Below are 57,671 nucleotides of genomic sequence, written 5' to 3' on the forward strand. Positions count from 1 at the left end.
TCGCGCCGCGATGCCGAGGAATGGATCACGCAAGGCCGTGTCGCGGTCAATGGCCGTGTGATCACATCGCCTGCGCTCGATGTCACGACCCACGATGTGATCACGCTCGACGGCAAGCCGTTGCCGGAGCGTGAACGCACGCGGCTGTATCTTTATCACAAGCCGCGCGGCCTGATGACGACCCACGACGATCCGGAGGGCCGGCCCACAGTATTCGACAATCTGCCGGAAGGTTTGCCGCGTTTGATCAGCGTTGGACGGCTGGACTTCAACACCGAGGGCCTGCTGTTGCTCACCAACGACGGTGGGCTCGCGCGTTCGCTGGAACTGCCGGACACCGGCTGGCTGCGGCGTTATCGCGTGCGAGCGCACGGTGAAGTCACGCAGGCACAACTCGACGAGCTGAAGAAGGGCGTCGAGGTCGATGGTGTGAAGTACGGTTCGATCGACGCGACGCTGGAGCGCGATCAGGGCTCCAACGTCTGGATCGTGTTCGCCATCCGCGAAGGCAAGAACCGCGAGGTGCGCAATGTCATGGCGCACCTTGGTCTCGAAGTGAACCGCCTGATCCGCGTGTCTTACGGTCCATTCCAACTGGGTGAGATCGAAGAGGGGCAGGTTGAGGAGATCCGCAGCCGGGTGCTCCGCGAGCAGCTTGGCGACAAGATCGTCAAGCTGTCAGGCGCGCAATTCGATGCGCCAACGCACGAGAGGGTTGACGATGAGGCGCCGCGCGGAAAAGGCCCCGCCAAGCCCAAGAGAGAGGTTGTCGCCGATCGCAAGGGCCGCCGCGTGCTTGTTCAACGGACCGGAAGCGATGAAGCACGGGCCCGCAATGAGGAGCAGGCAGCGGGTGGCCCGCCACGCCGTCCGCGGGGCGGCTATAAAGGCAAGCGCGATATCAAGCCGGAAATCGATTTCACGGAAGACTGAGCATGATCCATCGTGCGGAGAACTGCCGTTCCGGCAGGATCGTGTTCGGAGTGTAGGATGCGTGTCGTTGCCGGGCGGTTGCGGGGCCGCAACATCGCGTCCCCCTCGTCGAATGAGATTCGTCCGACGCAGGATCGCCTGCGTGAGTCGGTGTTCAACATCCTGATGCACGCGTACGAAAATCCTGTGCTCGACGCGCGGGTGCTGGATCTGTTCGCCGGCACGGGCGCGCTCGGCATCGAGGCGATCTCGCGCGGTGCAGCCTTCACGCTGTTTGTCGACAATGGTGCGGAAGCCCGGGCCCTGCTGCGCAACAATGTCGAGGCCCTGGGGCTTGGCGGCGTGACAAAAGTTTTTCGCCGCGACGCGACCAACCTCGGCCCCGCCTATCCCGTCGAGCCGTTCTCTCTGGCGTTTCTTGATCCACCCTACGGGCGTGGTCTTGCCGACAAGGCGCTGGCTTCCATACGCGAAGGCAAATGGCTGACCCCCGGCGCGCTGGTTGTGGTCGAGGAATCGAAAGCTGCCGCCCTCAAGACGCCGGAGGGCTTTGAGGAGCTTGAGCGCCGCGCATACGACGAGACCGAATTTGTATTCATGAGAACGGTGTGAGTTAAGCGCTTACCGTCGCCCGAACAGCTTTTCGATATCTGCGAGCTTCAATTCGACATAGGTCGGCCGGCCATGATTGCACTGGCCGGAATTCGGCGTGACTTCCATTTCGCGCAGCAGCGCGTTCATTTCCTCGGGCCTGAGAATGCGGCCCGAGCGGACTGAGCCGTGACACGCCATGGTCGCCGCGACATGCATCAGCCGGCGTTCGAGCGGCAATGCCTCATCCCATTCCGCCATGTGTTCGGCGAGATCGCGGACCAGTGATGCCACATTGGTCTTTCCCAACAGAGACGGAGTTTCGCGCACGGCGACCGCACCCGGCCCAAACGACTCGAGTGCCAGTCCGAATTTTTCCAACTCATCCGCGCGCGCCACGAGCTTCTCGACACTGGCTTCATCCATTTCGACGATTTCGGGAATGAGCAACATCTGACGCTGCACGCCATCGCGCTCGAGCGAGGCTTTCAGGCGTTCGTAAACGATGCGTTCGTGAGCGGCGTGCTGATCCACCACGATGAGCCCGTCGCGGGTCTGGGTCACGATGTAGTTCTCGTGGATTTGCGCACGGGCGGCGCCGAGCGGGTGATCCACAAGGTCGCGCGGTGGCGGCTCGCTCACGCGAACGTCGGCCGAAGGAGCTCCGGTATCGAACGTGGCTTGCGCGGCTTCAGCAAACACGTTCGACGAAAATCCATGAGACGATGAGCTGTCGAAGGATGGGGCCGGAGCGCTCGATCCGTCGAACGCCATCCCGGCTGTCGTCGGGTAGCTGGGCGAGCGCCGCCAATCCCAGCCGCCGCGCGGAATGCTGCCGGGCCGGAACGCCGTGATCGCTGCACCGTCGGAATTGGCCGCGGTGCGTTTTCCCTCGCGCGCCAGGCCATCTTTCAATGCATGAACGATCAGCGCACGGACCAGCCCCGCATTCCTGAACCGAACCTCCGTCTTGGCCGGGTGCACGTTCGCATCGACTTCTTGCGTATCCAGCGTCACGAACAGCGCCACGACAGGATGCCTGTCGCGCAGCAGATAGTCGGCATAGGCTGCGCGCACCGCGCCGAGAATGACCTTGTCGCGGACGGGGCGGTTGTTGACGAACAGATATTGGCCGAGCGCATTGGCGCGGGTGAGAGACGGCGCAGCAGCAAAACCTTCCACCACGACGCCGTCCCGCCCGGAACGGACTTCGATGGCGCTGGCGCGGAAATCCGCACCAAGAATGTCGCCAAGCCGGGTGAGTTGGCCCGCGGCGCCGGGCAGCGCGGCAGCCCAGGTCACCGGCGCGCGCTCTTCGCCGGCCATGGAGAATGCAATATCCGGCCGGGCCATTGCCAGCCGTCGCACGACTTCGCGGATGGCCTCAGCTTCGGTGCGGTCGGTCTTGAGGAATTTGAGCCGGGCCGGTGTCGCGTAGAACAGGTCGCTGACTTCGACGCGCGTGCCGTTGGTCAAGGCCGCGGGCACGATGTCCGACTTTTCACCGGCATCGACACTCAATGCCCAGGCGTGCGGTTCGGTGGCGTGGCGCGTGGTGATGTTGAGCCGTGCGACTGACCCGATCGACGGCAATGCTTCGCCACGAAACCCGAGGGTGTGGATGCGGAGCAGATCTTCGTCGTCCAGTTTGGATGTGGCATGGCGGTCAACGGCAAGCGCGAGATCGCTTTGCGTCATGCCGGACCCGTCATCGGTAATGGTGATGCGACGCCGTCCACCGCCATCGGTGAAAATATCGACACGGCTCGCGCCGGCATCGATGGCGTTCTCGACCAATTCCTTCACCGCGCTCGCCGGGCGCTCCACCACCTCGCCGGCGGCGATGCGGTTGATGATCTGTTCGGGAAGCTGGCGGACTGGCATGGAGTATCCGGATGAATCGGTGGTTCTCGGTTCACCTATTTTAGGTCGGGATCGAACCGAATGTATGGCTAAAACGACTTAGTGCGGTGGATCTGACGTTCGTATCAGAATCAACCAGGAATCCCTCATACGAACGTCAGATCCAAAACCGTACTAGCTTTATATTTTAGCTAGTATCCCTCAGGTTCTGACATTCGTAAACGAGCGAGCCAGAAACTCATACGAATGTCAGAACCGGGATACTAGCAATGGGATCTTTCCCGGGACTTTTTACGCACCATTTCCTTGTTTTCCCGGAGTTATTGTCGATGTTGAGCGCTTCTCAGCTGTTGTGGACCCGCATTGGCGCCTTCGTTCAATATGGCATGCAGCGCAAGCAAATCACTGCCAGCATGAGATGGCCCACTGTCCTGGGCAAGATCACTGAGGTTGGTATCGTTGCCGAGGAACGTCGCGAGGATGATGCCGACGATGCCAGGACACGTACCACGACCGTCTATCGATCCGATGTGCAGTATGCCTACGCCGTCGGTGGTCGTGAATTCCATAGCAACGCGTGGAAATGGGGCTGGACCGCGCTTTATCCGGATGAGGCGAGCGCAAGGGGGCCCATCGCGAAATATGCCACCGGTGCAAGCGTTCCTGTTTTCTACAATCCGGAGAACCCGGAAGAGGCGATCCTGGAGCCCGGCAACAAGGACGGCCGTGCAGCGCTGCTCATTTTTGCAGCCATGTTCGTGATCGCCGGCGCTATCATGCTTTGGGCTTTCTCGATCATGCAGGCTTGAGACCCTTGGCCTCAATCGTATCGCACCGAACCTCGGTTGGACTTGATATCGCTGCGGCGCTTCTTGCCTTCAAGGCGTCGCTTCTTCGAGCCTAAAGTGGGCCTGGTGGCCCGGCGCGGCGTCGGACGCACGGAGGCTTCGCGGAGCAGCTCCAGCAGCCTGTCGATGGCGTCTGCACGATTGCGTTCCTGGGTGCGAAAGCGTTGCGCGTGGATGACGATCACGCCGTCTTTGGTCATCCGTTGACCGGCAAGCCCGCGCAGCCGGGTCAGCACATCAGGGGCCAGGTCGATGCGGCTGACGTCAAAGCGCAGCTGCGCAGCGGTCGACAGCTTGTTGACATTCTGTCCGCCCGGGCCCGAGGCGCGAACGAACGAGATGTCGATATCGCTTTCTTCAATGGTAATATCGCGCGTGACCCGAAGCATGTGGAAGAAGTAGCACGATCCGGAGCGATGGGCATCGACTTTCCCGGACGTTCGCAGTGACTCATCCGCCGTGCAGCTTCATCAGCGTTTCGCTGGCGAGATAGATCCCGAGCAACATCATCGAGATCAGGAACCAACGGCGGAATGCGTCGGGTGACATGCGCGAGCGAAGCACCTGCCCAAGATACATCCCCGCAAAAGCTGCCACCATGGCAATGGCGCCGGGCACGGCAATCGAGACGTTCAGCAGCCCGGCATCGGTGAGGTTGAAGATCAGAGCCACCGAGGCTGTGGTGAAGAAGACACCCAGTGCCTGGACCAGTTCGTCCTTTTCCATGCCGATGGCCTGCATGAAAGGCATCGAGGGAATCACTTGTACGCCGGTCGCCGCCGATACCAGTCCTGTCAGGACCCCGATAATTCCACCGATCCATTTCTCGTTGGAGCGCGGGACGGTGAAGCGAATCTTCGACAGGCCGACGATGGCATAGATCACGAGCAGCACGCCCAGAACGATCGAGCCGTAGAGTGCATACGGACCCGTCATCAGTCCGGAGCCCGACCAGATGCCGATGCAGACACCCGCCATCAGTGGCCAAAGCCGACGCACGATATCGCGCAGGTAAGGACCGCCGAAGGTCTGCCAGATGTTGGTGACGAGCGACGGCACGATCACAATCGCGAGAGCTTGGGCAGGGGACATGCGGGTTGCAAGCAACCCGATGGCGACGGTGGGAAGGCCCATGCCGATTGTCCCCTTCACAAAACCTGCAAGGAGAAACACGGCGGCGATAACAAAGAGGATCGGATCAGACATGGGCGGCACATTGACCACACTGCTGCGGTCGGCACAATGTGGAGATTACGGAGAGAGCCTTCGTTTTTCCCGAAGGCTAGTGTCCCGAATCCAAAGTCCGCCCGATCGCAGGGCGCTCCGTAGCGGACTTTGGATTCGAAGGGACACTAGCAAATTTATGATTCTAGTGTGGTTTAGGTTCAGAAGTTCGTCGGAAGGACTCGCGGGAAAAATCGGACGAACTTCTGAACCGCCACACTAGGTCGAACCCGGGTGAGGCCGATGCATTTCGATTTGACCGATCTCAGGCTGTTCGTGGCGATTGCCGAGACCTGCAGCATCACCCACGGTGCCGAACGTGTAGCGCTGGCGCTGGCTTCGGCAAGTGCCCGCATCAAGGCGCTGGAGGCCGCGCTTGGGGTCTCGCTTCTGGAGCGCCAGCGGCGCGGGGTGCGATTGACGGCCGCGGGCGAAAGCCTGCTCGATCACGCCCGGATTGTTCTGCATCAGGTCGCAACGCTGCAGGGGGAACTCGCGGTCTATGCACGCGGCATGAAGGCCCGCATTCATATGCTCGCCAATACCTCCGGCGCCGTCGAGCATTTGCCGAAAGCATTGGCGTCCTTCCTGGCCGCGTATCCTTCCATCAGTGTTGATGTGGAGGAGCGCGAAAGCCCCGAGATTGCCATTGCTCTCGCCTCCGGCGCAGCTGACATTGGGATTGCCATCGACGCAGTTCTGCCCGAAGGGTTGGAGCGCTTTCCATTTTGCGATGATCGTCTGGTCCTGATCGTCTCTGAGCAGGATGAAGCGGCGCGACGGCGGAAAATCTCGTTTGGGGACATTGTTGAACGAGAATTCGTCGGTCTCGTCGAGGGGAGCGCGCTGCAGAACCATATCGCAGCACATGCCGCAGGCCTCGGAGCACGGCTTCGCATGCGTGCGCGGCTGAAGAATTTCGATGCAGTGTGCCAAATGGTTGAAGCCGGCGTAGGGGTAGCGGTCATTCCCGAGGCCGCCGCGCGGCGCTACAGCCGGTCGGCGAAGATTAAGGCGGTGCGGATGACCGAGCCTTGGACAAATCGCAGGCTCGTCATCTGCATGCGGAACCGGCATTTGCTCCCGCGGCCCGTCCAGCAACTGGCCGACCACTTGAAGCTGTCTGCAAAAATTCGAGAGTGACTAGTGTAGCGGCTCTGACGTTCCTTTCAGTTTTGCTGAGCACTCTTCGAAGGAACGTCAGAGCCAAAGCCACACTAGTGGAGCGGATTTGACATTCGCGGCCTACCCGGTCGCGGGTTCGTCAAGCGAATGTCAAATCCAAAACTCCACTAGAAACTTATATTTTCTAGTGGTCCTTTGATTCTAACATTCGCAGGAGGTGCCTACTGAGGCGGGATGCGAATGTTAGAATCGGACCACTAGAGTTTTGTATGTGCTAGTGTTCCTTTGGTTCTGACATTCGTAAAGTGCCTGCTTCGAGGTGAGACGAATGTCAGAATCGGAACACCAGGGGTCAGCCGTTCAGGATTTTCATGGCGGCTTCGTGCACGCGCTTGTCGCCTGCGGCAACGATACGGCCGCCCGCTTGAGCGGGTTTGCCGTCCCACGTGGTCATGATCCCGCCGGCACCGCTGACGATCGGGATCAAAGCCGCAACATCATAAGGTTTGAGTTCGGTCTCGATAATGAGATCAAGATGTCCCGCGGCGAGCATGCAATAGGCGTAGCAATCCCCGCCGTAGCGTGACAGCCGGACGTCCTTCTCGACCTGTTCGAACTGTGCGCGGTCCGCAGCATTCATCAGGCGCGGACTTGTTGTGAACAGCGTTGCGTCCGCCAGCGATGCACATTTGCGCACGGCCAGATTTCGTTTCCCCGAAGGACCGTTGTAGATCGCGGACTCGCTGTCGCCGCTAAACCGCTCGCCGATATAGGGCTGATGCATCATGCCAAACACCGGCGTGCCGTGATGCATGAGCGCAATCAACGTGCCCCAGATCGGCATTCCTGCAATGAACGATTTGGTGCCGTCGATGGGGTCGAGAACCCACACGTATTCTGCATCTGCCCGTTCCGAACCGAATTCCTCGCCGACGATGCCGTGCTGGGGAAAGTTCTCTTTGATCATCCGTCGCATGACGGCTTCCGCGGCGCGATCGGCTTCCGTCACCGGATCCAGATCGTGACCCGTGTTCTTGTTCTCGACGCCGAGCGAGGTGCGGAAAAAGGGAAGAATGGTTTCGCCGGAGGCGGTCGCCAGTCGTCCAATGAAGGCGGTGAAGTCGATAACTGTCACAGGTGATCCTCAGGCGGCGAATGCATCGGCATTGTAAATCCGGAGCGTGAAAGCCCCTATAAGAGTTCGCGCATTCGAGCAATCAAGTGAAGTGGATTTGGCGTTCGCTACCCTGCTTGCCGCGCATTCCGATGCGAACGTCAAAATCCCGAAGCTCCACCAGAGCCATAGATTTACTGGTGTCCTCTCGAATCAGAGTCCGCTGCGGGCTGGCGATAAGGCGGACTTTGGAGATGGATCAAAGGCAGGAATGGGCGGCCAGAGGATCATTCATTTCTTTGATGATCGCGGGCTTATAAATCGGTCGCGAAGGGTTTGATCGACATTAAACTGAAATAAGAATTCATTTTTTGAGGGCAAGTTTGCTGATTTTCACAGTCATCCAAGAGTCATATTTCAATCTAAGATATTGAAAATATAAGTAATTATTAGATTTCGCGAAGATGTGAGCAGCAAGTCTGTCATGCACCACATGCATGAAGAATTCCTGAAAAATACTTGCTTTGGGTGCGTTGCGGTTGCATATTGTTGCGGTGCGATAGCGCTTCGCGTTATCGCTGCCCTCCTTGGGCGTTTCCTCCCTAGACTTGGGCCACTTGCTTTCGCAAGTGGCCCCTTTTTCTTTGGGAATAGCAAACGGCTTTCGTGATGCGAAAGGCCGATGTCACGTGCAAAAGCTTGGTTGGTTTTTATTCGGCCGCGGTCTGGAAGGGGCCGAGCAAGTCGAGCGGAATCACGGCCAGCGCGTCTGCCAAAACAATGAAATCATCGGCGAGCTTGCGGAAATTTGCACCGCGCTCGCGCCGGCGTTCGTCCATGTAAATCGCGCGGTTGAGTTCAAGCTGGATCGTGTGCAGGCCATTGGCCGGGTTACCGTAGTGCTCGGTAATGAATCCGCCCGCGTAAGGCTTATTGCGGCCGACAGAATAACCAAGCGTCTTGAATGTGTCCTCGACGATATCCGGCAGGAGCGCTGCGCAACTCGTCCCGTAGCGATCGCCGATCACCAGATCCGGGCGTTTAGGCTCATCCCGTGACACGCCGACCGAAGGCATCGAGTGACAATCCACCAGGATCACTGTGCCGAAAGCCTGGTGCGCCTTGTTGATCAGGCGCCGCAACGCGCGATGGTAGGGCTTGTAGAGCGCTTCAATGCGTGAGAGCGCTTCTTCGACGTCGAGCCGTTCGCTGTAAATCTCCTGTCCATCGCCGACCACCCGCGGGATGGTTCCCAGTCCGCCCGCCACGCGCATGGAGCGGGTGTTGGCAAAACTCGGAAGCCGGCCGGCGAACATGCGCGGATCGAGCTCATAGGGCTCGCGGTTCACATCCACATAGGAGCGAGGGAAATTGACGCGAACAATCGGAAAGCCGCGACCGGCGAGATCGGCAACGATCTCGTCCATGAACGAATCCTCCGAGCGCCGCAGGGCGGCCTCGTCGATCCGGGACGCAGCCAGAAATTCGCGCGGATAGACCGAACCGGAGTGTGGAGAGTTGAAAATGATCGGCGCCCGCCAGACGGCTGGCTCAACGATCTCAAACGGCGGCACCTCATCGCTGGGCAGGCTGGTATCAAACTGCGTCATCGCCGCCCTTAATTCTTAGAGGCACTGTTTGTAGAGGCTTCATTGCAAGGATGAGGTCGGCCGCAACAGTCAACCCCATTGAACAGCACATTTTAGCCCGAAAAAGGCATTTCTTCTGGATGACCATTGTCCGCAAGCCTAACCAATCTGCCAAGAGGAAGTTCGCCTTCACCCGAAATTTACTATCCTTCGGGCAAATAGAAGGCTGGGATTGAGCCATTCAAGAGATCACGACCAGTCATGCAGCACAAAATTCTCCTTGCCGAAGATGACAACGACATGCGCCGCTTTTTGGTCAAGGCGTTGGAAAACGCCGGTTTCCAAGTGTCATCCTACGATAACGGCTTGTCAGCGTATCAGAGGTTGCGCGAGGAGCCTTTTGAAATGCTTCTAACCGACATTGTCATGCCGGAAATGGACGGCATTGAGCTTGCACGCCGGGCTTCGGAACTCGATCCCGATATCAAGATCATGTTCATTACCGGGTTTGCCGCCGTGGCGCTCAACGCCGATTCGGAGGCGCCCAAGAACGCCAAAGTGCTTTCCAAGCCGGTCCACCTGCGGGAATTGGTCAGCGAAGTGAACAAGATGCTAGCCGCCTGAGGGGCTGTAGACAGATTTTGACCGAATATGCTCCGCTGAGGAGCCAATAGGGGCTTAAAAACCTTCACTTCCCCTAAAATGACGGCGCATGATGCCTTGCTTCGCGCGAGGCGAGCCGATATAGGGTCCCATCCCGACACGAATGGTCTTTAGGGCGCGTAGCTCAGCGGGAGAGCACTACCTTGACATGGTAGGGGTCACAGGTTCGATCCCTGTCGCGCCCACCATCCTCAGCTTCAGCGAGGATGGTTTTTCGTGACTCCAGGATCAAATGGCGAGCGCAGCGACGTTGCGCCCATGTGGGCATGACCGGCAGGTCCCCGTTTGCTTCTTATTTATTGCGCGTTGCTTTCCAGATCACATGCCGTGCGCCGCCACCTTTGCCGTTGGCACGCACCGAGATCTCTTCGACATCGAAGCCCGTCCGTCGCAGCCGTTGGGTGAAATTCCGATCCGATCCGGACGACCACACCGTCAAAACGCCGCCGGGGCGCAATGCTGTGTATGCGGCGTTCAATCCCCTTGCATCATACAGCGCGCCATTGGCCTCACGAACGAGACCCTCGGGGCCGTTGTCGACGTCGAGGAGGATCGCGTCGAATGCGGAACGGCGAGACCGGATCAGATCGCCCACATCAGTCTCGCGGATCATCACGCGTGGGTCTGTCAGGCTTTCGCCGAACAGAGCGGCCAGCGGCCCTCGTGCCCAGGCGACAACGGACGGCATCAATTCCGCGACCATAATCCTTGCTTCGGTGGTCAAAGCGGCAAGGGCGGTACGCAATGTGAAGCCCATTCCCAGGCCGCCGATCAGCACGTGCGGGTTGGTGACACCTTTGATGTGGGTGCACGCGATTGTCGCGAGCGCCTCCTCGGACCCGCTGAGACGGCTGTTCATCAACTCGTTTTGTCCCAGCATGATCGAGAATTCGGTGCCGCGCTGCATGAGGCGAAGTTTGTTATCTCCGCCGCCGGGCACAGGAGCAGTATCAATCAAAGACCACGGGATCATTGAATTTTGTGAGCCGCCAAATATGACGGTCCTTCTGTGCACTTCCTGGCCGCCGCCGTAAGGCGAAGCAGGTATGGAACCAACATCTGGATAGTGGAGTTACCGCGAACGAGATGAGGAGGAAACCCCATGACAAAAATGTTAGCCGTGGCCGCCGCACTCATATTCGTTGTTATAGCCGGTCTCGCTGAGGCGAAGAGCGCTCGCTACTGCTTGAGAACATCAGCGGGTCCAGGCGATTGCAGGTTTAGCACCTTCAAGCAATGCCGAGCCGCCTCTTCCGGCATCGGCGGGACCTGTATCAGAAATCGCGGCCCGCGGTGATCATTACTGATTTTTCAGGCTGGCATGGAGAGCCACTTTGCGGGAGGCCGTGGCTTTACGCCGCCCGCGTTGCAAGCCGTCCAACTTCGCGATCCACCATTTTGCGGTACGCGCCGTTCCGCGACAGCAGGATTTCCGGCGGACCGTCTTCGATCAACTGTCCATCTTTCATGACAAGAATTCGATCGAAGTTGCGCAACGTCGACAGGCGATGTGCGATCGCAATGACCGTTCGTCCTTCCATCAAGTGAGCCAAGGCATCGCGAATGGCCTCCTCGACTTCGGTGTCGAGTGCGGACGTTGCCTCATCCAGAACCAGGATCGGCGCGTTCTTGAGGAATGCCCTGGCGATGGAGATTCGTTGCCGCTGTCCCCCTGAGAGTTTCAATCCCCTGTCGCCGACGATTGTCTCGAACCCAAGAGGCAATTTCGAGATGAAGGAACTGCAGCGTGCTGCTTCCGCTGCTTGGGCAACCTCTTCGTCGGTGGCCTCGGGGCGCCCGTACCGGATGTTCTCGAGCAACGAGCGATTGAACAGCGCCGTGTCCTGCGGAACAGTCGAAATGGCCTGCCGCAAACTGTTCTGCGTCACATGAGCAACATCCTGTCCGTCGATCAGGATGCGGCCGCCGTCCACGTCATAGAAGCGCTGGAGCAGCGTGACGAGCGTCGACTTGCCGCCGCCCGACGGACCGATCAAGCCCACACGTTCACCAGGCTGGATATTCAGGCTGAGGTCTTTGAAGACATGTCTGCCGCCAGGATACTGGAATTTGACACGCTCGAAGGCGACCGCGGCGCCCTTGTGAACGAGAGGGACAGCTTCGGGCATGTCGCGCAGCTGATGCGGCACCAGCAGCGTCGACAAAGATTCTGAAAGGCGCGCCATGTGCTGTGTGACATCGACAAGAGCGACGGCAAGATCACGTGTTGCACTCAATATCGAGATGCCCAGTGTGCACACGAGGATGACATCGCCGGCACTGATGCGGTGCTGCTGCCAAAGGCTGATGGCCCAAGCGAGCATCGTGAGTGTCAGGACGACAGTGACCAGCGCATGCCCCAGGCGCAGTTTTTCAAGATAAAGCAGGCTCCGCCGGCGGGCGTGCAATTCGCGATCGACCGTTTGATCGAAGCGGAAGTGTTCGCGCACCATGCCGCTGAAGGCTTTGACCAGCGCCATATTGCCCACCACATCCACCATTTCGCCATCGACGCGAGCCGCCTTTCGGGCGAAATCGTGGTGCAGCGGCCTCCCCCTCGCGGCAAACTTGAACATCACGACAACGGCGATGGCTGCGACGACCATAAGCGTTATGGCCATCACCCAATTCACTGTCAGAAGGAATGTAATGGAGGCGGCTGTCGCAAGGCAGGGCGGCAGCACGTTCCAGAAAAACATGTTCTCGACGGTAAATACGGCGTTTGACGTCGCCGTGACGCGGCTTGTCAGGACGCCCGGCAGGCGGTTCGAAAAGAAGCTTGGCGAATGATCGGTAATGTGCCGGAACAAATCGCGGCGCAAATCACCGGTGACGTGAACAAATGTATAGCTCCCGGTCCAGCTCGCCACGCGCCACGAGAAATTGTCGGCAGCGATCAGCGACACCAGAAATAGGAAAGCAGTCCAAGGTGCGTTGACGTCCGGCCCGGCGGTCAGCGCATCGACGAGCAGCTTCACGCCATATTGGGTGCTGACGGAACATGCCACTGCAGTGAGCACCGCGCCTAGAATAAGGGCATGGGATAGTTTGCGGCGAGCGACGTAGCGGAGCAGAAACGCTTTCGGTCGATCGGCAAAACCACAAAGATCGCTCATGCACTGGCCTTCTTCACGTGATGCTCCGAAGTGGCGTCACAATGGAACACCAATTCGTTTTTCCTATTGTCTAATGTCGAAGGGAACGGCCGGTTCCAATATCCGCACGTCCTTTTGACACACTCAATGTGTTCGAATGTTTCACCGACGAGTTGTCAATCCTGTGACCGTCTCACCGCCTTAATGGAGGTACTTAAATGCGTATCGCGCAAATCTCGCCGTTGACGGAAGCCGTGCCACCCAAGCTTTACGGCGGTACTGAACGGGTGATCTCATGGCTGACGGAAGAATTGGTGTCGCTTGGTCACGATGTGACGCTGTTCGCAAGCGGTGATTCTCTCACATCCGCAACGCTGGCGCCGATGTGGCCGCGTGCGCTTCGGTTGGATGGATCCGTGCGCGATCCAAACGCGCTGCACATGATGATGATCGAGCAGGTTTACCGGCGCGCGGATGAATTCGACATTCTGCATTTTCATCTGGACTACTATCCGTTCTCGCTGATGTCCCGTCAGCGAATACCTTTCATTACCACGCTGCATGGCCGGCTTGATCTGCCTGAACATCAGCCGGTGTTCGATACATTCCCATCGATTCCCCTGGTGTCGATTTCGAATTCGCAGCGGCGGCCAATTCATAAGGCGGACTGGGTCGACACGGTCTACCACGGACTGCCGAAGCAACTTCTTGCGCCGAAATCGAAAACTCCGACCTATCTGGCATTTTTGGGACGGATCTCGCCGGAGAAGCGGGTCGATCGCGCCATTCACATTGCCGAGCGATGCGGACTACCGCTCAAGATAGCTGCCAAGGTCGACCCTGCGGATATCGACTACTTTAATGCGGATATTCGCCCACTTCTCGAAAAGCCCCATGTCGAATTTGTTGGTGAGATTTCGGATGCCGAGAAGTCCGATTTTCTAAGCGCTGCGGTCGCGTTGATTGTTCCGATCGATTGGCCGGAGCCGTTTGGTCTCGTCATGATTGAAGCCATGGCCTGTGGAACGCCGGTCGTCGCCTACAACAGAGGTGCAGCACCCGAGATCGTCGAGGACGGGGTGACGGGGTTCGTCGTCGAAGACGAGACAAGCGCGGTTGGAGCAATCAAGAACATCGGATTGATCTCCCGCACCAAGGTGCGCGAACAATTCGAGCAACGGTTTACCGCGAAGCGCATGGCACTGGACTACCTGACCGCCTACAGAAAAGTTGCTCAGGCGGATGAAGGACGTCAATCGAAGCCGCGGCTTGTGGCGGGGTGAGGTCAAGTTCGAATCCCGAGCCGGAATGTGGATCAATCACGTTCCGGCCGGGTTTCCGGCATCAAGAGCCATACGGCCAGGAGGCCGATGGCTGCAATCAAGCCCAGCGTGAGGAACGTCACGTAGCTGCTAAATCGATCCGATAAAAATCCCGCCAAGGTCGTGCTGATTGCGGCGCCGATTCCCATAGCGCATCCGACAAGTCCCTGGGTCAGGTTGAACCGGCCTGTCTCGCGGGTGATGTCGGCCAGCGTCAACGGCACCAGGACCCCGAGCGCCGCGGCGGAAATGCCGTCCAGGATTTGCACGACGACAATCAGCTGTGATGGCGTCACCGCAGCAAACAGGATTCCGCGGATCATCAGGGCAGCAAAGCCGATCAGCAGAAGCGGGCGTCGCCCCCAGGTCTGGGATTTCCGGCCAACGGCGGGAGAAACAATCGCAACGACGAATTGAGGCACCACCATCGCCACTGCGATGAGGGCTGCCGACGATTGGCTCGATCGCAGCGTCAGCATGCTTGCGACCAGCGGTAACATGGCAGCATTGGCGAGATGGAATAACATCACGCAGAACGCAAATATCACCAATGTCCGATTGGTGAGCAGCTGAAGAATGACTGACAGATTGAGCGGTTGTTTTTGCGCGCCGCCGTGGGCTCTTTCCGCATCAATCTCCTGCGCATTGATTTGAAAGAGGGCGATCAGCGCCGGAAGAATAAAGGCGGCGGTGACGTAAAACACTGCCTGATTTGAAATATAGTATCCGGTTATTCCCATACCCGCGGCCGCGAGCCCTGTGCCCACCGAGGCAAAGGATGCGTTTCGGCCCAGGCGTTCGCCAATTTCCGTTCTGCGCACGAGCCCAAGGCTCAGAGCCGCAATCGCAGGGCCGAGCACGCAACTTGCGCTGGCTTGCAGAATTCTGGACATCAGAACGACGGGAAAAATCGGCCACAGCGCCAGCATGAGGGCGCTGATTCCGATGATGAAGACCGATATGCCGGCGGCTAGCCTGGGAGATCGGATCGCATCCAGGATTGCTCCTCCTGGAATCTGGCCGAACAGGGCGATGAGACCGCCCACGGTCAGGATGAGACCGATATCGGTTTGCGTCCATTTCTGAGCGGTCAGATACACCGCGACGAACGGTCCAAATCCCGTTTGAACGTCGGCAACAAAGAAGACGAACCAATCCAGACCGCGCCGACTCGTCGGCGAAGCACCGGATTTTTTCATATCCCTGCCGGCGCCTGCCTCGCCGGCGGGATGGGGTTTGCTTTTATCATCCATCCCAATGCCGTTGGCAGGTCGCTATTTTGATGGTGGTTCCTTCGCTGCCGGATTGGCGGCGTTTGACGTGGTCGGTGGTGCCGCTGCCGCTGCCGGTGCGGATGGGGGCGGGCTCGCCGCAGGGGCGGGCTGAGGTGGGCTGGCCGGTTGCTGCCCAAGAACGACGATCTGTTCTCCCGCCTTATAGACAGGGGCGACCCGAAGTTGATCCTTGCTGAGGTCGACAATCACGGCATCGGTCTTTCCCTCAGTCGGAAATCGTATCGCCTTCCAGTCAACGGCGATCTGGCGATTGCCGACGCCAAGGAATCCGCCAAAGTCGACGATGGCAGCGCGAACCTGACCTGTTTTATCGGCAATGATGTCGATGATCCGACCCATGTCATCGCCGGTGGTACTGCGGACCTTTTTTCCAAGAATGCTTTCGACTTGCTGGCCGTTGAGCACCATGGCCGGTGTTTCAGCTGGCGTTGCTTTGGGTGGTGGTGCTTGTGCTGCTGGCGGCGGAGCGGGTGCCGGCGCCGCTGGCGGAGGGGCTGGCGTGGGGGCAGCCGGTGGCGTGACTGGAGCTTGTGAGGAAACATTCGCCGGTTGCGATGTCTCCGCTGGAACCTGTTGAGCCTGCGTAAAATTCGCGTCCCCTGCGACGACCGGACGGGTGATGACGGATGCGCCTATGATCGCCAGCACGAGCACGGGGGGGCGTAATAACGTTTCGTGAACGCGGAGTGGGCGTCGAGTTCGTTGGCTGTGATGCATGGACGCTCCTTTGATCTGCGGTGGCGACACACTTCGGGCAAAAATGGGATTGAGAATTGCCCGATGCCGAGAGTGATCGCGCGCCGCCGCTAAGGTTCTGGGAAACGTTCGAAAGTCAGCCTCCACGAGGCTGGGGGCAACGCAGTTCGAACGTTTCGCAAGAACCCGGCGACGATGAGGCAGACGGTCTTGAGCAGATGGTCTTGGGGTCGATGCCAAGACGTCGGAAATTCGGCCATTCGCTCTCATCGAGCATGGATTTGCTGATAGAGGGAACCGGCTATCTCTGAATGCGTTCCATGTGACCCAAAGAAAACAACACGCTTTCGAAAGGTGGTCCTTTGGTTGTTCCATCCCCTGCGGTGCGAAGCATCACCCCTCCACAAGAAACTCCTTTCTATATCCCGGCGGTCGGGTCTACCTCGCGCCCGCGCCGAACGCTGAAAGCGAACGACACATTCGCGGTGGTCGATAGTCACGGTGATATCGGGGCATCGTCGGGCGATCCGGATGGAATTTTCAATAACGATACGCGATATCTCTCGCGCCTCGAATTGACGATCAACGATCTCGAACCGCTGTTGCTCGGATCGAACGTTCGCGACGACAACACGATGTTGACGGTCGATCTGACGAATCCGGATGTCTATGTCCGGGATCGCCTCGTCCTGCCGAAGGATACCGTTCATATCGTGCGGACGAGTTTCGTCTGGCAGGAGAATTTCTACACGCGCTTCAGCATTCGCAATCATGGGATCCAACGGATCACGCTGTCCCTGTCGTTCGCCTTTTCGAATGACTTTGCGGACATTTTCGAGGTGAGAGGGATGCGCCGCGCGAAGCGCGGCAGGCAACGTGCGGCAATCGCGGAGGGAAACGACGTCTACTTATTCTATGAGGGGCTGGACGGCATCGAGCGGAGCACATCGCTGCGCTTTGATCCGCAGCCGGATCAAATAGGTGCAAGCCAAGCGCAGTACAGCCTGACGCTGGCGCCGCATGAACGCCGGTCGATTTTTCTGAGCGTGAAGTGCAACGGAAAACCTGGCGATCCTCCGGCACATTTCTTCAAGGGTATGGCGCTCGCATCCAGAGCATTCCGGAAAGATAGGAGCGAGGCAATCGCGATTGGAACGTCGAGCGACGTGTTCAATCAGATCCTTGCCCGGTCGCTCAGTGATCTGCGCATGCTGACCACGGAGACAGTGAACGGTAATTATCCTTACGCCGGAATTCCCTGGTATTCGACCACGTTCGGACGTGACGGAATAATCACGGCACTGCAGATGCTGTGGTGTATGCCGCGTCTTGCTCGCGGGGTGCTGGCGCGATTGGCTGCGCTTCAGGCAAAAACCGTCGATCCGCTGAACGATGCGGAGCCCGGAAAGATTTTGCACGAGATGCGCAATGGAGAGATGGCTCGTCTGCGGGAAGTCCCGTTCGGTCTTTATTACGGAAGTGTCGACGCCACACCGCTTTTCGTCCTGCTTGCCGGGGAGTATTTCGGACGAACCGGAGATGCGCAGACCATTCGGACCTTATGGCCGAATATCGAGGCCGCGCTGGCATGGATCGACGGTCACTCGGCGCTGGACGGCGATGGATTTCTCCGCCATTCCCGCGACAATAAGGAGGGGCTGGCCAACCAGGGATGGAAGGACTCGTTTGACTCCGTATTCCATGCGGATGGACGGCTGGCTGAAGGCTCCATCGCACTCGCTGAAGTCCAAGCCTATGTGTACGCCGCGAAGCGTTCGATCGCGAAAGCGGCGCGTCACCTCGGCTTTTCCGAACTCGCTGCCCAGCTTGAGAGTGATGCGGAAGAACTGTTCTTGCGCTTCGAAAAAGCTTTCTGGTGCGAGGACATCGGTACCTACGTGATCGCGCTGGATGGTGACGGAGAGCCCTGCAAGGTGCGCACATCCAACGCGGGGCATGTCCTGTTCGGCGGGCTGGCTGCGCCGGACCGAGCCAAGCGCGTCGTCGACGGATTGATGTCGCCGCGGTTTTTCTCCGGCTGGGGAATCCGGACCGTGGCTGCCGGTGAAAGCCGCTACAATCCCATGTCCTATCATAACGGGTCGATCTGGCCGCATGACAATTCCCTCATCGCGGTCGGGATGGCGCGCTATGGCCTCAAGACTGCGGCATGCGATGTCTTTGAGGCAATCAGTGGCGCTGCGTCCTATATGGATTTTCGCCGGCTACCTGAGCTGTTCTGCGGCTTTCGGCGACAGAAGAGCCAGGGTCCGACGCTTTATCCGGTAGCGTGTTCACCGCAGGCATGGGCCAGTGGAGCGCCGTTCGCGATGCTGCAAGCGTGTATCGGCCTCGAATTCCAGCCGGAGCTCAATCGTATCCGCCTGACCGATCCGATGCTGCCGCCATTTCTGGATATGCTTATCCTTCGCAACATCGAACTCGGCGAGGCGATGATTGATTTCGCGTTGTACCGCTACGGCGAGAATGTCTCGCTGCAAATTCTGCGTAACCCGAGCGGGCTCGAAGTGTCCGTCAGTCACCTTCAGGCGCCGAACAGCTGACCATGATGACTTGTCTGAGGTCACTTGTCCCTGATCATAGGGCTCGGGACCGCAAGGTCTTTTCCGGTGGTCAGAAGTGGCGATTGCTGGCGATCGCGTGATGTAAAATACACCGCGCTCAAAACGACGACGACGGCCAAGGCTGCAAGAAGCACGGCGGTGCCGCCGGTGCCTGGCCTGAAGTGACGGTTGATGTCCCCGTTCATTGGCCTCTCCCATGCGCTGGAGTGAGGCTGATTGCTCTTCTTAAGGAGCGCCGCGCTGCTTCGATCAACCGGTCAAATTGGACTTGGTTCCAAAATGTTAGCCAAGGCCGGTGGCGAGAGCGGATGCTACCGGCACACCCATCCTCTTGCCGGATACATCAAATGAGGAAGGTCCGAAAATGAGGAAGGCCCGATATCCTTCGGGATGGAACCAACAGCGCTCGGAAAAGATTGTCGGTCAGGAGGCCCGGATGATGCTGGTAGAACGCTTTTCCCAGGACGGCAACGAGGTAATCGGCGAAGCCTATATGATCGCCGCGAATTATCTCGACAAGGTGGGGGCGCTGCCCAGGAGCTTCGTCATCCACGAGCCGCTGCTCAATCTGATTCTCAAGCGATTTGAGCAGGGCCATACCAACAGAATCTGGCTCGCGAACAAGGCGATTTCAGAGTATCAAAAGCATACGATCATCGATGTTTGAGTAGCGAGTGGGGACGTTGTTTCACTACGATGCTCATTGTGCAAATCGCATTGTGATCTGCGAGGATCATGTCATCCGCCATTGAAGATTATGCCCTGATCGGCGATTGCCTCACCGCCGCGCTTGTGGGCCGCAACGGCTCCATCGATTGGCTGTGCTGGCCGTCTTTCGATTCTGATGCTTGTTTCGCAGCCCTTCTTGGAACGCGTGCCAACGGACGCTGGAAGATTGCGCCGAGCGTTCCGATCCGTGCGACCACGCGCGCATATAGCGGCGAGACGCTGATCCTCGAAACGCGGTTTGAATGCGAGGACGGTGACGTCACACTCATTGACTTTATGCCGCCGCGCGGAGCGGCATCGGATGTCGTGCGCCTGGTGCGGGGCGACCGCGGCGTGGTCCGGATGGCGATGGAGCTGATCATCCGCTTTGGATCGGGCTCGAACATTCCCTGGGTTCAACGCTTGAAGGATGGCACCTTGCTCGCCATCGCCGGGCCTGACATGGCGGTGCTGCGGACGCCGGTGGAATTGAGAGGCGAGGACATGACCACCCGCGCCGACTTTGACGTGCGGGCCGGAGAGATCGTTCCGTTTGTGCTGACCTACGACGCCTCGCATCTGCCGGTGCCTAAGCCGATCGACCACATGCAGGCCTTGGAGGACACCAGGAGCTTCTGGACCGAGTGGTCGAGCCACGGCACCTATAAAGGCAAGCACCGCGAGCTGGTGCAGCGCTCGCTGATCACGCTGAAGGCGCTGACCTATGCCCCGACCGGCGGTATCGTGGCCGCTCCGACATCGTCGCTGCCGGAAAAGCCGGGCGGCGCACGCAATTGGGACTATCGCTACTGCTGGCTTCGCGACGCGACCTTTACGCTGCTGGCCTTGATGAACAGCGGCTACCAGACCGAAGCCGCTGCCTGGCATAACTGGCTTTTGCGCGCTGTCGCCGGATCGCCCTCAGACATGCAGATCATGTATAGCATCACCGGGGCAAGGCGATTGCTGGAATGGGAGGCGGCTTGGCTTCCGGGCTACGCGGATTCAAAGCCGGTGCGGTTCGGCAATGCCGCGCATGCGCAACTTCAGCTCGATGTCTACGGCGAGTTGATGGACACCTTCCATCAGGCGCGCACGCTCAAGGTCGACCTGGATGGCGGGACATGGGCGCTTCAGTGCAAGATTCTCGAGCACCTGGCTAAAATCTGGCATTTGCCGGATAGCGGCATCTGGGAGCTACGCGGCGGGCCACGGCACTATGTGCTGTCCAAAGTGATGTGTTGGGTCGCATTCGATCGCGCCATCAAGAGTGCTGAGACCTTCAATTTTGACGGCCCCGTCGAACATTGGCGAGTGTTGCGCCATAGCATTCATACAGACATCTGCGTCAACGGTTTCGACGCCGAGGGCAATACATTCGTCGTGTCGTACGGTGCGGATTTGCTCGATGCCAGCCTGTTGTTATTGCCGGAAGTCGGGTTTTTGCCGCCGGATGATCCACGGATTTCCGGGACAATCGCCGCAATCGAAAAACACCTGATACGCGATGGATTTGTCCTTCGTCACGACCCACGCGCAACGCCATCCGACGAAGTCGAACCCATCGAGGGCGCTTTTCTTGCGTGTACGCTGTGGCTGGCGGACGCTTATGTCCTCGTCGGTCGGGTGGACGAAGCGCGCGAGCTATTCCGGCGGGTTGCAGGTATCGCCAACGATGTCGGGCTGATTGCCGAGGAATACGATCCGGCAACGCAAAGGCAATTGGGCAATTTTCCTCAGGCGCTGACGCATATCGCCATCATCAACACGGCCCACAACATTTACGAGGCGCTTCATCCCGCCAAAAAGCCGGCGGTGCAGCGCGCGACTTGAAAGCGGGCTGCGTTCAGTTGTTCAGCGTCAGGATCGTCGCAACCGCCTTGGCAAAGCCGTCATCCTCGTTGGATGCGGTCACATGGACGGCCTGCGCCTTGATCGCATCTGTTGCATTCCCCATCGCGAAGGACAATCCGCTGACGCGAAACATGGGAACGTCGTTGGTCATGTCACCGATTGTTGCGATGGCCTGCGGAGGGATGTTCAGGCGCTTCGCCATTGCTTTCACGAAGGTGCCTTTGTCGTGTCCCGGCGGAGTGACGTCGAGATAGTAATTCTGCGAACGAGCTGCATGGGCATCCGCGCCCAGCGTGGTCTGCAATTCCGGTTCGCACCGGGCGAGCAGGTCGAAGTCGGCACTGACGCCGACGATCTTGCAGACCTGATCAAGATATGGGGCGTTGTCCGCAACGAGTAGTGGATCCGTATCGATCGTTCTTTTTTCGTGCGCGACGTAGTGCCCGTCGTCGCGATGGATAATCCAATGCTCGTTGGTGAAAATCCAGACGTCGATCCCATGGCGGGCGAACAACGCGAGACTGGTCCTGACCGCGTTGCGGGGAATCGTCTGCTGTTCGTCGACAGTCAAGTCTGGGCGCACAATAGAGCTACCGTTGAAGGCGCCCATCGGCAGATCGAGGTTAAGCGGTTCACGCAGCATGCGCATGCCGAAAGGTGGACGGCTGCTGGTGACCGAGAATTGGATGCCTCGTGCGCGTAGTTCGCGCACGGCGTCGATGGAAGCCGATGTGAGACGCTTGTCCTTGGTGACCAGCGTGCCGTCGACATCCGAGATCAGAAGCTTGATGGCCGTCATGAGGCGAGGGATCCGGGTTCTGGCGACATCCGCAATCGATCGGCAATCGTGGCTACGATCCGGTCGACCGGCGCATCGATATCAACAACGACAACATTCTCGTCCACTGTCGGCTCCTCGATCGTCGCGAACTGGCTGTCGAGCAGGGACGCCGGCATGAAGTGGCCCTTTCGCAGCGTCAATCGCTCCGCAATGAGATCGCGCGTGCCTTTGAGGTACACCAGCCGCACATCTGGGCGGCCATGGACAAGCACATCCCGATAAGCGCGTTTCAGCGCTGAACAAGACACCACGAATGGACGGCCGGTGGCGGCTCGGCGGTCGATGTCGTCCGCGATGGCCTGGAGCCACGGCCAACGATCTTCGTCCGTCAGCGGAGTGCCCGCGTGCATCTTCGCGACGTTGGAGGCGGGATGGTAGGAATCACCGTCCTCACACGCGAAGCCGATGTGCTTGGCGAGCGCCGCAGCAATCGTGCTTTTGCCGGAGCCGGAGACGCCCATGACGATGATGGCTGAAATCTTAGTGGGAGCCTGCATGGCTGCTGTCGATGTTCCTCGGGGCTGCGGCTTGATCGAGCAGCCAAACTGTTTCGCCGCGCATTGCGTGCGCCCGCATCGCCGGAAGATCTTCGCCGGACAATGCGCGGGTGAGAATATCGCGCTTCTCGTCGCCGGACACCAGAAAGAGCATTTCCCCTGTGGATGCCAGGCAGGGAAACGTCAGGCTGACGCGGGGGACGAAGGGCGCGACATTCGCGTGTGCCACGCCAACGACCCATCGTTGGTGTTCTTCCAGCGCCGCCGCATGGGGAAACAAGGACGCCGTATGCCCATCGGGGCCGATGCCCATCAGGACAAGATCGAACAAGGGCGGCTCGTGATCCAAAGCCGCAGTGTGAAACGATTTCAGCTCGCGCTCATAGCGCTCGGCGGCCTCATCCGGTGTCGCGGCAGAGGTGGGGATGGCGTGGACATTTTCCGAGGGCGCGCATGCATCGAGAAAAGCTGCGCGAGCCATGCCGATGTTGCTGAGCGGGTCGTCCTGCGGCACGAAGCGATCGTCGGTCATAAACCAGTGGACGCGCGACCACGGGATCTGCGCGCGCCAGGGCTCTGTTGCCAGCAATTCATAAAGCCGTCGCGGTGTTGAGCCGCCAGTCAGGCAGATCCTCACCTGCTGCGGGTTTTTCGCGATGCGTTCGATCAATCGCGTGGCTGCGGTTTCCGCCAGCGATTGGCCGCCGGCAACAACGGTGGTGCGGCGCTGTGAGGCGGGCGTGCTCATTCGCCGTCGATCCGGCGCCAGCGGCGACCGTCGCGCTCGATGAGCTCATCGGCTTCCTTCGGACCATCCGTCCCGGCGCGGTAGAGCGAAAGCCCGTTGCCGCCGGCCTTCTTCCAGGCGTCGATAAAGGGTTGAACGGCCTGCCAGCCCGCCTCGACGCTGTCCGCGCGCTGGAACAGAATGTTGTCGCCGATCATGCAGTCATAGAGCAGGGTCTCATAACCGGTACTCGGCGCGGACTTGAAGTAGTCCTTGTATTTGAACTTCATCTCCACGCCGTCGACGGTGACGGTTGGTCCGGGCACCTTGGTGTTGAATTGGAGCGTGATGCCCTCTGTCGGCTCGACACCGATCACGAGATAGTTCTGCGATAAGCGCTCGACCTCGGTGGCGCGAAACATCGAAAAGGGCGCCGCCTTGAAGCGGATCGCCACTTCCGTGCGTTTCGCGGACATCGCCTTGCCTGTGCGCAGGTAGAACGGAACGCCGGCCCAGCGCCAGTTATCGATGGTCAGCTTCAACGCGGCATAGGTCTCGACCACGCTGTCGGGAGAGACGTTCTTGGTTCGACGATAATCGTCAATGTCCTTGTCGCGAATGCGGCCGGCTACGTATTGCCCGCGAACCGAGTTCTTAAGCGCCTCGTCTTCGCTCTGGAGTTGGATAGCGGAGAGAACTTCACCTTTTTCCGAACGCACCGAATGCGCGTCGAACCGCGACGGCGGCTCCATCGCGACCAACGCAAGCAGCTGAAAGAGGTGATTGGGCACCATGTCGCGCAACGCCCCGGTCGATTCGTAGAAGCTGCCGCGGCGACCGACGTCGAGCATCTCGGACACGGTGATCTGCACATGGTCGATATGGTTGCGATTCCAGATCGGCTCGAACATGCCGTTGGCAAAGCGCAGCACCAGAATGTTCTGTACGGTTTCTTTGCCGAGGTAGTGATCGATCCGATAGATCTGATGCTCATTGACGAGTTTCAGCAGATCGCGATTCAACTCTTTTGCAGATTTGAGATCCGTGCCGAACGGCTTTTCGACCACCAGGCGGCGCCAGCCATCGGGCTGATCGGTCAGGAGGCCCATCTTGCTGAGTTCTTCGGCGATGGGCTTGAAGGCGTTGGGCGGGACGGCGAGGTAGAACAGATTATTCGTGATGCCGTCGGTCTTGGCGATCCTCTCCAGATGGTCCTTCAGTCGTTTGAACGATCCAGGTTCGGCAGGATCAGCATGGATACTCAAGATGCAGTCGAACAGCTTCGTCGCGACGGCTTTGTCGATGGGGCGCGTTGCGAACTGCTGCAGCGCCTTCATCAGGTCGTCTTTCAGCGTCGCGCTTTGGATTTCCGTGCGGGTAATTCCAACCACGCAGAACTTTTCGGGCAACAACCCGGACTCGGCCAGATTGTAGAGTGCCGGAATCACGAGCCGGTGAGCGAGATCGCCGGTGATGCCGAACACCACAAAGCAACATGAATCAGGGACCCTGGGCTTGGTGGTGGTATCAGAACTCATCGGCACCTCTTTTAAATTGTTTATTCCGCAGCTTTCTTGCCGGCATCGCCGAGCTTGGGCGGCTCGGTGTGGCCGCCGAAGCCATGGCGCATGGCGGAAAGGATCTTCTCCGCAAAGGTGTGCTCCTTCCGCGAGCGGAAGCGGGCGTAAAGCGCAGCCGTGATCACTTCCGCAGGCACGGCTTCGTCGATCGCTGCATTGATAGTCCAGCGGCCTTCGCCCGAATCCTCGACGAACCCGGAGTAGTTTTCGAGCGTGTCGTTCTTTGCCAGCGCCGCGGCCGTGAGATCGAGCAGCCACGAGCTGACAACGCTGCCCCGACGCCAGACTTCGGCGATGTCAGGGATGTTCAGGTCGAACCGATGCGCAGGGGGCAGGGCGTCGATATTCGCGTTCTTGAGAATATCGAAGCCTTCGGCATAGGCCTGCATCAGGCCATATTCGATGCCGTTGTGAACCATTTTGACGAAATGGCCTGCACCAACGGGACCGGCGTGGATATAGCCTTGCTCGGCGCGGGGATCGCGCTCCTCACGGCCTGACGTGCGCGGAATCTCGCCAAGCCCGGGGGCGAGGCTTGCAAAGATGGGATCAAGGCGATTCACGGTCTCGGTCTCGCCGCCGATCATCATGCAGTAGCCGCGCTCGAGGCCCCAGACGCCGCCGCTGGTGCCGACATCGACATAATGAATGCCAATCCTTTTCAATTCACCGGCGCGGCGGACGTCGTCTTGCCAGAATGTATTGCCGCCATCGATGATGGTATCGCCGCTCTCCATGCTCTTGCGGAGCGTTGCGATGGTCTCTTCCGTGATTTTGCCGGCGGGCAGCATCACCCAGACCACCCGAGGGGCGCTCAGTTTTTTGACGAAATCCTGAAGCGAGGTCGCTCCGGTAGCGCCCGCGGAGGCGAGATCCGCCACAGCCTTGACGTTGGTGTCGTAGACGACAACCTGATGCTGGCCCTTGGTCATCAGGCGGCGAACGATATTGCCGCCCATGCGTCCCAGGCCGACGAGTCCGATCTGCATGTGTCGTTCCTATGACAGCGCGCTTTGAACAGCCGCGCGGATGGTTGCGAGTCCTTTGGTGACATCGCCCTTGATATGCAGACGCAATGCGCGGCGATCACGCTCGGTCAATACGTCAAAATCCCCGCGCGCCTGCGCCGCTTTGATCACGCCGAAACTCGCCTTGTGGCCGGGAATGGGCAGATCGTTGGCGTCTTCCGCTGTGATCTGCAGAAAGACTCCGCTGTTCGGTCCGCCTTTGTAGGCCTGCCCGGTCGAATGCAGGAAGCGCGGACCGAAGCCGACGCAGGTGGCGACATGCTTCTTGTCCCGGATCGCCATCCGCATGTCCTGCGTTACTGCGAGATCGGCATCGTTATGGTCGATATAAGCCAAAATCGCCGCGTAGTCGCCGCTTTGGATGCGCCCGAGGTGGGCCTTGAGCCATGAGGCGGTATCGCCATTTGCGCCCGCCTTGCGCAGGGCATCAGCATTCTTGGCATCGGTGTAGATATCGATGTCGCCGTCGGACGACACCGCGCTTTCGGAGGGCAGCTTGCCGGATTTCTCGAAGGCGGACGTGAGTTCGCGGGTCTTGACCTTCGCGGATTCCACGTCGGGTTGATCGAATGGGTTGATACCGATCACGGCACCCGCCACCGCAGTGGCCATTTCGAAACGGAAGAACTCCTGGCCGATATGCTCAGGATTTGTCACCTGAATACGGATGACCGGATGGCCGGCTTTTTCCAGCGCCGCAAGCGCTGTCTCGCGCGATTTATCGCTGTCGTCTTTCAAGCGAAGGTCGATGAATACGCGGTCGTTGCCATAGACCTCGGGCTTGCCGAGCGCCTCGCCTTCGAGCGGAATCAGCGCCTTGCCGTTCTTGCCGGTGGATTCGGCGATGAGTTGCTCAGCCCACGCACCGAAATCTGCGATCTGCTTGGACCCGGTCAGCGTGATCTTGTCGCGGCCATGCTGGGCGGCGGCGCCGAGCGCGAGGCCCAGTTGAACACCAGGATTTTCGCCGGGAGGAACGTCGGGACCGCAGGCCCGCACCATGGAAGCCGCAGACTCCAGAAGTTTTCCAAGATCGATGCCGGCCGCAGCGGCAGGCACCAGGCCGAATGGCGACAGCACGGAATAGCGGCCGCCGATGCTGGGCAGGCCATAGAAGACCTGGGCGAAGCCGCGCGATTTCGCGACCTGCTCCATCGACGAACCCGGATCAGTCACGGCGACAAAGTGTTCGCCGGCCTTGCCATTTGTCTGTTCGTTCACGCGGGCAAAGAAATAGTCCATCAATGCGTTGGGCTCAGTGGTGCCGCCGGATTTGCTCGAGACGATGAACAGCGTCTTCCCAACATTAATCGCGGCCTCGATGCGGCGAATCTGCGCAGGATCTGTAGAATCGAGGATGCGAAGTTTCGGAAACCCTTCCGCCTGACCGAAGGTCATTGCCAGGACTTCTGGGCCAAGGCTCGAGCCGCCCATGCCGAGCACGACGGCATCGGTAAAGCCGTGACTCTTTACCCAGCCTGCGAACGCGTCGTAGCGCGAAAGCTCATTGCGCTCGCGTTCAACGATATCGAGCCAGCCGAGCCACTTGGCCTCATCCTTGCCCGTCCAGACCGATGCGTCGCGTGCCCACAATCTGCGAATGGTGCCGTCCGAGCGCCAGCGCTCCATCAGAGCTTTGCTGTCTTTTTCGATGTCTGGTGCAAGGGCGATGGTCTGGCCGTCGATCCGACCGCCGAGCATGGTGGCGCGCTTGTGCGCCACGGCCCCCAGCAGCTTGTCGAACGCTTCGGCGAACAGCTGAACGCCTTCCTTGACGAGGGTGTCTGTGATCGCGTCGAGTGAAATGCCGGCTTTTGCGAGGTCAGCAAGAACCTTCTCCGCCTCGGGGATATTTTCTTCGAGGCTGTCGCGGAGCTTGCCGTGGTCGCGGAAGGCATCGAGCGTTGCAGGCGGTACGGTGTTCACCGTGTCGCGGCCGATCAGCTCCTCGACATACAGCACATCGCTGTACGCCTTGTTCTTGGTCCCGGTGCTGGCCCACAACAAGCGCTGGACCTTGGCTCCCTTGGCCGCAAGCTTTTTCCAGCGGTCGGAGGCGATGACCTTTTTATAGTGCTGATAGGCGAGCTTGGCGTTGGCGATCGCCACCTTGCCTTTCAATGCTTCCAGCCGGGCCTTTTGATCCTTGTCATTGGCAGCGGCGATCTTCTCGTCGAGTTGCTTGTCGACGGCCGTATCGATGCGGCTGACAAAGAAGCTGGCGACGCTGGCGATCTTGCTTGGATCGCCCCCGCCCGCGACGAAGGTTTCGAGGCCCTTCAGGTACGCTTCCAGAACCTGGGCATAGACCTTTTGCGAGAACAGCAGCGTGATGTTGATGCTGATGCCCTCTGAAATCAGCTTTCGAATGGCGGGCAAACCCTCAGGGGTCGCGGGCACCTTCACCATCAGATTGTCGCGGCCGACGGCCTTCCAAAGCCGCTCCGCCTCGGCAATGGTGCCTTTGGTGTCGAGAGCAAGGTAAGGCGATACTTCCAGGCTGACGTAGCCGTCAGCGCCTTTCAGCTCATCGTAAACCGGTTTCAGAACGTCCGCCGCGTGTTGAATGTCTTCAACGGCAAGGGCCTCATAGAGATCGCCCACGGGCCGGTCATGCTGCTTCAACAATGCTGAAATCGCATCGTCATATTCGTCGGAGCCGCCGATCGCCTTCTCAAAGATCGATGGGTTGGAGGTAACGCCTCGTACACCATCCCGTTCGATCAGTGTCTTCAGATCGCCCTTGGCGATGAAGCCCCGTGCGAGGAAATCGAGCCAGACGGCCTGGCCATGACTTTGAAGCTTTTTGACTGGGTTCATGATCTCTTGTTCTGTTCGATCTGGCGTAGGGCAGCACTCAACACCTTCTCTGGCGCAAAGCCAAACTTTTTCAAAAGGTCTTTGAGCGGTGCGGACGAACCGAATGTGTGCATGCCGATGATCTCGCCGGAAGGCCCCGCGTAGCGGTCCCAGCCGATGACGGAGGCCTGCTCAATGGTGACGCGCGCGGTGATATCCGGTGGTAGAACGCTGTCCCGATAGGCCTTGTCCTGTTTCTCAAACAGGTCCCATGACGGCATGCTGACCACGCGGGCGCCGATGCCGCGCGATTTCAGCGTTTCATATGCGCCGATGCAGAGCTGCACTTCGCTGCCGGTGCCGATCAAAATGACCTGCGGTGGACCACGGTCCGAATCGGCCATGATGTAGGCGCCTCGCGCCAGTCCCTCGGCTGACGCATAGCGGTTCCTGTCGAAGATCGGCAGAGCCTGTCGGCTGAGCACGAGGACCGCAGGCTCGTCCCGCAGGCTCATGATCACCTTATAAGCCTCGCGCACTTCGTTGGCATCTGCCGGGCGCAGAACCACCAGCCCCGGCACGGCACGCAATCCGGCCAGTTGCTCAACCGGCTGATGGGTCGGACCGTCTTCGCCGACGCCAATGGAGTCGTGGGTAAAGACGTGGAAGACAGGCAATCTCATCAAGGCGGCGAGGCGGATCGGTGGTCGCATATAGTCGCTGAAGATCAGGAAGGTCGCACCGAAGCCCCGGAGGTGACAGAGGCCCATGCCGTTGACGATCGCGCCCATGGCATGTTCGCGGACGCCGAAATGCATGTTTCGCCCGCCAGGCGTTTCCTTCGTCAGTGTCCCGGCGCCATCGAACGACAGTTTGGTCTTGGTTGAAGGTGCAAGGTCTGCAGCGCCGCCCATGACCCATGGCATCCGCTGCGCAAGAGCATTCAGAACCTTGCCCGACGCGTCGCGTGTCGCGATTCCTTTCGCATCGGCCTCGAAGTGCGGCAGGTCGCGGTCCCAGTTGTCAGGGACGCCGTGCTTGAGGCAGCGGATAACCTCGTCGGCGGCGCCTGGGTGCTTGTCGCGATAGTCGCTGAAGGCCTTTTCCCAGGAGGCACGCAAAGCTGCGCCGCGTTTGCCGATCCCTTTTGCCAGGCAGTCGTAGACACCATCCGGCACAAGAAACTGGGCATCCTCCGGCCAACCGTAGAACTTCTTTGTCTTGCGAACTTCATCTTCGCCAAGGGCGTCGCTATGGATCGATGCGGTGTTCTGCTTGTCCGGTGCACCATAGCCGATGATGCTGTTGACCACGATCAGGGTCGGGCGGCCGGTGGTCTCCTTGAACTCCTCCAGCGCCTCGCGCACGCGGTGACGATCGTTGGCGTCAGGTACGTGGACAATATGCCAGCCGTAGCCACGGAAGCGCTCGGCAACGTTCTCGCTGAAGGCGAGGTCGGTGTGGCCTTCAATGGTGATGGTGTTGCTGTCGTAGATCCAGCAAAGGTTGTCGAGACCGAGATGCCCCGCGAGCGATGCGGCTTCGCTGGCGACGCCTTCCATCAGATCGCCGTCGCTGCAAATCACGTAGACATCGAAATCAAACAGCGTGAGCCCAGGCTTGTTGTATTTCGCGCCGAGCCAGCGCGAGGCAATCGCCATGCCGACACTGTTGCCGCAGCCCTGTCCGAGCGGACCGGTCGTTGTCTCGACACCGGTCGTGTGGCCATATTCAGGATGCCCTGGCGTCACGCTGTCGATCTGACGGAAGGCCTTAATGTCGTCAAGGGAGATCGCAGGCTCGTTCGTAACCTGGCCGTCCCGCAAGCGCTTCACGCCGGAGAGGTGAATCAACGAATAAAGCAGGAGGGATGCATGGCCTGCGGACAGTACGAACCTGTCGCGGTTGGGCCAGAGCGGTTCGGCGGGATCGTAGCGCAGCACATCCTGCCAGAGCGTGTAAGCCACCGGCGCCATGCCCATGGGTGTGCCGGCGTGGCCCGAATTTGCCTTTTGAACCGCATCAATGGTCAGGGTGCGAATGGTATTGACGCAAAGATCGTCAATTGAATCAGTTGCATGACGTCTTTGATTTCCGTCGTTCAACTGCACAGTACTCATGGGATATCCGTGGACTTGCGACGCAGTGATGCACCCCGGAACCGGGGCGGTGTGAACGGGCAACCGCGCATCGCGGCAAATGTTCCACCGCGCCAATGATTGTGAACGCCAACCGCGGCGATTCAGCCTTTCACGATATCAGTGCTGGAAAGGGACATCCCAGATGTCTTCGGCATACTCGCGGATGGTGCGATCAGAAGAGAACCATGCCATGCGTGCGACATTGAGAATGCTCATGCGCGCCCACTCCGGCGTATTCCACTTCTCGTCGACAATGCGTTGCATCCGGTGGTAGTCGTCGAAGTCGGCCGACACCATGTAGTAGTCGAGGTGGCGCAGGCTGTGCGTGATGGGCGTAAAGCGGCCCGGATCGTTTGGCGAGAACATTCCACGATCAATCGCGTCGATGACGCCGGACAGGATTGGTGAGCGAGAAATCGTCTGCACCGCATCCAACCCCTGCGCACGGCGCTGGGCGACCTGGTCAGCTTGCAGACCGAAGATGAAGATATTTTCTTCGCCGACATGATCGCGAATTTCGATATTGGCGCCGTCGAGCGTGCCGATGGTAAGAGCGCCATTCAATGCGAGCTTCATGTTACCGGTGCCCGATGCCTCCATGCCGGCTGTCGAAATCTGCTCGGATAAATTGCTCGCCGGCACAATGGCTTCAGCCGCGCTCACATTGTAATTGGGAATGAACGCAACCTTGAGCACATCGCGCGCGGCCGGGTCGCTGTTGATCGTGAGCGCGATGTCATTGATGAACTTGATGATCAGCTTGGCTTGCTGGTAGCTCGCTGCCGCCTTGCCGGCGAACAGCTTGACCCTCGGCGCCCAGTTGCGTCCGGGATCGTTCTTGATGGCGAGATAGAGCGCGACAGTTTCGAGAGCATTGAGAAGCTGACGCTTGTATTCATGGATGCGCTTGATCTGAACGTCGAACATCGCGGACGGATCCACGCGGACGCCGAGCTGCGCTGCAATCGAGTTGGCGAGCGCGACCTTGCTCTTGAACTTGGCCGACATGAAGCGGTGCTGGAAGGCGCGATCATCCGCCAGCTTCTCCAGCTCTCGCAGGTGAGAGGGATCATCCAGAACGACATCCCCACATACGTCGCGCAGGATCTCGACGAGATAGGGATTGCATTGCTGCAGCCAGCGGCGAAACGTGATGCCGTTGGTCTTGTTGGTGATCCGTCCCGGATAGAGCGCATTGAGATCTGCAAAAACGGTGCTTCGCATCAGCTCGCTGTGCATGGCGGAGACGCCGTTGATCCGGTGCGATCCGACATAGGCAACGTGGCCCATGCGAACGCGACGGCCGCCGGTTTCGTCGATGAGCGAGACGGACGCGCGGAAACGAATGTCACCGGGCGCGTGGGCTTCAGCCGCAGAAAGGTTGCGGTCGTTGATCTGGTAGATGATATCGAGATGGCGCGGGAGCAGTCTTTGAAACAGATCGACCGGCCACGTTTCAAGCGCCTCCGGCAACAACGTATGATTGGTGTAGGAGATCGTCTTGTTGGTGATGTGCCAGGCTTCATCCCAATCTAACCGATGCTCATCCACCAGCAGCCGCATCAATTCCGGAACCGCCAGGCTCGGATGGGTATCGTTCATCTGAATGGCGGCTTTGGACGAGAGTGTCCGCAGATCGCCGTCGCCCTGCAGATGATGGGCGATGATATCCTGCAGCGAAGCCGAGACGAAGAAATACTCCTGCCTGAGGCGCAGTTCGCGGCCGGCCGGCGTCTCATCGCTTGGATACAGAAATTTTGATATGGACTGCGCCCGCGCCATCTCCGACATGGCGCCGAGATGATCGCCGCTGTTGAAGACCTTGAGGTTCAGTGGATCAACGGCGCGTGCAGACCACAGCCGAAGCGCGTTGACGTGATGCTTCCCCCAGCCGACGATCGGGGTGTCGTAGGCAACAGCCTCAACGGTTTCGTCCGGAAGCCAGATGCATCGTTCGAGATGCTCGGGATCATCTCGTCCAATGCGGCCGCCATAGTCAATGCGATAGGTGACCTCGGGACGTTCAAACTCCCAGGGATTTCCGGACAGCAACCATTGCTCCGGAAATTCTTCCTGTTGTCCATCAGAGATGATTTGACGGAACAGGCCGTGCTCGTAGCGAATACCATAGCCTTGCGCCGGAATGCCCAGCGTTGCCATGCTTTCCATGAAGCATGCGGCTAGCCGGCCGAGCCCGCCATTGCCCAGCGCTGCATCCGGCTCAATCGTTTTCAATTCATCAAAATCGACGCCGAAATCTTCCAGCGCTGTCCGAAACGGCTTGACGAGGTCAAGATTGGTCAAGGCATCCGTGAACAGCCGGCCGATCAGGAATTCGAGCGAGAAGTAGTAGACCCGCTTCTCGCCATTGCTGTCGGCGTCGTGGTTGGACTGAAGCCAGTGATGAATGATGCGATCGCGCAGCGTCAGAGCAGCCGCGATATACCAATCGCGGCTGGTGGCGCGGTTCGCGTCCTTGCCCGCCATCAGTACGATTTTCGCAAGCATCGCGCTTTTGATGCCTGCAACCACATCTTCCGTGTCCGGCTGCTGCATTCCAAGGCGCCCGCTGTATTGCATATTCATGCCACCAATTCCGATGAAGTACGATCCTAAAAGCGATCTTCGATTATTGGTCTCAAAGTGACCAAATCTTATCGGCCACAATTTGACGTCTAATCTTTGAGCTTCGTTTTAATGACGATGGTCTCACTTCGATGGCACGTCTCGCATCTGAATGTGAGCCGCTGATACCCCGGGTCACCCGGTACGATATGAGTCAGTGTCATGGTTGCTCCGCAATCTGGACAGCTCAGAATGTTGAGCAGGATCGAGCCGCGTGGAGCGGCTGGAAGGTTGTCGCTGGGCATTGTCGTCTCAGGAATTGGCCCATTATATTGCCGTGCAATAAGGAATTTCGTGTTGAGAAGTTCCAACAGGTAGGTGGGATCATTGCATGTGCTTGTCATCCCTTATTAGTTTAGCACCGCGGTAGGAGGGAACCGACCCCTGAGTCGGCACGACATCCGCTAGGCCGTCCGGCCATGCTCCCGGGCGGCCTTTCTCATGGGTGACGGCATCTTGGCTGAGGACCGCACAACCTTCGCTCTTAGAATTGCTGCCGGAAAGCGCGTAAACAATGCGCGGCAGGGAATGGCTGCCTTGCTGACGTTCGCGGTCTCGAAATCTCCCGCGTAGTTGCTCAAATCGAGCGTCGCATCGATGGATTCGTATGGCCATGCCCGTCCATGGTCACTGAATTTTGCGAGGCGCCTGCCGACGGCAACAATAACGGCGTCTGATTTCGATCGGCGGGCGAAGGCGATGACATGCTCCTTGTCAGGGCCGCTGACCGCGATGGGGTCATAGTCACCGTCAGTGAAAACATCCTGCAGCGCGTGACGCATCATGAGGAGCGCCCGTGTCCACGCAAGCTTGATGCGGCCATCCGACCAGTTCTGGATCAAACTTTCCCAGTTCGGATTTTCGATCGCCGTCAATGCGGCTTGGCGAGCGGCGAAATCAACCGGCCGTCGATTATCGGGATCGACCAGCGAGAAATCCCAGAATTCCGTTCCTTGATAGAAATCCGGGACGCCCGGCATCATTGCTTTCAAGGTGATTTGGGAGAGCGAATTCAATGCGCCGAGCAGCGAGGTCCGGTGAATAAATGCCTTGATGGATTCAATAAACTCCGCTGAGCGGGATCTGTCGAGGATGGCTTCGATAAAGCGCTCCAGCGCAGTCTCATAATGTGCATTCGGATTGAGCCAACTGGTTTCCAGTTTGGCTTCACGCGCCGCCTTGATCGCGTACGCTTTCATCCGGTCGACGAACGAATTGTCCAATACATCGGGCCAGGCGCCGATCAATGCTTGATACAGCATGTATTCGAACGCGAGCGAAGGGCTGCGCATGTCGCGGTCGGATGTCACGTGACGGGCGTTCATTGCCTTCCAGCGCCCCACCATGCTTGCCCATTCGTCTGCCAGTTCAGGTAACGCCAGCAGCCGTGTCCGTGCATCTTCGCCGCGCTTCGTGTCGTGGGTCGCCGTAGCAGTCATGCCGTGAGGTCGCGTATGAGCTCTCTCACCCATCATGACGTGAAAGGCGTCCACCGAAAGGCCCTGTGCTGCTGCGTCGCCGCCAACCTCATTGAGCGCCAGCAGCCGATGGAAACGATAGAAGGCGGTATCTTCCAGAGATTTCGCCATCATCGGTCCGGTGAACTGCTGCAGCTTCAGGCCGAAGCGGCGGATGCGTGGTTTCCCGGGCGCCACACGGTCGGCTTTCGTCAGATCGAGCGTCAGTGCGTCACGCAGGAAATCGAAAATGCCTTCATCTGCGCCGAACCAGTCTTCGCGTGCCCTCTCGATGGTACGATTGATCAGTTCGCGGTCGGTGGTAGATGGACCCGTCGCCGTCATGTAGGTGCGGTAGACCGGGAAATGCATCACGTAGAGCTCGAACGCCTGCCGCAGGCTGTCGGCGGAAAAGTCGCGGGTCGAGTAGTGTCCGCCGGCAATGCGGGCGAGCAGACGGGACAGCACCGTGAATTCGCTGGCCAGCAACGTTTCGAGCACGCGGCGCTTGGACTCTTCCAGCACCGGCGCAAGCCTTGGCGGAATATTGCTCGCCTGCCGCCAGACCTCGTCCAGATGATCCATGCCATGAGAGTCAAGCAGGACCTGGGTGATGGCATTGAGCCATTCGTAGCCCGTGGTGCCGTGAACGCCTTGCAGACTGGGGAGCTTCTCATGCTCGCCGAGAATCTTCTCAATGAGGAGATAGAACGGCTGGCGTGAGTGTCCGCGCGCCTCTCGAATGAGTCGTGTCAGCCGCTGACAGTACTGAACAGGATCGCGCAGGCCGTCGATATGATCGAGCCGCAGTCCCTGCAACTTGTCTTCGGCGATCAGCCGCTTCACCAGGCCGTGAATGCCATCGAACGTCTTCTGGTCTTCAACACGCAGGCCCGCCAGGCTGTTGACGTCGAAGAAGCGCCGGTAGTTGATTTCGCTGGTCGCCAGCCGCCAGTGGGCTAGCCTGTAATGTTGCCGCTCCAGCAGCGAATGAAGCGCCTTTGTCTGCGTGTCGCGATCGGGGCCGGCGCGATAGGCATTCAACCCGCGTTCGATCATTGAATGAACGGCGGGATCGCTCGCCAGTGCCGCCTTGAGTTGTGGCGCCTCGGACCTGCTCGGGCGATGCAACCCGGTGTAACGCGCCGCGAGGTCGAGAATCTTTTGGCCGGCTTCGGTTGTTGCAGGACTGCCGTCTGCTTCCGCGACGATCACGCGGAGCATCTCACTGTAACGTTCTGGTGCGATCGGCAGCTGATGTTCATAGTACCAGGCTGAAAAGCTGCTCTCCTGCGGATCGAACCGGAGTTCGATCTGTCCCTGCTCAAGCGCCTCGCCGTAGGAGGAGCCGAGAATAGGCAGAAGCACTCCGCCCTTCACCCGGTAAGGCAGCGTGTCCCAGTCGATGTCGAAGGATGCGGCATGAGGGGAGGCCGGTCCCCATTCAAGCACGTCCAGCCACCACGCATTGTCAGCAAAGTGCACGCCCATATGATTGGGCACAAAATCGAGAATGAGGCCGAGATCGTTGGCCTTCAAAGCCGCACTGAGCCGATTGAAGGCGTCTTCGCCACCAAGCTCCGGATTGAGCGCGTTGTGGTCGATGATATCGTAGCCGTGGGTGCTGCCGCTTCGCGCCTTCAGAAATGGAGATGCGTAAAGATGCGTGATGCCCAGCTGCTTGAGATACGGGACGATCTTCGCGGCCTCATCGAAATTGAACTCCGATGTGAGCTGGACGCGATAGGTCGCGAGTGGAATAGGCCGGGGCATCAGCGCTCTCCCAGGTCCCAAACGACGGCCCATGGGGCGAGTTCGTCGCGCGGTATTTCTCCCCAGATTGGACGTCGCGCCTGATAAGAGGCCGGGATGGCGGCAACGCCGTCGGACAGATTGGCGATCAGTTGCAGCGTCGCACCGTCTCCCAAGGTCCAGTGTGCGAGAAGCAGCCCATCGTCATTGACGCTGGCGTCGCCGAAGCGGCTGCCGTCGAGACGCGGTGTGATCTCGGCATGCCGATTTGCAAGCAGCTTGCCGACCAGCGTTAAGCGGGCATGATGAACGGGCTGGTTGCGTTCGCTCCAGTCGAGCTGAGCCAACCTGAATGTCGCCTCGCTCAAGGGATCTGGAATCTCGTCGCCATATTTTTCATAGGCCGATCTGAACTCCGTTCGGCGTCCTTGCCGCACGGCTCCCGCAAGATCTCCGCGGAAATCACAAAAAAACGGAAACGGCGATGTCGTGCCCCATTCCTCACCCATGAACATCATGGGCGGCATGGGCGAGAGCAGGGTGATCGCTAACGCGGCTTCAATGGCCGCGAAGTTGGCTGTCGCTTCCAGGCGATCACCCAGCGGGCGATTGCCGATCTGGTCGTGATTTTGGAGGAAGTTGACGAAGGCGAGTGGAGATAGATCGCCGCTCGGCTCGCCGCGCAAGACGCCATCGCGATGCGCGGATGCCTCGCCTTGATAGGCAAATCCGGATCGCAGGGCCCGCGCAATGCTGGAGCGCGGTGTGGGATAATCACCGTAATAGCCACCGGCCTCTCCTGTCAGCAACACGTGCCAGGCGTGGTGATAGTCGTCATTCCACTGAGCGCGGTATTTTCCGTTCGGTGGATTGGTAACGGGATCGAGAAGAGTGGCACTGTTGTCGTCGTTCTCGAGAACGAGGTGGATCTGACGCCCGCTGGCTTTGGCGAACTCGCCGACGGCGCGGCTGAGATCGTTGAGGATGTGCATGTCGCCCATCTCGGCGATGGCGTGGACGGCATCGAGCCGAAGGCCGTCGAAGCGATAATTGTTCAACCAATGAAGCGCGTTGCCGATGGCAAACTGGCGAACCTCCGGGATGCGATAATCGATCGCGTTGCCCCATGGGGTCTGGGACTCTGAGAAGAACGTCGGCGCATATCGGCCTAGAAAATTCCCTTCCGGGCCGAAGTGATTGTAAACCACATCGAGAAAGACCATCAGGCCGCGCAGATGGGCCTCGTCGATCAGCGCTTTGAGATCGTCAGGCCGGCCGTAACTGCTGTCGGGCGCATACCACAACACCCCGTCATAGCCCCAGTTTCTGCGGCCGGGAAAATCGGCCAGCGGCATCAACTCCAGCGCCGTGAAACCCGTTGCGACCAGATGATCGAGCTTCTCGATCATCGCGCGATAAGTGCCTTGCGGCGTGAACGTACCCACGTGAGTTTCGAGGAGGACGGTGTCTTGCCACGGACGCCCGCGCCAGTCGTCAGCACGCCAGCGATACGCGGCGTGGTCGATGACTTCGCTTGGGCCGGCGACATCGGCCGGCTGAAAGTGAGATGCGGGATCGGGGACGTCCAGTTCGCCATCGATCCGAAATTGATAACGCGTGCCGCCTTTCGCACCGGAGACATGGGTGGAAAACCACCCGGCATCGTCTCTTTGCATCGCATGGAGACCGTCGATCATCACATCGACGGTCTTCGCAGCCGGTGCCCACAGTGAAAATGTGATACCGTCTTCGGTCAGCCTGGGTTCGAAACGATGGGCATTCATGTCGCCCCCGCGAAGGCAAGGACGGACCGGGCCGGGGCTTCCTGCGTAATGCCGGATTGGCAAGACGCGCTGTCCTGTTCCGTCTTTGTGGTGTCGAGCAGGCGGGTCCACTCTTTGTATTCGGGCAGCTTCGGCAACGTGAACTCAATGGCTTCCGGTGCAGCGTTGAGCACGACGAAAAGCGGCGGATCGTTGTCTTCGACAGGCCCGAGCACGTAGGACAGGAAACGCCCCTCAGGGAAATTCCAGTCCTGATCAGTCATCTCGGCGGCGCTTGGCGTGAGCCACAAGACGCCGTAAGAGCCGTCTTGCCGCCGTCCGTCGAGCCAGTGCTGGGACTTGATTTGCGGAAAGCGATTGCGAAGAGCCGTCATGTGACCGATGAATTCGGTGAGATCTTCGCCGTCCTGACCAAGGCCGTCCCATCTGACCCAGCCGACTTCATTGTCCTGACAATAAGCGTTGTTGTTGCCGTCCTGACTGTTTCCGACTTCATCGCCGGCAAGAATCAACGGCACGCCCTGAGCCAGCAGCAGACAGGCGAGCTGGTTTTTTCGCAGCTGACGACGCAACGCCATGATTGCCGGATCATCGGTCGGGCCTTCATGGCCGCAATTGTTGCTGTTGTTGTCATTGGAGCCGTCGCGATTGTCTTCGCCGTTGGCTTCGTTGTGCTTCTCGTTGTAGCTGAACAGGTCCGCCAGCGTGAAACCATCATGCACAGTGATGTGATTGATGCTCGCGCGCGGTGTCCGTCCGTCATGGTTGAACGTATCGGACGAACCGGTCATGCGTGCGCCGACATCGCCGATGAGATGTCCTTCGCCGGACCAATAACGTCGGAGTGTCGAGCGGTATTTGTCGTTCCATTCCGACCATTGTGACGGAAACGCCCCGACCTGGTAGCCACCCAAGCCAACGTCCCAAGGCTCGGCGACGAGCTTGGCGGATGCCAGCACAGGGTCCTGGCGCACCGCATTCAGGAACGAATGACCGCGGTCAAAGCCGTTGGGACCGCGTGCGAGTGTTGTGGCGAGATCAAAGCGGAAGCCGTCGACGTGGCAAACCTCGACCCAGTAGCGCAGCGAATCCATCACCATCTGCAGGACGCGCGGATGGGTCAGGTTGAGCGAATTCCCGGTGCCGGTGAAATCGTCGTAGAAGCGCGGATTATCCGGCTTCAGCCAGTAGTAGGACGCATTGTCGATGCCGCGAAACGATAATGTCGGCCCCATATGGTTGCCCTCGGCCGTGTGGTTGTAGACCACGTCGAGCATGACCTCGATGCCTGCGTCGTGAAGGCGCGCCACGGTGGTTCGGAAAACGTCGAGCGGGTTGTCAGCGGCGTAGCGGGTTTCGGGGGCGAAGAAGGCGATGGAATTGTAGCCCCAGTAGTTGACGAGTTTCTTCTCGACAAGCTGCCGATCATCGATGAAGCCGTGGATGGGGAGCAGTTCGAGCGTGGTGATGCCGAGGCGCTTGAAGTGATCGATCATGGCCGGCGAACACAAGCCGCGAAAGGTCCCGCGCATCCCGGGCGCCATATCCTGACGCGTCTGGGTCAATCCCTTTGCGTGCGCTTCATAGATAATCGTATCTTCCCATGGCACATGGGGACGGTTCTCTCGACGGCCCCAGTTGAACGTTTCGTCGACAACAACGGCCTTCGGCATGCCGCGGGCGTTGTCGCGGCGATCGAACGAGAGATCTTCACGGGAGCTGCCGGTGCGATACGCGAAATGTGCGTCGCTCCACACCAGCCGGCCGGCGAGCCGTTTTGCATAAGGGTCTAGCAGCAGCTTGTTGGCGTTGAAGCGATGACCCTGTTCCGGCGTGTACGGGCCGTAAACGCGATATCCGTAGAGCTGTCCGGGGGAGATATCGTTGAGATAGCCATGCCAGACGTCTTCCGTGCGTTCCGGCAGATCCAGACGCTCGATCTCGCGGCGGCCCTGGCTGTCGAACAGGCAAAGTTGCACCCTCTCTGCGTTGACAGAAAAAAGTGCGAAGTTCGTGCCGCGCCCGTCCCAGGTTGCTCCGAGACGATGGTTCGTGCCAGCAGACAAGCGACGCATATCACATGTCCGGTACGAGGAAGATTGCGGCAAGCGGAGGCACCGTCAGATCGAGATAGGGGACGGGGCCCTCCAGTGTTTTGATCTGGCCGACATTTCCGACATTGGTGCCGCCATAGTGCGAGGAATCCGAATTGAAGACCTCACGCCAGTGACCGGGGAAGGGGACTTTGACACGATAGTCGTGATAGACGCTTGGCGAGAAATTCACGGCGATCAGACAGCGATCACGCGCGGCATTGCCTTTGCGTATCCAGACGAAGACGTTGCGGTCCGCATCGTCAGTGACGACCCATTCGAAGCCCGCCGGATCGCAGTCGAGTTCGTGAAGCGCCGGCAGTGTGCGATATAGATTGTTGAGGTCGCGGATCACTGACTGGATACCGCGGTGCTTAGGCTGGCCCAGCAGATGCCAATCGAGAGAGTGATCGTGATTCCACTCCCGCTCCTGGCCGAATTCGCTGCCCATGAACAGCAGCTTCTTGCCTGGATGGCCGAACATGAAAGCGTAATAGGCGCGCAGATTGGCGAAGCGCTGCCAGTCATCGCCGGGCATGCGGCCGAGGATAGAGCGTTTGCCGTGCACCACTTCATCGTGCGAGAGCGGCAGGATGAAGTTTTCGGAGAAGGCGTAATGCAGGCCGAACAGGATTTGGTCGTGATGGTATCGGCGATGGATGGGATCCTTGCTGACGTAGTTCAGCGTGTCGTGCATCCAACCCATATTCCACTTATAGCCGAATCCGAGACCGCCGAATTCAACGGGGCGGGAGACTTGTGGCCATGCGGTCGATTCTTCGGCCGCGGTGGTCGCATTCGGAAATTTCGCGAAAACTTCGGTATTGAACCGTCGCAAAAATTCGATGGCCTCGATGTTTTCACGGCCGCCGTATTTATTTGGAATCCATCCACCGGCAGGCCGGCTGTAATCGAGGTAGAGCATTGAGGCGACGGCGTCGACACGCAGGCCATCGATCCCGTAACGCTCAAGCCAGAACAGGGCGTTGGAGACGAGGAAGTTGACAACTTCGGTTCGTCCGTAGTTGTAGATCAGCGTTCCCCAATCGAGATGTCGCCCTTGCAGCGGATTGGCGTGCTCGTAGAGCGCGGTGCCGTCGAACATGGCGAGACCGTGTGGATCGTCAGGGAAATGCCCGGGCACCCAATCGAGTAGAATTGCCAATCCTTCCTTGTGGCAGGCGTCCACAAGTGCGGCGAAGTCTTCCGGCTTTCCGAACCGGCTTGTTGGAGCAAAGAGACCTGTCGGCTGATAGCCCCAGGAGCCATCGAAGGGATGCTCGCTGACCGGCAGGAATTCGATATGGGTGAAGCCAAGATCACGGACGTATTGCGGCAGTGTCTCCGCGAGTTCGCGGTAGGTCAGCCAGTGATTACCTTCCTTCTTGCGCCACGATCCGAGATGAACCTCGTAGATCGACATCGGTGCGCTGAGTCTGTTTGGTTGCCCGGCAATGGGAAACGGCGGAGGCAGCCGCGCTTCGTCGATGACGACCGATGCCGTATTCGGGCGCATCTCAGTCGCGAACGCGAGCGGATCCGCCTTCAGCGGCAAGCGCTGATTGTTTGGTCCGACAATGTCGAACTTGTAGCAATCGCCCGCGGTGACACCTGGAATGAAGATCTCCCAGTAGCCCTGTCCGCGAACGCGCATAGCGTGACGGCGGTTGTCCCAGAAATTGAAATCACCGACGACGCTGACGCGTTTGGCATTCGGCGCGAATACCACGAACGCGACGCCGCGAACGCCGTCGAGCGTCATCATATGCGCGCCGAGCTTATCGTAGAGCCGCTGGTGGTTGCCTTCGCCAAGCAGATAGAGATCGAAATCTGTCAGGATTGGAGGGAAGTCGTACGGATCGTAAAGCTCCACGACGTTCTCACCGAAAGTTGCGCGCAGCTTGTAGCGCTTAGATGGACCTGGAGCCGGCCCGATAAACAGGCCCGCGTCGTGCACCTTCTCCAGTACTGCGCTTTCTCCGCTTTCCTCGACGGCTTCCACAAGCGACGCGTTGGGCAGAAATGCACGAACGACCGATTTGTTGTTCTCAACGTGGAGGCCGAGATAATGAAATGGATCGGAATGGCGGCCTTCAAGGATCGCATAAGCCTCTGCCGGAAGTTTCGTCATACGGTCTCGTCTCCGGAAGCAAGAATGCGCAGCGCGCCGTTGAGCGGCACGCGCAGCCATTCGGGACGATGCGACAATTCGTATTCGATTTCGTAGAAGACCTTCTCCACCAGGAAGAAATTGAGCAATCGCGTGGCAGCTGCTGCATCCGTAGGCCAGAGCCGCTCGTCGCTCAGATTTTCATGATAGGCTGAAAGAAATTCCGCGACCGCATTCGTTCGCCATATCTCAAGGCCGGCTGCAAGTTGCCCGGTTTCATCGGCAGTGACCTGCAGGGCGCGTTCATAGGCAGCCGCAGTGGAATAGTCGATGGAGCGGATCAGCCCTGCGATATCGCGAGCGGCAGGCGCCTTACGGCGGCGTTCCACCAGCGAGCGCCGCGGTTCGCCCTCGAAGTCGATAATGAAGATATCGTCTTTCACGATCAGCAACTGACCGAGATGAAGATCGCCATGATGGCGAATGTTCAACCCATGCAGGTCGCGCGGCAGAAGACCCTCAAGGAACCTTGAAAGGCCGTCCTGATGTTTCATCAACTCGTCGATCAAAACACGATCGGCGTCTTTCGCTGCTTTGCCGAGGAACTGTAATCCAGAAAAAACACGCTCGGCACAGGCCATGATATTGCTGATCCACCGATCGACATCTTCAGTCGTGATGGCTTCGGGCCTGAATGCATCAATGTCATCGCGGCTCGCCAGCGCGACCTGCATCTCTGCCACACGCTTGCCGGTTTGCTGCATGTAACGGGCATAGGCATTCTGCTCTTCGCTCTCCGGGGCCTGATCGCTGCCGCTGAGGAGCCGCTGCTCATCAACGTATCGGTCCAGATAGCCGGACGTCAGGACCCAACCATCGCCTTGATTGGAAACAAACGAGTGAACGATCGCGAGCGCGCTTCGGGCCTCGCCCTCCACCACTTCGACCGAGCCAAGCAAAGCGGGTGTGTTGGCGAAATTGGTGATGTCCGTCAGGAATCGGCCCATCTCGATTTCCGGATTGGGGCCTGCTTCGAGCTTCCGGTACAGCTTCACGACGAAGGTTTCGTCCACCAGCGTGGTGCTGTTGGATTGCTCGGTTTCGACCGGATGAACCGATTCAAACGGAGTATCGGGAATCGTCGCCAGCCGTTCGCTGGCATGAAATTCGAGACTTCTGCCATGTTCGGTGATCCTATCCGACAGCCGTACATCGGCGAGGAGCTGCTTGATGAAATCCCTGTCGGTCGCAACATCGAACAACGTTCCCTCACGCGAGGCTTGCCTGACGGCGGCCAGCGCCCTTGGGTTATAGCGCTCGCGGTCAAATCGCACCCAATCGATACGGATCGGCATCGCGTAGCGCGTCATCTTTCCGTTTTGCTCGGTTTCGAAGATGGTGAGCCATGGCCGGGATTCGCCTTCGTGAGCGAATGGAATGGCAGCGGTCACCTTTGTGGTGATTGCGGCAGCTGAGCGCTGTGGAAACCAGCGGGTCCGTGCGAGATATGCAGGCAACACATCCCGTTCGAAAATCATCCGCGTGCGGCTGAGCGTCATCCATGTCGAATTATGCGGGACGACCAGAGTTTCGAACTCCGGCACCGGCATATGCTGCTCGGGAGAGGTCGGCGGCTTTTCGGTCAGCCTGAACCAATAGAAGCCATAAGGCGAGAGCGTTACCAGATACGGCAGCTCGCCGATGGGCGGGAAATTGGTCCGGCCCAGCATCTCCTGCGGGACGCGCTCTTTCCACTGCGCGAGGTCCAGTTCGGTCGCCTGCGCGGAACGGGACAGATTGGCGACGCAGAGGATCACGTCGTCTTCATACTGCCTGACATAGGCGAGAACGGACCGGTTGGAGGGGCGGATAAACGTGATGGTGCCACGGCCGAACGCAAGGCTGGATTTGCGGACCGAGATGAGACGCTTGGTCCAGCTCAGGAGCGAGGACAGGCTTCGCGACTGCGCTTCGACGTTGACGGACTCATAGCCATAAACGGGGTCCATGATGAGCGGGGCATAAAGCCGTGCCGGGTCGGCGCGTGAGAAGCCGCCGTTGCGGTCCGGCGTCCATTGCATCGGCGTGCGCACGCCATTGCGGTCACCGAGATAGATGTTGTCTCCCATCCCGATTTCGTCGCCGTAGTAAATGATCGGCGTGCCCGGAAACGAGAGGAGCAGGGAGTTCATCAGCTCGATTTTGCGCCGGTCGTTGTCCATCAGCGGCGCAAGCCGGCGGCGAATGCCGACATTGATCCGCGCGCGTGGATCGTTGGCGTAGGTCGACCACAGGTAATCCCGCTCCACGTCGGTCACCATTTCGAGCGTCAGCTCGTCGTGGTTGCGCAGGAACAGCGCCCATTGGCAATTTGCGGGAACGTCGGGAGTCTGTCGCAGGATGTCCGTGACCGGAAAGCGGTCTTCCTGCGCGATGGCCATGTAAAAGCGTGGCATCAGCGGAAAGTGATAGGCCATGTGGCATTCGTCGCCGTCGCCGAAATATTCCTGCACGTCTTCCGGCCACTGGTTGGCTTCCGCCAGAAGCACCTTGCCCTTCGCGTAGGCGTCGAGCTCCGCGCGCAGTCTCTTGATGACCGCGTGCGTTTCCGGGAGGTTCTCGTTGTTGGTGCCTTCGCGTTCACAGAGATAGGGAATCGCGTCGAGCCGGAATCCATCGACACCGGCGTCCAGCCAGCGTTTCATCACCTGCACGACCGCACTGACCACGCGTGGGTTGTCGAAGTTGAGATCGGGCTGGTGAGAAAAGAAGCGATGCCAGTAGAACGCGCCGGCCTCTGGATCCCATGTCCAGTTCGATTTTTCGGTGTCGGTGAAAATGATCCGGGTGCCTTGGTATTTCTGGTCGGTATCGCTCCAGACGTACCAATTCCGCGCACTGGACGTCGGCGAACTGCGGCGCGCCCGCTTGAACCAATCGTGCTGATCGGAAGTGTGATTGACAACCAGCTCGATGATGACGCGCAAGCCGCGCCGTTTGGCTTCCGCAATGAAACGGCGGAAGTCTTTCATCGTGCCAAAGTCAGGATTGATCGCGCCGTAGTCCCCGATGTCGTAACCGTCGTCCCGACCCGGCGACGGAAAGAACGGCAACAGCCACAACGTCGTGACGCCAAGGTCCTGCAAGTAATCCAGCTTCTCGGTAAGACCGGCAAAATCACCGATGCCATCGTTGTTGCTGTCAGCGAAAGCCTTGACGTGCAACTGATAGATGATCGCGTCTTTGTACCAGAGCTCATTCTCGGTGGCTGTTGCTGCCATCTCGATTGGCGACATTACGTTCATGGCCGCACCTACACCAGACATCGGAAAAGCAGTGCCGGATCACGTTGCGGATCTATCCGCAGATGGACGCCGCCCCATTCGACGGCATGCCGTTCACCGGTGATGATATTCTCGAGTGCAGCGACCTGTTTCGCGTCCTGTGACGGACCAACCTGGATGGCCCCGGCCGGAAACCAGAATTCATGCGGATCGCGAGAGAGTGCGATCGCGGCCACAATGACGTTGCTGTTATCCGCGGAGCTCTTGGAAAACCCGATCACGTTCGGATCGTCGATATTCAGGAATTGCAGGCGTGCGGTCTGCTGCAAGGCCGGATTGGCCCGCCGGGCCATGTTCAGGTCCCGGATATAGGCCTTGATGTTGCCGGGGCTGTCCCAGTCTCGGACCTTGATCTCGTATTTCTCGGAGTTGAGATACTCTTCCTTCCCGGGAATGGGTTCGTGTTCGAGCAGCTCGAACCCGTTGTAGATGCCGTAAGTGCCGGACAGCGTTGCTGCCAGCGCCACGCGGGATTTGAACATCCACGGTTCGCCGCCTTGAAGATGAAACGGCAGGATGTCAGGCGTGTTGACGAAGAAATTCGGCCGATAATATTCACGCTCCGGATAGCCGGTGAGTTCGCGCAGATATTCCTCAAACTCCCATTTCTGCGTGCGCCACGTAAAGTAGGTATAGGATTGGGTGAAGCCGAGCTTCGCCAGCCCCTTCATCAGTTTCGGACGGGTGAACGCTTCAGCCAGGAAGATGACATCCGGGTCATGGGTCTGGATATCCTTGATCAGCCATTCCCAGAACGGAAACGGCTTGGTGTGCGGATTGTCGACGCGGAAGATGCGAACGCCGTGAGAGATCCAGAACTTGATCACATCGCGCAGCGCAGCCCAGAGCCCAGCCGCATCATCGCCATGAAAATCGGGATTGTGAATATCCTCGTATTTTTTTGGCGGATTTTCAGCGTAGCGGATGCTGCCGTCGGGACGCCGCTTGAACCAGTTGGGATGCTGCTTCAGCCAAGGATGATCGGGCGCGCACTGGACCGCGAAATCCAACGCGATCTCCATGTTCAGCGACTTTGCGGCTTCAACCAACGCGTGGAAGTCGTCGAACGTCCCAAGTTGGGGATGAATGGCGTCGTGGCCGCCTTCAGCGGCCCCGATCGCATACGGACTTCCGGGGGCGCCGGGTTCGGCCGTCAGTGAATTATTGCGCCCCTTGCGATTGACGCGGCCGATCGGATGGATCGGCGTGAAATAAACGACATCGAAGCCTAACGCGGCGATTTCCGGCAGGCGTGCGATACAGTCGCGGAATGTGCCATGCTGATCCGGCACGGTGCCCTGGCTGCGAGGAATCATTTCGTACCACGCGCCAGACACAGCGCGTTGCCGATCAACGACCAGTGGAAACGAGTTCGACACAGTGCAATCGATCCGGATCTGACTCCGCGACATTGCGTGAAGGACGTTTTCGTCAAGCAACGACGTAACATCGCCGCTTTCCAGAAACTTCTCGCAAGCTGCGGTCAGCACACTGGCCGCTTCCCGGTCTGTGGGACGGCCCTTGGTCATCATCGCGGCGCCTTCGAGTGCGTCGAGCGCAATATCTTGACCGGCATTTCTCTTCAGCATCGCGCCATGCCGCCATGTCGCGAATTCATCCATCCACGCTTCAATGGCGTAAACGTAGCGTCCAGGTTTGATCGGCCGGAATGTCCCGGTCCACCGGTCGTTGCCGTTGTGGGTCATTGGCTCGCGAGTCCACTCCGCCTCGCTCTCCAGACGCCAGATCAATTCGGCTGCAACGACATCGTGGCCGTCTTTATAGATGTCGGCCCAGACATCGATCGTTTCGCCTGCCACGCGTTTGACGGGAAATCGTCCGCAATCAACAATCGGATAGATGTCTTCGATGTGAAACGCGCCAGCACCGATCTGCGGAATATTTGGTAAATCACGTTGTCTCACGGGCGGCGATACCGACATTGCTTCCCCATCTCTCAATGCAGGAGAGAACCCATATCTAAGAAGTGGTTTGTGGCGATTTTGTTCCCTCGGAACTGTTTGTGTGAAAACGCGTTGCCTCAATCGCGTCAAAAACAGTGGGAAGGCGGGGTTGAAAGATGGACGTGCTTTCAAAAGCAGCGCAGTTGGGGATTGAGACGTCTTTCATCGATGCAACGGGCCAGCATCGCACCATCGATCCTTCGGCGCTTCAGATGCTTCTCGAGGCGGTCCCTGATTCGCCGCATCGTCGTTTGCTGCCTGATGCCGTCATATGCCGACATTCGCGGGGCTGCTCGTCAGTTGCGATAGCCGAAGCGGCGCCGATCAAATGGCAAATTGCGGATGGTCGCGGCGCGGCGATTGCCGAAGGCACGTCACACGATCAGCATGTGAATCTTCCGCCGATCACGGAGGGCGTCTATTGCCTTCGCGCCGTCGACGCGAACGGAAGTGAAGAGCAGACGAATCTGATTTCGGCTCCCGAACGCGCCTTTTCAGGTGACTTTGATCGCGTCTGGATTCTCGCCGTTCAATTATATGGCGTGAGATCGGCCCAGAACTGGGGCATTGGCGATTTTACGGATCTGGAAGCGCTGATCGTCTGGGCGGCGCAGTCAGGCGCTGCGGGGATCGGGCTTAATCCATTGCATGCGCTGTTCGACGATCATCCCCGGGACTGCAGCCCCTATTCGCCGAACAGCCGGCTGTTTTTGAACTCACTCTATATCGATGTGAACCGTCTGCCCGAGCTTCCTCAAGAATTCGCAGCGGAGCATGCTGCATTGATCGAAGCGGCGCGGTCTGCTGAGTTCGTCGACTACCAAGCTGTGGCCGATCTTAAAATGGCGGCGTTGCGTCAGGCGTTCGAAATCTTCAAATCGAGAACGACTTTGAGGCGGAAGACGAGCTTTGAGGAGTTTCGCCGCGATGGTGGCGCGCTGTTGTCTCGGTTTGCGTGCTTCGAGGTCCTGCGCAGGAAGTTCTCAAGTCCATGGTGGGATTGGCCGGACCATTGTTTGTCTCCAAATCACGACGCGCTCAACGAGCTGCGCACTGGTCCTGATGGACTTGAGGTCGAATTCATCGAGTTCGTACAATGGTGCGCCGATGAGCAACTGAAAGCTTGCCGGGATTTGGCGCGCCGGCTGAACTTGCCGGTCGGGCTTTATCTCGACGTTGCTGTGGGCGTCAAAGCCGATGGTTTCGATGCGTGGAATGAGCAGATTGCCATCTCGCACCGCTTGTCGGTTGGAGCCCCGCCGGATTTGCTGAACACGGCGGGACAGGATTGGGGGCTCGCCGGATTCAATGCATCCGGATTGGCGTTGCGATCGTACGAGCCCTTCCGCGCGGTGCTGCGTGCATCGATGCGCTATGCGGGGGCGATCCGCCTTGATCACGTTCTCGGGCTGAACCGGCTCTATCTCGTTCCGTCTGGATACCTGCCCAGCCAGGGTGCCTATGTTCAGATGCCGTTCGAAGCGCTGCTGGCCGTGGCCGCGCTGGAAAGCGTCCATCACCGATGTGTGGTGGTCGGCGAAGATCTGGGCACGGTGCCCGATGGTTTCAGGGAGCGGCTGCTGGATTGGGGGATCTGGTCTTATCGCGTGATGATGTTCGAGCGTGGATACGATGGCTCGTTCCTACCCGTCGATCACTATCCGCAAGATTCCATGGTGACGTTCAACACACACGATCTGCCGACCTTCGCCGGCTGGCGATCGGGACACGATATTGATCTGAAGCATGCCTTGGGACTCGACCCGGGAGAGACACGAGACGCCAGAGCTTATGCGACGAACATGCTGGCGCGCGCGCTGAATGGCGCGCAGCACGGCGAGCCGGGTTTTTATTCTGCTCTGGATTATCTGGCGCGCACGAAGTCTCGCATTCTTGGTGTCGAGATCGAGGATCTTCTTGGCGTCATCGATCAGCCGAATATTCCCGGAACGATCAATGAGCATCCAAACTGGCGCCGCCGTCTGCCGGTCTCACTCGAAGAATGGTCGCAATTTATAGACGGCGAACGACTGAGCACTGCCATGAAGGACAGGGCAATCACGCGCAAGGAATAGCGACGCGCGTAGAGGGGAACAAAATACCATTTGAGAGGTCATACATCTGAGGGCGGTTGTTGACCGCAACATGGAGGCTTCAGATGTCAATCGGTACCATCATTCTGATCATTTTGATTATCGCCCTACTGGGCGGCTTCAGCGGCATCGGCGGTGGGCCGTTCTACGGCACAGGTTATTACGGCGGCGGCGGCCTTGGCCTAGTGATTGTTATTCTGCTGATTCTGATTTTGATGGGACGAATTTAGTTTGCTTCGAACTCCATTCGCCCCGCTTCGGCGGGGCGAATGATTTTATGGCATCTTTTCGCCGAGAAGTTCAGCTCAGAACTTTGTATTTCTTGAGCCAGGCTTGCATCTGAGTCCAGGCATCCTCTGCAGCTTCCTTGCGATAGCTTGGGCGGTAGTCGGCGTGGAAGCCATGCGGGGCGCCGGGGTAAATCTTGAATTCAGCAGTCTTGTTGGCCTTCGCAAGAGCAGCCTTCAGCTCTTCGACCTGCGCCACCGGGATGCCCTGGTCTGCTCCGCCATACAGGCCGAGAACCGGTGCCTTCATCTCGGGGGCCAACTGCATCGGACTTTTCGGCCAGAGAGGATTTGGCGCATCCACCGGCGGCCCATAGAAGGCCACGCCTGCTTTCAGCGCGCTGCTATGCGCGGCATATTCCCACACGGTCCGGCCACCACGGCAAAAGCCGACAATGCCGAGACGGTTCGTGTCTCCACCCTGCGATTTGGCCCACGCCACGGTGCTGTCGAGGTCCGACAGCAATTCCGAATCCGGCTTGGAATTGACCAGCGGAATGAGTTGGGACATTTCGGTGACCTTGGTGAGGTCGCCCTTGCGGAAATAGTAGTTCGGCGCGACGGCAAAGGCGCCCAGCTTGCCGAGCCGCCGTGTGACATCCTTGATGTATTCGTGAAGTCCGAAGATCTCCATGGCCACCAGCACCACGGGCGGATTCTTAGCGCCCGCCGGGCGCGCGAAGTAGGCCGGCATCTCGTCGCCTGCGAGTTTGATCTTAGCAGTGCCGACGTCGAGGCCATTGGTATCCGTGGTGATGACGTCGGCACGCACGGGACCGGCGGCCAGTGTGTAGCCTGCGGCAGCAGCGGCCGACGCGGTCATGAAGCCGCGGCGCGAGAGTGGTGCAGTCTTGGTCAACCCGACGATATCGGATGTGAGAATCGGTGCATCGGTCATGTATGTCTCCGTGCTGGTTGCGGCGTTGCTGAAGAATTGAATCGCCGGCGGAGAATCAACGTCTGGATCAAGCTCGCCAATTCACAATCCCTTGAAACGATGGATTTCAGCACGACGCGTGGAAACTTCCGCGTGGCTCAGCCTTGATCGTCATCACGGTGTCGTGGAAGGCGACGATGGAAGCTCCGCAAATCCCGGAGCAATCGTCGATACTCCTGATGAGAAGGATCAATATATGATGAGGCATTCATTCCGGCGGTTGGTGACCGCAGCGGTCGTCGCGCTTTCGATGGCGGCAATACCCTCCGTGCAAGCGCAAACGGTTTCCGCGCCGCAGGCCGGCAGTGCCGTCGCAACAGCCGATAATGCAATCCTGCTGACCGTGTTCTTGAAACACGATCAGTCGCGCCCGCTTGGCGAATTGAATGCGCAGCTTGCCAAGCAGGGATTCTACAAGGCGTTTCCACCTGCCGGCATGGAAGTGGTGAGTTGGACCGTCGCCATGGGGATCGGCCAGATCATTACACTCAAGCTTCCCGCGTCGCGCATTCGTGAAGTTAATCGTGTGCTGGAAGACACGGCCTGGGGAAGTTACCGGACTGAATTTTATCCGACCTATGACTACAAGGCGGTTGGCATGGCGGAGCATGAAAAGGCACTGAAGTGACGCATCGGGACTGAGCAATGAGCACTGCTCGCGGCCCAGGAACCGTGCTGCGGTTCTCGCGTTATTTGGGCAGGAGGACGAGCACCATGCGCACTTTTCTGGGATTGATACTCGGCTGTCTGCTGACGATTGCGGTCGTTTACATTCATGACTCGATGGCGACGTCGACGGTTGCCAGCGGCAATGCTGCGGGCACGTCGCGCCAGATCGTCAACTGGGACGTCGCTGCGACCGAGTGGGGACAGGTCAAGCAAAACGTCCACACCGCTTGGCTGAAGCTGACAGCCAACAATGGCTAGATGAAAAGTTGATGGGCAGGGCTCGGCAGGATGCCGGGCCTTTTTGCATGGCGCCTGATGTCTACTTTTTCTCAAGCATGCGGGTGGCACGAGACTCGATCATCGCCTGTGCGCCATGGGCGAGGCCTGCGAGCAGCCACGGCAGCATGACTTCGATCCGCACATGGTCTTCGGCCACATCGACCGTTCCACTCGCCTGCTGCTTGAGCGCGGTCACGCGGAAGGCGAGGCGATCGCCGCTCCATATCTCTTCGTTGACCTGAAGAACTTGGGCGTATTGCGAACGCACGCCACCAAGGCCGGCCTTCAGCCGTCGGGCGGCTTCGTCTTTCCCGAGCTTATGCGGAATGGAAACGATCAGGGGCTGGGCCATGTGAGTCTTCGCTTCTCGTGTTTGATCTCAGTTGCCAAGACGGCTCAGTTGCCAAGACGCGCGGAGGCACCATTGGTTCCCTTCCCGGCGTTCCGGAGGAAGACGAGCAGCAGATCGACGACCTGTTTCGGCTGCTCCTGCTGAACCCAATGCCCCGCGCCTTCCACCAAATGGCAGCCGATCATCCGCGTGCAGGCCCGTTCCTGCATGGCTTCGAACGCTCCGGGTTTTTGATAGATGCCCCAGTCGCTGGCGCCGGCGATGAAGCAGGATGGCACATCGATGGTGCGGCCCGAAAAGATCTGGAGTTCAGGAATGAAGGCGTCGCTGGTGCCGCAGCGATACCATTGCAGCCCGCCCTGAAAGCCGGTGCGGCCATACTCGGAGCTGTAAAATTGCAGCTCCGCTTCCGGCAGCCATTCGCACGCGGCGATCCGTTCGGCGGAGGGCATCTGGCGGGCGACCATGTCCGCCATGCCGGCATCGCGGTCCATCACGTAATAGTCCGGAAGCTTGGCGAGTTCTTCGGCTGACCACGAAGCGAGTCGAAATGGCTTGTTGTCCGGCCAATCTGCACTCTTGTGGTGATAGTAGGCACGCAAGAAGGCGTGAAGCCCCTGCGGGCAGTGGCGCATATCGTCATTGGCTTCGCGGGTTGAATAGAACCTTTGATAGTGCTTGCGAGGCCGCGGCAATGCCGCGAGGTCTTCGTGAATACGATCCGGCGCTTTTTGTTGCGTCTTGTTGGCGGTATTGAATGGAATCGCCGGAGGCCCGGCAAAAGGCGCGCTCATCAACGCGACGGAGCGGAAGACATCAGGCCGTACCAGCGCGCACCAGGCCGCGACCGATGATCCGAAGTCATGGCCGACGACCGCGGCGACTGATCGGAGGCCCAATGCACTGACAAGGCCCAATGCGTCCCTGACTAGATTCAGCAGGCGGAACGAGGCGAGGTCACCGTCATAACGCGGGTCCCATCCGGTGGTACGGCCATAGCCGCGCTGGTCGGGCGCGATCACACGGAAGCCGGCATTTGCCAACGGCACCATCACTTTCCGCCAGCTATAGGCCAGTTCAGGAAAGCCGTGCAGCAGCAGAATGCACGGCCGGTCCGGCGTTTCGAAGCCAGCTTCCAGCACATGCATGGTCAGGCCATTGATGCCGGAAACAGTGCGCGAATGGATCCCGGGCGGTAGTGGAATATCTTGAAGGGAGGGTTCGATCGAAACTTCTGCTTGCATGGATCACCGGCCGGATGGAGCGCACGTTGACTGCGGGCGCATGCCGATCGTCGGTCATGGCGCGGTCAAGTTGAGAGATGAGTGTGAGACGTGGGTGACGTTCTGTCCAGCACAGGACAGCCGGCAGCAATGCAGACCGTTGGGAGAGCGGCACCGCGTTACTGGCAATCCGCAGCAACGCGATGGCTGTACTTTCGTAACGGCTGCGCTTTCCTAACCCTTGGCGATAGCGCGGCGGCGCTCCGGCTCGGCCTCGGGTTCGTCCGCTGGCGGCACCTGCATCAGGATCGTCTGGGTGCCGGGGTTCGCGATCTCGATGCCGAGCTCCTTGAAACGCCGCATCATGCGCCGGTTGAACTCGCGTTGAACCGCCCAGCGGCCTGAATCCGTGCAGCGGATCTGCCCGACGATGGTCGCCATCGTGCCATCGACCTTATCGACGCCCCACAACTCCAGATCGCTGCGCATCAGGTGACGATACTCCGGCTCGTGCCGCATTTCGGCGACGATGTCCTTCAGGATCTGTCCGACCCGATCGGTGTCTTCCTTGTAGGGCACATTGACACTGACGGACGCATTGCCCGCGCCGCGGCTGTTGTTGGTGACGCTGGTGACCGCACTGAACGGAACGATATGCACGGCGCCATCGCCGGCCCGCAGCCGAATGGTGCGGATCGACAGATTTTCCACGGTGCCGGTCAGCCCGGAGACCGTGACGGTGTCGCCGACCTGGACGACGTTCTCCAGCAGCAGGAACAGCCCGGTGATGAGATCTTGCACCAGCTTTTGGGATCCGAAGCCGACCGCGATGCCGATGATGCCGGCGCCTGCCAGGAGCGGAGCCACGTTGACACCGATTTCACTCAGCGCCGTCAATGCGACGACGGCGATAATGACCGTTAACAGTGCCGTGCGCAGCATCGGGAGAAACGTTCGCAAGCGGGCGGCGCGCGCAAAATGCCCATCATGGGTCAACCGTGTGAGCTGCTGGTCGAGCAGCGCATTGCTGATTTCCCAAACGGCTGCAGCGATCAGCGCCGCGATGCCGATCGTGACGATAGCCGACAGCAGACGGCCGCCGATCTGGCCGGCTGAGAACCAGAACAGTGCGTCGATTCCCCAGACCTCCAACAGCGCCACGACGCCGATGGCCGTCACGATATAGGAAACGGTCGTTCGCAACATCGGCAGGTAGCGATTGGCGCGGGTTTCGATCCCGGGGAAGCGCTCCACGATGTCTTCTGGAACGCGGAAGATACGGTCGATTGTGCCAAGGAGTACGACCGACAGCAGGCGCGCGATCAGGATGACCGCGACGGTGCCGACCACGTACTGGAACAACAGCGAGTAGCCGTTTTTCAGCCTGAGGGCCCAAACGACCCACAGGCCCATCACGAGTGCGATGGCGATGTAATGCCAGAAATACGCGAACCGGTTGCGTATCGCAGCCATCATGCCGTCGCGGTTATCGGCCTGGATCAACTGGGCGATGGGGCGGCGGCATTGCAGGATGACGACCACTACCAGCAGGTGGACCGTCAGCATCACAAGACGCAGCAGTGCGAAATATCCCGGGCGGTAGAGGCCGAGCAGCAGGGCGACGTTGGCCAGCGCGATGCCGAATACGCAGACTGTGGCAATGCGCCGGACCCAGATCTCGATATAGGCGGCGGTCTCACCGCGAATGGTGAAGACGCTGAGCTGTCCGGATGACACGAGTGTCCGAGCAATGCATATGATGACCCGCCGCAAGACATAGGCATTGACGATGGCGAGGATCACCAGCCGTGAGGTCGCCAGTTCGCCGATCTCCGTGCCAAGCAACATGTTGCCGACAGCAGCGAACGCAACGACCGGTAACAATTCCAGCACAAACCGGCCGATTACGAACGGCAGGCGCATCAAGGCCTGCCACACGTGCGTCAACTTGATGCGCCGTTGCCGTGTCTGCACGGCTGCTTCTCCCGGCTCGGCGGGCAAGGAAGCAATTTCGTCTTGCGTCAGTGTCGGAGACGTCGTGGTGCGTGCGGAATTCGGGATGCGGGCGTCGAGCAACGAGATCGGTCGCCGCACCGCGCGTCGAACCAGCCATTCGACGGCCAGCGCACATCCCAGCACCAACGCGAGCTTCCATGCGATGTCGAGCAGAAGATCGTAGGTCGCGGGGTTGGTTGCGCTGTTCTGCACCCAATACCACAGCAGCGGGAAGTGCGTGACCGCGTTGGCCGCGGCTGCGACCTGGGTCGAAATCGTCCCGAGTTGTTCGGACACTTGCAAAAGAAGTTGGGCGCCGAGGCCGTCGGAGTCCACCGGCACGATCGCGGGCTTCTCACTTGGCGCAGGTGCAGGCGTCGGCGCTGCCGCAGGTTTCTCCGCCTGCGCCGGCTGGGATTGAGACGACTGCGGCTTCGCATTGGCGAGCGCACGCAAGGTGTCGATGAATTGCGCCCGCTTCGTATCATCCTGCAAAGTTTCCAGCGCACGACGTGCCTCGTCGGGTGTCAGCGGGGTTGCCGCCGGCGGGGCAGAATGCTGGGCTGGAGCCGGGGCAGGCGGTTGCGCCATCGCCTGGCTAGCGATTGCAAAAAAGGCAAAGAAAACAGCAGCGATTGACTTCAATACCACGAGTGCCCCTCAGTCCTAGGGAAGAGATTTTTCGCTGTCCCGTTATGTCTGAAATTGGCTGATTCGGCGGCGCTCGTTTGGCATTTCTGAAGATTCAGCGATACTGGAGTCCCGATTCCGACGTTCGCATCATTGCGCTGCCCTGTTTCGAGCGGGTTCAGATGTGTTCGGCGGAACGATTCTTGCAAAGTTTTTAAGCAGTTGAACTGGGGCATGCGGGAATTGGTCCCGCGATGGTGCTGAACGGAGCCGATATATGATCAAAAGCTTGAGATGGTCACTCGTCCTGGCAGGGGTGCTGCTGTCATTTGCAGCGCAGGCTGATCCTTGGCCATCGAAGCTGATCAAGACCGTCATTCCTTATGGCGCGGGAAGCGCAACGGACGTTGTGCCGCGCATGATCCTCGATCGCGTTTCCGCCGAACTCGGTCAGCCGATCGTGATCGAAAACCGTACCGGCGCCGGCGGCACGATCGGGACCACTGCGGTCGCGCGCGCAGAACCGGATGGTTATACGATCCTCGCTCACTCCTCGGCCTATACGATAACGCCGTCGATCATCGCCGATCTGCAGTACGATCCCGTGAAGGATCTCACATCCGTACTGATGATGGGCTACAGCGCCAACGTGATGATCGTCTCCCCATCCAAGCCGTGGAAGACGATCCAGGAATTCGTCGCGGCCGCGAAACAGAAGAACTCAGGGATCACGTTCGGTTCAGTCGGCGTGGGCACAGCGACGCACATGAGCGCCGAGAAATTTCGCCTCGCCGCGGGCTTCGAAGCGACGCACATTCCGTATCGCGGCGGATCGGAAGCGATCACCGATATTCTCGGTGGCCGGATTGATTTCTATTTCTGCCCACTGGCGACGGCTCTTCCTCTGATCCGCGAAGGTCAGGTTCGCGCGCTTGTGGTGTCCACTGCCAAGCGCGTTG

The 57,671-nt window shown here is 59.1% G+C and carries 43 protein-coding genes and 1 tRNA gene (2 of these 44 running past the window's edge); 16 read left to right on the forward strand and 28 right to left on the reverse strand.

Annotation, left to right across the window (positions count from 1 at the left end):
* Both ACP0KA_RS13505 and rsmD read left to right on the forward strand, forming a co-directional pair.
* Nucleotides 1-933: the end of a pseudouridine synthase gene (locus ACP0KA_RS13505; RefSeq protein WP_424629278.1), read on the forward strand. The gene continues 1,182 nt to the left of window position 1, outside the view; the window shows 933 of its 2,115 coding nt (coding positions 1,183-2,115); the start codon falls outside the window, past its left edge; its stop codon occupies nt 931-933.
* 57 nt (nt 934-990) lie between these two features.
* The gene (gene rsmD, locus ACP0KA_RS13510; RefSeq protein WP_424629279.1) at nt 991-1,545 is read left to right on the forward strand and encodes a 16S rRNA (guanine(966)-N(2))-methyltransferase RsmD; all 555 of its coding nucleotides are present in this window, start codon (nt 991-993) and stop codon (nt 1,543-1,545) included.
* A gap of 9 nt (nt 1,546-1,554) precedes the next feature.
* Here rsmD and mutL read toward each other — a convergent pair whose 3' ends face one another.
* The gene (gene mutL, locus ACP0KA_RS13515; RefSeq protein ID WP_424629280.1) at nt 1,555-3,408 is read right to left on the reverse strand and encodes a DNA mismatch repair endonuclease MutL; all 1,854 of its coding nucleotides are present in this window, start codon (nt 3,406-3,408) and stop codon (nt 1,555-1,557) included.
* Between the two features lie 308 nt (nt 3,409-3,716).
* Between mutL and ACP0KA_RS13520 the strand changes: the two genes are divergently transcribed.
* Nucleotides 3,717-4,196, forward strand: coding sequence for a DUF3592 domain-containing protein (locus ACP0KA_RS13520; protein ID WP_424629281.1), 480 nt, complete (start codon nt 3,717-3,719; stop codon nt 4,194-4,196).
* Between the two features lie 11 nt (nt 4,197-4,207).
* Here ACP0KA_RS13520 and arfB read toward each other — a convergent pair whose 3' ends face one another.
* Entirely contained in the window at nt 4,208-4,624 is a 417-nt protein-coding gene (gene arfB, locus ACP0KA_RS13525) for an alternative ribosome rescue aminoacyl-tRNA hydrolase ArfB (protein ID WP_424629282.1), read from the reverse strand.
* A 61-nt stretch (nt 4,625-4,685) separates the two neighbouring features.
* The gene (locus ACP0KA_RS13530; RefSeq protein ID WP_424629283.1) at nt 4,686-5,441 is read right to left on the reverse strand and encodes a sulfite exporter TauE/SafE family protein; all 756 of its coding nucleotides are present in this window, start codon (nt 5,439-5,441) and stop codon (nt 4,686-4,688) included.
* A gap of 261 nt (nt 5,442-5,702) precedes the next feature.
* Here ACP0KA_RS13530 and ACP0KA_RS13535 point away from each other — a divergent pair, with 261 nt between their 5' ends.
* Nucleotides 5,703-6,602, forward strand: coding sequence for a LysR substrate-binding domain-containing protein (locus tag ACP0KA_RS13535; protein ID WP_424629284.1), 900 nt, complete (start codon nt 5,703-5,705; stop codon nt 6,600-6,602).
* A gap of 334 nt (nt 6,603-6,936) precedes the next feature.
* On the opposite strand, the gene hisN is transcribed toward ACP0KA_RS13535, so the two are convergent.
* Both hisN and ACP0KA_RS13545 read right to left on the reverse strand, forming a co-directional pair.
* Nucleotides 6,937-7,719 (reverse strand): histidinol-phosphatase, encoded by a 783-nt coding sequence (hisN, locus tag ACP0KA_RS13540; RefSeq protein WP_424629285.1) that lies wholly within the window; start codon nt 7,717-7,719, stop codon nt 6,937-6,939.
* Between the two features lie 689 nt (nt 7,720-8,408).
* The gene (locus ACP0KA_RS13545) at nt 8,409-9,308 is read right to left on the reverse strand and encodes an N-formylglutamate amidohydrolase (RefSeq protein WP_424629286.1); all 900 of its coding nucleotides are present in this window, start codon (nt 9,306-9,308) and stop codon (nt 8,409-8,411) included.
* Between the two features lie 240 nt (nt 9,309-9,548).
* Here ACP0KA_RS13545 and cpdR point away from each other — a divergent pair, with 240 nt between their 5' ends.
* Together cpdR and ACP0KA_RS13555 are read left to right on the forward strand one after the other, a co-directional pair.
* A complete protein-coding gene (gene cpdR / locus ACP0KA_RS13550; protein WP_424629287.1) occupies nt 9,549-9,911 on the forward strand; it encodes a cell cycle two-component system response regulator CpdR in 363 nt (120 codons plus the stop codon).
* Between the two features lie 152 nt (nt 9,912-10,063).
* Nucleotides 10,064-10,138 (forward strand) — tRNA-Val (locus ACP0KA_RS13555).
* Between the two features lie 104 nt (nt 10,139-10,242).
* Here the strand turns inward: ACP0KA_RS13555 and ACP0KA_RS13560 are convergent.
* Nucleotides 10,243-10,923: a spermidine synthase gene (locus ACP0KA_RS13560; RefSeq protein WP_424629288.1), complete on the reverse strand. Its 681-nt coding sequence runs from the start codon at nt 10,921-10,923 to the stop codon at nt 10,243-10,245.
* A 138-nt stretch (nt 10,924-11,061) separates the two neighbouring features.
* Between ACP0KA_RS13560 and ACP0KA_RS13565 the strand changes: the two genes are divergently transcribed.
* Nucleotides 11,062-11,247 (forward strand): DUF3551 domain-containing protein, encoded by a 186-nt coding sequence (locus ACP0KA_RS13565; protein WP_424631592.1) that lies wholly within the window; start codon nt 11,062-11,064, stop codon nt 11,245-11,247.
* Between the two features lie 55 nt (nt 11,248-11,302).
* On the opposite strand, the gene ACP0KA_RS13570 is transcribed toward ACP0KA_RS13565, so the two are convergent.
* Nucleotides 11,303-13,066: an ABC transporter ATP-binding protein gene (locus tag ACP0KA_RS13570; protein WP_424629289.1), complete on the reverse strand. Its 1,764-nt coding sequence runs from the start codon at nt 13,064-13,066 to the stop codon at nt 11,303-11,305.
* Nucleotides 13,067-13,263: 197 nt separating this feature from the next.
* On the opposite strand from ACP0KA_RS13570, the gene ACP0KA_RS13575 reads away from it, so the two are divergent.
* Nucleotides 13,264-14,328 (forward strand): glycosyltransferase family 4 protein, encoded by a 1,065-nt coding sequence (locus ACP0KA_RS13575; RefSeq protein WP_424629290.1) that lies wholly within the window; start codon nt 13,264-13,266, stop codon nt 14,326-14,328.
* Nucleotides 14,329-14,360: 32 nt separating this feature from the next.
* On the opposite strand, the gene ACP0KA_RS13580 is transcribed toward ACP0KA_RS13575, so the two are convergent.
* Both ACP0KA_RS13580 and ACP0KA_RS13585 read right to left on the reverse strand, forming a co-directional pair.
* On the reverse strand, nt 14,361-15,620 hold the full coding sequence (locus ACP0KA_RS13580) for an MFS transporter (protein WP_424629291.1): 1,260 nt from the start codon (nt 15,618-15,620) through the stop codon (nt 14,361-14,363).
* Between the two features lie 21 nt (nt 15,621-15,641).
* Nucleotides 15,642-16,070, reverse strand: a complete 429-nt coding sequence (locus ACP0KA_RS13585; protein ID WP_424629292.1) for a PRC-barrel domain-containing protein — start codon at nt 16,068-16,070, stop codon at nt 15,642-15,644.
* A gap of 671 nt (nt 16,071-16,741) precedes the next feature.
* Here ACP0KA_RS13585 and ACP0KA_RS13590 point away from each other — a divergent pair.
* Nucleotides 16,742-18,922 (forward strand): glycogen debranching N-terminal domain-containing protein, encoded by a 2,181-nt coding sequence (locus ACP0KA_RS13590; RefSeq protein ID WP_424631593.1) that lies wholly within the window; start codon nt 16,742-16,744, stop codon nt 18,920-18,922.
* Between the two features lie 20 nt (nt 18,923-18,942).
* Here the strand turns inward: ACP0KA_RS13590 and ACP0KA_RS13595 are convergent, their stop codons facing one another.
* Nucleotides 18,943-19,128, reverse strand: coding sequence for a hypothetical protein (locus ACP0KA_RS13595; RefSeq protein WP_424629293.1), 186 nt, complete (start codon nt 19,126-19,128; stop codon nt 18,943-18,945).
* 251 nt (nt 19,129-19,379) lie between these two features.
* On the opposite strand from ACP0KA_RS13595, the gene ACP0KA_RS13600 reads away from it, so the two are divergent.
* Nucleotides 19,380-19,610 (forward strand): hypothetical protein, encoded by a 231-nt coding sequence (locus ACP0KA_RS13600; protein WP_424629294.1) that lies wholly within the window; start codon nt 19,380-19,382, stop codon nt 19,608-19,610.
* Between the two features lie 68 nt (nt 19,611-19,678).
* Nucleotides 19,679-21,484: a glycoside hydrolase family 15 protein gene (locus tag ACP0KA_RS13605; RefSeq protein WP_424629295.1), complete on the forward strand. Its 1,806-nt coding sequence runs from the start codon at nt 19,679-19,681 to the stop codon at nt 21,482-21,484.
* A gap of 13 nt (nt 21,485-21,497) precedes the next feature.
* On the opposite strand, the gene ACP0KA_RS13610 is transcribed toward ACP0KA_RS13605, so the two are convergent.
* The 14 genes from ACP0KA_RS13610 to ACP0KA_RS13675 all read right to left on the reverse strand — a co-directional run bounded on the left by ACP0KA_RS13610 (nt 21,498) and on the right by ACP0KA_RS13675 (nt 48,226).
* Nucleotides 21,498-22,304 (reverse strand): Cof-type HAD-IIB family hydrolase, encoded by an 807-nt coding sequence (locus ACP0KA_RS13610; protein ID WP_424629296.1) that lies wholly within the window; start codon nt 22,302-22,304, stop codon nt 21,498-21,500.
* Nucleotides 22,301-22,843, reverse strand: coding sequence for a gluconokinase (locus ACP0KA_RS13615; RefSeq protein WP_424629297.1), 543 nt, complete (start codon nt 22,841-22,843; stop codon nt 22,301-22,303). The genes ACP0KA_RS13610 and ACP0KA_RS13615 overlap by 4 nt, the downstream gene beginning before the upstream one ends.
* Entirely contained in the window at nt 22,827-23,591 is a 765-nt protein-coding gene (gene pgl / locus ACP0KA_RS13620) for a 6-phosphogluconolactonase (protein WP_424629298.1), read from the reverse strand. The genes ACP0KA_RS13615 and pgl overlap by 17 nt, the downstream gene beginning before the upstream one ends.
* Nucleotides 23,588-25,108 (reverse strand): glucose-6-phosphate dehydrogenase, encoded by a 1,521-nt coding sequence (gene zwf, locus ACP0KA_RS13625; protein WP_424629299.1) that lies wholly within the window; start codon nt 25,106-25,108, stop codon nt 23,588-23,590. The genes pgl and zwf overlap by 4 nt, the downstream gene beginning before the upstream one ends.
* Nucleotides 25,109-25,128: 20 nt before the next feature.
* Nucleotides 25,129-26,139: a phosphogluconate dehydrogenase (NAD(+)-dependent, decarboxylating) gene (gnd, locus tag ACP0KA_RS13630; protein ID WP_424629300.1), complete on the reverse strand. Its 1,011-nt coding sequence runs from the start codon at nt 26,137-26,139 to the stop codon at nt 25,129-25,131.
* A gap of 9 nt (nt 26,140-26,148) precedes the next feature.
* Nucleotides 26,149-28,998, reverse strand: a complete 2,850-nt coding sequence (locus ACP0KA_RS13635; protein WP_424629301.1) for a bifunctional transaldolase/phosoglucose isomerase — start codon at nt 28,996-28,998, stop codon at nt 26,149-26,151.
* Nucleotides 28,995-31,097 carry a transketolase gene (gene tkt, locus ACP0KA_RS13640; RefSeq protein ID WP_424629302.1) on the reverse strand — a complete coding sequence of 701 codons (2,103 nt, stop codon included), beginning with the start codon at nt 31,095-31,097 and terminating at the stop codon, nt 28,995-28,997. The genes ACP0KA_RS13635 and tkt overlap by 4 nt, the downstream gene beginning before the upstream one ends.
* A 138-nt stretch (nt 31,098-31,235) precedes the next feature.
* Nucleotides 31,236-33,704, reverse strand: a complete 2,469-nt coding sequence (locus ACP0KA_RS13645; RefSeq protein WP_424629303.1) for a glycogen/starch/alpha-glucan phosphorylase — start codon at nt 33,702-33,704, stop codon at nt 31,236-31,238.
* A gap of 443 nt (nt 33,705-34,147) precedes the next feature.
* Nucleotides 34,148-36,973 (reverse strand): malto-oligosyltrehalose synthase, encoded by a 2,826-nt coding sequence (gene treY, locus ACP0KA_RS13650; protein WP_424629304.1) that lies wholly within the window; start codon nt 36,971-36,973, stop codon nt 34,148-34,150.
* The gene (gene treZ / locus ACP0KA_RS13655; protein ID WP_424629305.1) at nt 36,973-38,736 is read right to left on the reverse strand and encodes a malto-oligosyltrehalose trehalohydrolase; all 1,764 of its coding nucleotides are present in this window, start codon (nt 38,734-38,736) and stop codon (nt 36,973-36,975) included. Before treZ ends, treY begins: the two co-directional genes overlap by 1 nt.
* Nucleotides 38,733-40,811, reverse strand: a complete 2,079-nt coding sequence (gene glgX / locus ACP0KA_RS13660) for a glycogen debranching protein GlgX (protein WP_424629306.1) — start codon at nt 40,809-40,811, stop codon at nt 38,733-38,735. Before glgX ends, treZ begins: the two co-directional genes overlap by 4 nt.
* A gap of 1 nt (nt 40,812) precedes the next feature.
* The gene (gene glgB, locus ACP0KA_RS13665; RefSeq protein ID WP_424629307.1) at nt 40,813-42,960 is read right to left on the reverse strand and encodes a 1,4-alpha-glucan branching protein GlgB; all 2,148 of its coding nucleotides are present in this window, start codon (nt 42,958-42,960) and stop codon (nt 40,813-40,815) included.
* Nucleotides 42,957-46,244 (reverse strand): maltose alpha-D-glucosyltransferase, encoded by a 3,288-nt coding sequence (gene treS / locus ACP0KA_RS13670; protein WP_424629308.1) that lies wholly within the window; start codon nt 46,242-46,244, stop codon nt 42,957-42,959. Before treS ends, glgB begins: the two co-directional genes overlap by 4 nt.
* 8 nt (nt 46,245-46,252) lie before the next feature.
* The gene (locus ACP0KA_RS13675; RefSeq protein ID WP_424629309.1) at nt 46,253-48,226 is read right to left on the reverse strand and encodes an alpha-1,4-glucan--maltose-1-phosphate maltosyltransferase; all 1,974 of its coding nucleotides are present in this window, start codon (nt 48,224-48,226) and stop codon (nt 46,253-46,255) included.
* A 137-nt stretch (nt 48,227-48,363) separates the two neighbouring features.
* Here ACP0KA_RS13675 and malQ point away from each other — a divergent pair, with 137 nt between their 5' ends.
* Both malQ and ACP0KA_RS13685 read left to right on the forward strand, forming a co-directional pair.
* The gene (gene malQ / locus ACP0KA_RS13680; protein WP_424629310.1) at nt 48,364-50,322 is read left to right on the forward strand and encodes a 4-alpha-glucanotransferase; all 1,959 of its coding nucleotides are present in this window, start codon (nt 48,364-48,366) and stop codon (nt 50,320-50,322) included.
* Nucleotides 50,323-50,405: 83 nt separating this feature from the next.
* The gene (locus tag ACP0KA_RS13685; RefSeq protein WP_009798696.1) at nt 50,406-50,570 is read left to right on the forward strand and encodes a DUF3309 family protein; all 165 of its coding nucleotides are present in this window, start codon (nt 50,406-50,408) and stop codon (nt 50,568-50,570) included.
* Between the two features lie 70 nt (nt 50,571-50,640).
* On the opposite strand, the gene ACP0KA_RS13690 is transcribed toward ACP0KA_RS13685, so the two are convergent.
* Nucleotides 50,641-51,450, reverse strand: a complete 810-nt coding sequence (locus ACP0KA_RS13690; protein WP_424631594.1) for a dienelactone hydrolase family protein — start codon at nt 51,448-51,450, stop codon at nt 50,641-50,643.
* A gap of 313 nt (nt 51,451-51,763) precedes the next feature.
* Here ACP0KA_RS13690 and ACP0KA_RS13695 point away from each other — a divergent pair, with 313 nt between their 5' ends.
* Nucleotides 51,764-52,192, forward strand: a complete 429-nt coding sequence (locus ACP0KA_RS13695; RefSeq protein ID WP_424629311.1) for a hypothetical protein — start codon at nt 51,764-51,766, stop codon at nt 52,190-52,192.
* 86 nt (nt 52,193-52,278) lie between these two features.
* Nucleotides 52,279-52,491, forward strand: a complete 213-nt coding sequence (locus ACP0KA_RS13700) for a hypothetical protein (RefSeq protein WP_424629312.1) — start codon at nt 52,279-52,281, stop codon at nt 52,489-52,491.
* Nucleotides 52,492-52,552: 61 nt separating this feature from the next.
* Here ACP0KA_RS13700 and ACP0KA_RS13705 read toward each other — a convergent pair whose 3' ends face one another.
* From ACP0KA_RS13705 to ACP0KA_RS13715, 3 genes are all read right to left on the reverse strand, one after another.
* Nucleotides 52,553-52,864, reverse strand: coding sequence for a polyhydroxyalkanoic acid system family protein (locus tag ACP0KA_RS13705; RefSeq protein WP_424629313.1), 312 nt, complete (start codon nt 52,862-52,864; stop codon nt 52,553-52,555).
* A 44-nt stretch (nt 52,865-52,908) separates the two neighbouring features.
* Nucleotides 52,909-54,108, reverse strand: coding sequence for an alpha/beta fold hydrolase (locus tag ACP0KA_RS13710; RefSeq protein ID WP_424629314.1), 1,200 nt, complete (start codon nt 54,106-54,108; stop codon nt 52,909-52,911).
* Between the two features lie 213 nt (nt 54,109-54,321).
* A complete protein-coding gene (locus ACP0KA_RS13715; protein ID WP_424631595.1) occupies nt 54,322-56,673 on the reverse strand; it encodes a mechanosensitive ion channel domain-containing protein in 2,352 nt (783 codons plus the stop codon).
* 316 nt (nt 56,674-56,989) lie between these two features.
* On the opposite strand from ACP0KA_RS13715, the gene ACP0KA_RS13720 reads away from it, so the two are divergent.
* A protein-coding gene (locus ACP0KA_RS13720) for a Bug family tripartite tricarboxylate transporter substrate binding protein (protein ID WP_424629315.1) crosses the window boundary here: on the forward strand, nt 56,990-57,671 show its 5' portion. The gene runs 278 nt beyond the window's last position; only the first 682 of its 960 coding nucleotides appear in the window; it begins with the start codon at nt 56,990-56,992; its stop codon lies off the right edge, out of view.

Origin of the sequence: Bradyrhizobium sp. SYSU BS000235 (assembly GCF_049747295.1) — a bacterium.
Classification (GTDB): Bacteria; Pseudomonadota; Alphaproteobacteria; order Rhizobiales; family Xanthobacteraceae; genus Afipia.

Excerpts from the sequence above, each read along its gene's own strand:
- rsmD (WP_424629279.1), top strand. The coding sequence starts at position 991 with ATGCGTGTCGTTGCCGGGCGGTTGCGGGGCCGCAACATCGCGTCCCCC.
- mutL (WP_424629280.1), bottom strand. The coding sequence starts at position 3,408 with ATGCCAGTCCGCCAGCTTCCCGAACAGATCATCAACCGCATCGCCGCC.
- ACP0KA_RS13520 (WP_424629281.1), top strand. The coding sequence starts at position 3,717 with ATGTTGAGCGCTTCTCAGCTGTTGTGGACCCGCATTGGCGCCTTCGTT.
- arfB (WP_424629282.1), bottom strand. The coding sequence starts at position 4,624 with ATGCTTCGGGTCACGCGCGATATTACCATTGAAGAAAGCGATATCGAC.
- ACP0KA_RS13530 (WP_424629283.1), bottom strand. The coding sequence starts at position 5,441 with ATGTCTGATCCGATCCTCTTTGTTATCGCCGCCGTGTTTCTCCTTGCA.
- ACP0KA_RS13535 (WP_424629284.1), top strand. The coding sequence starts at position 5,703 with ATGCATTTCGATTTGACCGATCTCAGGCTGTTCGTGGCGATTGCCGAG.
- ACP0KA_RS13545 (WP_424629286.1), bottom strand. The coding sequence starts at position 9,308 with ATGACGCAGTTTGATACCAGCCTGCCCAGCGATGAGGTGCCGCCGTTT.
- cpdR (WP_424629287.1), top strand. The coding sequence starts at position 9,549 with ATGCAGCACAAAATTCTCCTTGCCGAAGATGACAACGACATGCGCCGC.
- ACP0KA_RS13560 (WP_424629288.1), bottom strand. The coding sequence starts at position 10,923 with ATGATCCCGTGGTCTTTGATTGATACTGCTCCTGTGCCCGGCGGCGGA.
- ACP0KA_RS13565 (WP_424631592.1), top strand. The coding sequence starts at position 11,062 with ATGTTAGCCGTGGCCGCCGCACTCATATTCGTTGTTATAGCCGGTCTC.
- ACP0KA_RS13570 (WP_424629289.1), bottom strand. The coding sequence starts at position 13,066 with ATGAGCGATCTTTGTGGTTTTGCCGATCGACCGAAAGCGTTTCTGCTC.
- ACP0KA_RS13575 (WP_424629290.1), top strand. The coding sequence starts at position 13,264 with ATGCGTATCGCGCAAATCTCGCCGTTGACGGAAGCCGTGCCACCCAAG.
- ACP0KA_RS13580 (WP_424629291.1), bottom strand. The coding sequence starts at position 15,620 with ATGGATGATAAAAGCAAACCCCATCCCGCCGGCGAGGCAGGCGCCGGC.
- ACP0KA_RS13585 (WP_424629292.1), bottom strand. The coding sequence starts at position 16,070 with ATGGTGCTCAACGGCCAGCAAGTCGAAAGCATTCTTGGAAAAAAGGTC.
- ACP0KA_RS13595 (WP_424629293.1), bottom strand. The coding sequence starts at position 19,128 with ATGAACGGGGACATCAACCGTCACTTCAGGCCAGGCACCGGCGGCACC.
- ACP0KA_RS13600 (WP_424629294.1), top strand. The coding sequence starts at position 19,380 with ATGATGCTGGTAGAACGCTTTTCCCAGGACGGCAACGAGGTAATCGGC.
- ACP0KA_RS13605 (WP_424629295.1), top strand. The coding sequence starts at position 19,679 with ATGTCATCCGCCATTGAAGATTATGCCCTGATCGGCGATTGCCTCACC.
- ACP0KA_RS13610 (WP_424629296.1), bottom strand. The coding sequence starts at position 22,304 with ATGACGGCCATCAAGCTTCTGATCTCGGATGTCGACGGCACGCTGGTC.
- ACP0KA_RS13615 (WP_424629297.1), bottom strand. The coding sequence starts at position 22,843 with ATGCAGGCTCCCACTAAGATTTCAGCCATCATCGTCATGGGCGTCTCC.
- pgl (WP_424629298.1), bottom strand. The coding sequence starts at position 23,591 with ATGAGCACGCCCGCCTCACAGCGCCGCACCACCGTTGTTGCCGGCGGC.
- zwf (WP_424629299.1), bottom strand. The coding sequence starts at position 25,108 with ATGAGTTCTGATACCACCACCAAGCCCAGGGTCCCTGATTCATGTTGC.
- gnd (WP_424629300.1), bottom strand. The coding sequence starts at position 26,139 with ATGCAGATCGGACTCGTCGGCCTGGGACGCATGGGCGGCAATATCGTT.
- ACP0KA_RS13635 (WP_424629301.1), bottom strand. The coding sequence starts at position 28,998 with ATGAACCCAGTCAAAAAGCTTCAAAGTCATGGCCAGGCCGTCTGGCTC.
- tkt (WP_424629302.1), bottom strand. The coding sequence starts at position 31,097 with ATGAGTACTGTGCAGTTGAACGACGGAAATCAAAGACGTCATGCAACT.
- ACP0KA_RS13645 (WP_424629303.1), bottom strand. The coding sequence starts at position 33,704 with ATGAATATGCAATACAGCGGGCGCCTTGGAATGCAGCAGCCGGACACG.
- treY (WP_424629304.1), bottom strand. The coding sequence starts at position 36,973 with ATGCCCCGGCCTATTCCACTCGCGACCTATCGCGTCCAGCTCACATCG.
- treZ (WP_424629305.1), bottom strand. The coding sequence starts at position 38,736 with ATGAATGCCCATCGTTTCGAACCCAGGCTGACCGAAGACGGTATCACA.
- glgX (WP_424629306.1), bottom strand. The coding sequence starts at position 40,811 with ATGCGTCGCTTGTCTGCTGGCACGAACCATCGTCTCGGAGCAACCTGG.
- glgB (WP_424629307.1), bottom strand. The coding sequence starts at position 42,960 with ATGACGAAACTTCCGGCAGAGGCTTATGCGATCCTTGAAGGCCGCCAT.
- treS (WP_424629308.1), bottom strand. The coding sequence starts at position 46,244 with ATGAACGTAATGTCGCCAATCGAGATGGCAGCAACAGCCACCGAGAAT.
- ACP0KA_RS13675 (WP_424629309.1), bottom strand. The coding sequence starts at position 48,226 with ATGTCGGTATCGCCGCCCGTGAGACAACGTGATTTACCAAATATTCCG.
- malQ (WP_424629310.1), top strand. The coding sequence starts at position 48,364 with ATGGACGTGCTTTCAAAAGCAGCGCAGTTGGGGATTGAGACGTCTTTC.
- ACP0KA_RS13685 (WP_009798696.1), top strand. The coding sequence starts at position 50,406 with ATGTCAATCGGTACCATCATTCTGATCATTTTGATTATCGCCCTACTG.
- ACP0KA_RS13690 (WP_424631594.1), bottom strand. The coding sequence starts at position 51,450 with ATGACCGCGTCGGCCGCTGCTGCCGCAGGCTACACACTGGCCGCCGGT.
- ACP0KA_RS13695 (WP_424629311.1), top strand. The coding sequence starts at position 51,764 with ATGAGGCATTCATTCCGGCGGTTGGTGACCGCAGCGGTCGTCGCGCTT.
- ACP0KA_RS13700 (WP_424629312.1), top strand. The coding sequence starts at position 52,279 with ATGCGCACTTTTCTGGGATTGATACTCGGCTGTCTGCTGACGATTGCG.
- ACP0KA_RS13705 (WP_424629313.1), bottom strand. The coding sequence starts at position 52,864 with ATGGCCCAGCCCCTGATCGTTTCCATTCCGCATAAGCTCGGGAAAGAC.
- ACP0KA_RS13710 (WP_424629314.1), bottom strand. The coding sequence starts at position 54,108 with ATGCAAGCAGAAGTTTCGATCGAACCCTCCCTTCAAGATATTCCACTA.
- ACP0KA_RS13715 (WP_424631595.1), bottom strand. The coding sequence starts at position 56,673 with ATGGCGCAACCGCCTGCCCCGGCTCCAGCCCAGCATTCTGCCCCGCCG.